The organism is Pseudomonas sp. 1L-E-NC-VB-C3 (genome assembly GCF_057291535.1).
In genome coordinates, this window is sequence record NZ_JBXAWD010000018.1 from 1 (window position 1) to 57,671 (window position 57,671).

Sequence of the window (57,671 nt, forward strand, 5' to 3'; positions counted from 1 at the left end):
ACTGATAAATCGGCTAGCCACAGGGAGTCCATCACTCGCACAGACACATCATGAGGATGTGAACAGCATCCTTGTGGCGAGGGGATTCATCCCCGATCGGCTGCGTAGCAGGCGCAACTTGCTCACATGCGGTGTGCCTGTAGAAACCGTGCGGGCAGGTTTTGGGGCTGCTTTGCAGCCCAGCGGGGATAAATCCCCTCGCCACAGGGAGTCCCTGCAAGACTGATAAATCGGCTAGCCACAGGGAGTCCCTGCAAGACTGATAAATCGGCTAGCCACAGGGAGTCCATCGCTCGCACAGACACATCATGGGGATGTGAACAGCATCCTTGTGGCGAGGGGATTTATCCCCGCTCGGCTGCGCAGCAGTCGCAACTTCCTCAGACTCGGTGTGCCTGTAGAAACCGTGCTGGCAGGTTTTGGGGCTGCTTTGCAGCCCAACGGGGATGAATCCCCTCGCCACAGGGAGTCCCTGCATGACTGATGAATCGGCTAGCCACAGGGAGTCCATCGCTCGCACAGACACATCATGGGGATGTGAACAGCCTCTTTGTGGCGAGGGGATTTATCCCCGCTCGGCTGCGTAGCAGGCGCAATTTGCTCACATGCGGTGGGCCTGTAGAAACTGTGGTGGCAGGTTTTGGGGCTGCTTTGCAGCCCAACGGGGATGAATCCCCTCGCCACAGTGTTTGTTCCAGTTTTATTCAGACAAAGCACCGCCTCCGCTCTGCACATTTTCTTCACCGGCTCCAACCACCGTCTAAGCTTCAGACAAGTCCGATCAATCTGCGTGAATGGATCAGTCGACTATGGGCGCTTTGTGGCAAACCGATTCGAGTAAAACCGTGGTTCAGACTGAACGTGTGAATGAAGCGCCTGTCCCTGAAAAACCCCGTCGTCAGCGGCACGGGTGGAAGGCTTTCTGGTTGCTGTTTTTGATCATTGCGGTGGTGGTGGGACTCGCCGCGTCCAAGGAAATGCGCACTTCGCGCTTTCAGGCGCGGGAGCTGAGCCAGTACGCCGCTTCGCTGACCTACAAACTGGAACCCGGTCCCAGCGAAGCGATTCGTTATCCGGGCAACGGCCCTTTCGATCTGCGCCTGGGTTACAGCTCTCTGGACGAATTCCTCCCGCGCCTGCTCAAGCGCAATTACGTGATCACCGAGCAGACGCGCTTCTCCCCCGCCCTGCTCGGTTACACCGACAAAGGCCTGTTCGTGCCGTATTCGGAAAAGATCCAGGCGGGGTTGTCGATCACCGACTGCCGAGGCGCGCCGCTGTATCGATACAACTATCCGCAGCAACTGTATGCCGACTTCGCGGCGATTCCGCCGGTGGTGGTCAGCAGCCTGCTGTTCATCGAAAACCGCTTTCTCCTCGACCCGAAACAGCCGCTGGCCAACCCGGCGGTGGACTGGCCGCGTTTCGGCATGGCCGCGTGGTCGCAAGTGGCGAAGTTGCTGCACCTGCCCGGGCAATCGGCCGGCGGCAGCACCCTGGCAACGCAACTGGAGAAGTATCGCCACTCGCCCGACGGCCTCACCGTGTCGGGCGCGGAGAAGATCCGCCAGATGATTTCCGCCAGCGTGCGCGCCTATCAGGATGGCCCGCAGACCCTCGGTTCGCGGCAGAACATCGTGCGCGACTACCTCAACAGCGTGCCGCTCTCGGCGGTGCCCGGCCACGGTGAAGTGCACGGCATGGCCGAAGGTTTGCGGGTCTGGTACGGCAGCGATTTCAACAAGGCCAACGAGCAATTGAACAGCCCGAAGACTGACCCGCAGACCATGGCCACCAAAGGCCTGGCCTTGCGTGAAATGCTCTCGCTGATGATCGCCCAGCGCCGTCCTTCGCATTACCTGACCAAGGGTCGCGACGAATTGGCCAGCCTCACCGACAGCCACCTGCGCCTGCTCAAGCAGAACGGCGTGATCGACAGCGCCCTCGCTGACGCTGCGCTGGCGAGCACCGTGTCGTATCGCGACTGGCAGACCCAGCCAACGATGCAGCCGATTGAAACCAACAAGGGCATAAGTGTTGCCCGCAGCCGCCTGGCGAGCATGCTCAACCGGCCGCTGTACGACCTTGATCGCCTCGACCTGTCGGCCACCAGCACCCTGCAGGGCGACCTGCAAACGCAGGCCACGGCTTATCTGAAAAAACTCGCCGATCCGGCCTACGCTGCCGAAATCGGCCTGCTCGGCGAACGCCTGCTGACGCCGACCAGCACCACGCAAGTGCGTTACAGCTTCACCCTCTTCGAACTGACCCCGGACGGCTCGCGGGTGCGCGTGCAGACCGACAGCACTGATCAGCCGTTCGACATCAACGAAGGCAGCAAGCTTGAACTCGGCTCGACGGCGAAAATGCGTGTGCTGACCACGTACCTGCAAATCGTCGCCGAGCTGCACGACAAATACGGCGCGATGGGCGTAGCAGAACTGAAAAAAGTCGAAGTGCCCGATCAGGACCGCCTCAGCCGCTGGGTCATCGACTACCTGATCCAGAACAAGGATCACGACCTGTCGAAGCTGCTCGGCGCCGCGCTGGATCGCAAATACTCGGCCAGCCCCGGCGAGGCGTTTTTTACCGGCGGTGGGCTGCACAGATTCAACAACTTCCGCAAAGAGGACAACGGTCGCCTGCCGACCCTGCGCGATTCGCTGCGCGAGTCGATCAACCTGCCGTTCATTCGGCTGATGCGCGACATTGTCCGCTACACCACCTACTCAGGCCCCAACGGCGAATTGCTCAAGGATGATCGCGACCCCCGCCGCCAGGAATACCTGGCCAGTTTCGCCGACCGCGAAGGCACCTCGTTCCTGCTCAAGTTCTGGAAGAAGTACAAGAACAAGGACACCCAGGCGCGCCTGGAAACCTTCCTCGACAGCATCCGCCCGACGCCGATCCGCATGGCGGCGGTGCATCGCTATCTGCTGCCGGAGGCCAGTCAGGAAGACTTCAACCGTTTCGTGCGCTCGCACCTCAAGGGCACCAAGCTCAACGAAAAACTCACCGACGACCGTCTGATCCGCCTCTACGATTCCTATGGCCCCGGCAGTTACGATTTGCCTGACCAAGGCTTCATCGCCAAGGTGCATCCGCTGGACCTGTGGATGATGGGTTATCTGCTGCATCACCCGGAAGCGACCTTCAGCGAGATCGTCAAGGCCAGCCATTTCGAGCGCCAGGAAGTCTACAGCTGGCTGTTCAAGAGCCGGCACAAGGGCGCGCGCGACAGTCGTATTCGCACCATGCTCGAGATAGAAGCGTTCCTCGACATTCATCAGCGCTGGCAGAAAGTCGGCTACCCGTTCGATCACCTGGTGCCGTCACTGGCCACGGCCATCGGCAGTTCCGGCGACCGTCCCGCCGCGCTCGCCGAGCTGATCGGCACCATTCTCAATGACGGCGTGCGCATGCCGACGCTGCGCATCGACAGCCTGCACTTCGCCGCCGATACGCCGTATGAAACCAGGCTGATCAACGACCCGCACGTGGGCAAACGCGTGATGCCGGTGGAAGTGGCCCGAGCCATGCGCGAGGCGCTGTCGCAAGTGGTCGACGCCGGTACCGCCAAACGGCTGTCCGGCAGTTTCAAACTGCCCGACGGCACACCGCTGGCCATGGGCGGCAAGACCGGCACCGGCGACAACCGCATTGCGGCGATCGGGTCTGGCGGGCGGATCATCAGTTCGAAGTCGATCAACCGCACGGCGACCTTTGTGTTCTACATCGGCGACCACCATTTCGGCACCCTCACCGCGTTCGTCCCGGGGCGCTCGGCGGAGAACTTCAAGTTCACCTCGGCTCTGCCCACGCAGGTACTCAAAGGCATGGCGCCGATTCTCACGCCGTATCTGCAACCGGGCAGCGACTCACAGTGCCAACCGCCACAGGCACCCGTGGTGGCATCGACGCTGCACTGACCGAACGTGGTCTGCACGTCGCGCCGAAGGCCATCGGCGCAAAAGGTGGTATTCGTGCATTGTTCCGATTCGAATTCTTGTCGCATCGCTGAGGCGATCACACGATTGTCTCCCGATCTTTGAACTTTTGTTTTGCCCTGCCGCCGGTACGCTGATCATTCCTCAAACAATCAAGGATGATTGGCCATGTCTGACTCCCCTCAGCCTGCCGCAGCCGCCGACAAAGGCCGGCATTACGCGTTCATCGAATCGGCTGTCAGCGCGCCGTTCAAAACTGCAACGCTCAGCCGCAGCCTGGCACTCGCCGCCACGCCACTGAAGCGCGAACCCTGGTACAGCGCACCCGGTACGTATGCGAGCAGACTCGCCGCCGCCAATCTCAAGGCCTGGGACTCGCAGAACAAGGTCGATCATCTGCTGGCCAGAACCGACCTGTACGCCTTCGCCGAGCCGCTGCTCAAAGCAAGGATCAAGCAATGCCATGGCATCGAGCCGGACGTCAGGAAGACCTGGCTGCGCCTGTATATCCCCGCCAGCAGTCCCTGGTATGCAATCGACGTGGTCGACGGTTCGACGACCCGTACGGTCTCACTGCTCGATGCCGCTCTGCACAACTTTGCCGCCAACGAGACGGTCGGTGCAGGCTCGGACTACATCAGCCAGCCTGATGCGCGCGGCCACTTCGACGTCTTGCCGCTCAAAAACCAAATGCCCATCAGCCAGTTCCAGACACTGTGTCGCGACCTCGACCTGGGCGGGCAATATGCCAGGCACTTGCAGGGCTACTTGCTGCCCGGCGAAGCGCTGGCCGAGAGCCTTCTGCAATACAAGATCGGCACCAGCCTCAAAGACGCCCTCGCCGTCGCGGCGCACATCGCCTTGCTCAAGGCAGAGATCCAGTACGACACCTTCAGGATGGTGCTCAGCTTCAGCACAGAGGAAAACCCGCGCTTGCGTCTCAACAACCGTTCGATTCGCTGCAATGACCTGTCCATGCTCGGTACCCGCCTGACCGGCATTCTGTTGCTGATGCATGGCCACCCCGACAGTCGTGGCGTTCGACGCCTGATCGTCTACGTGCCGCACGATCCGGATCATCCACTCAAGGAGTACGAGTCGCTGGCGGCGTTTCGTGACGAACTGACCCGCCAGTTGCGCGAGGACCGCCTGAGCGCCTCGACCGGGCATACGTACCGGCAATTCTTCAGCCAGTTCGTCGATCAGCAGCAACGTGGGCATTTTTTTGCCGAACTCGAACAGCGGTTGTTCGTCGTCCGCCATCACGAACGCGAGCAGAGCACCGACCAGCGCCCGGTGTGGCGCAAGGACCCGGTGGAAAAGCCCAGGTTGCAGTTCACGCGCTTGCCGTTGCAGGGCGATTACTGGCGGCACGTCTATCAGCAGAAACTCAACAAGGTCATCAATGATGCGCGGCAAATCGCTGTCTCGACCGCCGATGCCGATAGCAACGCACGCTGGGCGTGGTGGGACAACTTCAAGCGGATCGTCTCGGACATCTTCAACGTCGCCCTGCTGATTGCCACGCCCTTTGTGCCTGGTCTCGGCGAGGTGATGATGGCCTATACCGCCTATCAACTGACCAGCGATGTGATTGAAGGCATCGTCGATCTGGCCGAAGCCGTCTGGGAGGAAGCTGCCGGACATGTCATCAGTGTGGTGACCGATGTCATTCAACTGGCGGCGTTCGGCGCCGGCGCGCAGATTGGCGAAACGTTGCGGATAAAACTCTCACCGCAGGTCGATGCCATGCAACAGGTCAAATTGCCCGACGGCAAACCAAGCCTGTGGCATCGCGACCTAAGCCCTTATGCACGCGACGAGCTGAGCCTGGCAGCGCAATCGAAGCCCGATCGTCACGGTTTGCATCAACATGCCAGCGCCAGCGTCCTGCCGCTGGAGGGCAAGCTCTATGTGGTGGAAAAAGCCTCCGCCGATGCCACCAGCAAAACCCACCGGATCAAACATCCGAGTCGAGAAAATGCCTACCAGCCAAGGATCGAACACAACGGTCACGGCGCCTGGCTGCATGAAGCAGAATCGCCAGGCGACTGGCCCGACGCCCGGCTGATGCCTCGCCTGGGTCACAGCGTCGAGCGCTTTACGCCTGTGCAACTGGAGGACATCCGGCGCAGCAGCGGCACCAGCCACGATGAACTGCGTCGCATGCACAGCGACAACAGCCCTCCACCGCCGCTGCTGGCCGACACGGTCAGGCGCGTCAGTGCATACGAGGATGTCATCGAGGCTGCGCAGAACCTGCGTAACGGCAAGCCGATCGATACCGATGCGGTATGGCTGGAGCCGATGCTGACCAGCCTGCCGGGCTGGCCGCCGCGACGCGCGCTGGAGGTTTTCGCGCGTCAGGACCTGACCGGCTACTCGCATAAATACGGCAACGCGCTGGCGTCCGAAGCCGACACGTTGCGCATCAGCCAGGCTGATCTCAACGCCGGACATTTGCCCGAGCGGGTCGCCGGGTTCCTGCGCGACGATGAGTTCAATCATCTGCTCGGCCCGATGGTCACTGCCGAGCAACGGGTCGAGGTCCTGCGCGGTCAACTGGCCGACGCGCTCAATGAGCAGCGCAGCGCCGTCGCCCGCCATCTGTACCAGGCCGGGCAGCGCAGCGGCGACGCCGACATAGCGGTGATCAGACAGTCGTTTCCGGATCTGCCGTTGCCCTTGGCCGAGACGGTTCTGAGCCAGGCTCGCGTCGCCGAACGGCAACGCATCAGCGATGAACAGCACTTGCCGCTACGCCTGAAGAATCAGGCCCGGGAGCTGGATTTCGAGGCGTCGGCCAGTCGCGCGTACGACGGTTTTTATCGGGACGATCTGATGACCGAACAAACCGAACGCCTGGCGCTCAATACGCTGAAAATCCACACCGACACCTTTGCCGACCTGCGCATCGAGGTGTTCGACGGCAGCCCGCACGGTCCGTTGCGCTGCAGTGTCGGGCCGCAGGACGCCAGCACTGTAAGGCAGCTGCTGAGGCGTGGCGAAGGCCGTTATGAAGTGCGCGACGCCAAGGGTCAGCTGCTGCATGACAGTACCGATTTCCACGAAGCCATCCTGCGCGCCGTACCGCTCGAAACGCTGGCGAGTACCGGTTATCAGCGCGGTCAGGGCCGCGCCTTGAAACTGTGGATCATGGAACAAAGCGCCCCGCCAGCCGAACGCCGTATTGCTCTGGCGCAACCGCCGATCCGAACGGTCGCCCCCCGCGAGACGGAGATTCTTCTACGCGGCTGGCCCTGGGCGGCAAAGACCCCGGAACAGCGGCTCAGACAGTTGTACCCGAAACTCAACGACAGAGAGGTCGCGGGTTTCCTGGCGGCGCTGGAAAAAAAGGGCAACAGCGAACGCGCCATCGCCGACCTTGAGCGCGAACGCGAAGTGCTCGACAACGCCCTCGACAGCTGGCGCAGCAGTTACACCCCCGTCATTGAAGACAACGGGGAACTGATCGCGCTGCCAACGGATTTCGTCCGCGAGGGCGGCTTGTACATCGAGCAGCAGTTGAGGAAGTGCTTCAAACGCGAGAACGAACGGCCCGGCGCACGCAATCCCCATCCGGAACACGGCTATACGCTGGACCTTTCAGCCGAACTGCCGCTACCGAACCTTGAGTCATGGTGGCGCGACTTGCGACGGCGTCCCGGGATGCAGCAATACTTCGAGCGGATTACCGGACTGAACATCGCCAACATTGCGCTTTCAACCACGCCGGACAGCCTGCTGGCGAGTTTCCCGAATCTGCGGCAATTGAGCGCCCAGCGCTGCGGTTTCAAGGAGGTGCCGGCTGCCCTCGGGAAAATGCATCAGTTGCAGACACTGGATCTGTCGCACAACAGCATTGAACTGACCTATGACTCAAGCACGCGCCTGAGCAATCTCACCCGCCTGCACAGCCTGAATCTCAATGGCAACAACCTGCGTGTGCCGCCGGATATCGGGCGCATGGAGCAACTGGTCGAACTGAACCTGGTCAATACGCGCATTCGCGATTGGCCGGCAGGATGGCTTGAAGTCGATGGACAGATACGGCAGCGCCCGAAAGGCTTCTACCTGGACATGCGAGACAATCCGCTGGACACCCTGCCCCGGGTCGAACCCGGTAGCGATCAGGCGCGCCTGCTGGCTCGCGCACGGATCAGTGTTGCCAAATTCGACAGTGACCAGTTGCGGCGTCTTGGCGAGTATCGCCAGTCGGTAGGGTTGAGCGTCGTGCCCGGTTATTCATCCGCCGCCGCCGATGAGCTTGATTACTGGAAGTTGATGCCCGCCAATGCGGATCCGTCCCACCCTTCGGCAGCCTTCAGCCGATACCGCGAGCAGTCCTGGCATGACCTGATGGCCGAGCCTGATTCCGCCGGCTTTTTCAGCGTGATCCGCAAGCAACGCGAATCCGCCGATTACGGGACTGACGCGGGGCGGCGGAATTTGACCGCACGGGTCTGGGACATGGTCGATGCGGCGGCGCTCGACGAACATCTGCGCAAAAAGCTCTTCGAGCAGAACGTGTCTGCACAGGACTGCGCTGATCTGGGCCAGCAGCTGTTCAATTCACTGGGGCTCAAAGTCCTGGTATCCAAGGCCTACAACGAAACGGCATCGGCCTCGCAGCTGGAAGACAGACTCGTGCGTCTGGCGCGCAGCGCGGCTCGCCTTGATCGGGTCAGCGATGAGGCCGCCATGGAGGTCAGTCGTCAGCAGCAGCAACACCTGATCGATCCGCGCCTGCCGGCGCCGGACGAAATCCAGATTCATCGGGCGTTCGAAGCGGGCCTGGGCGAGCGTCTGGATTTGCCCTGGCAAGCGGGGGGCATGCCTGTGCAGCCTCGGGCCGGGGTAAGCGAGGAAAAGCTCAACGCTGCCTACCAGAGAATCATCCAGCGCGAACAGGGGGATGGCCTGGTCAACGGCATGATCGATCTCTATACCGATCCTTTCTGGGAGGATTACCTGCGCAATACCTATCCTGACCGTTATCAGGAGAACCTGCGCCTGTTCGAAGAACAATCCCGTCAGCTCGACAGCCAAGTGTTCAGCAACGACCGGGAGTACAGGAAGCTGGCCGACAAAATCAGCTACGAGCGCAACGAGCTATCCCGCGCCTTGAGTCGCGAAGCCCTCGACAGGGCCGGACTCTGAAACCATCACACGGCATTCGGCGAGCGTTTCAGGCTGGCCGAATCTGCCCACGGACCCTGGTCGTGCTTGCGATACCCACCGCGTAAGACATTCAGGCATCAGCGTCATTGCCGTCTGGCGCGCTGGCGTTGAACAACAACACTACGTTGCCGCTGTAATGCCCGGGGCGGTAGCCACCCGGCGGTTTGATGGGCTCGATTTTCAGCAGCACACGTTTACCGACAGCCGCCTCTTCTTCCGAAAGCACTTGTTGCGGAATGATGTGCGAACTCAGCACGACGTCATTGAACGTCACCCGCAGCTCAATCACTTCACCCGTTGTGCCGGTATCAAGGAATGGCTCGGTGGCCAGACGCGCCTCGATGGCGCTGCTGTCATGCCGCATGTCGAAAGATTTTTCCAGATTGCCCAGGCTGTCCGTGGCGTGCTGCCAGGCCAGCACCTGCGGACGGTGAATCCAGTCCGGTTGTGCCGGAATGATGTAGAAGGGTCGGCTGGGAATGGTCAGCGACACTTCGAAGGTGTGCTCCTCCCGGGCGGCCCACGTCACTGCCGCGGTCAACGCGGCGGCGACCGCCAGCAGGGCGGCGGTGCATTGCTTGATCATGTTGGCTACCTGATGCGTGAATGGAAAACCGGCCTAGCGGCTGGCGACTTTCATGGTTTTCTTGTCGCTGCCTTCGATCAGAAAGAAGCGGTACTCACGGCCCTTTTCCTTGTTGAAGGCAAAGGACTTGCCCGCCAGCACATGGTGTTTGGTGGTCGCCCCGCAATCGCTTTCCTTGCTCAGCGAACAGCTCTTGAACTCATCGACGATCACCACGGTATTGCCGTTGTTGCGCAGTTCGTAGCGACTCTCGGTTTCGTTGATCGCCGTGGCGTAACGCGCGTCCCTGGGGCGGACAAAGAAGATCGTGCCAAACCCGGTCATGACGTTGACGCCGGCCGACAACGACTTTTTGTAATCCTCCCGCTCTTCACCGGTGACGACAAAATCGTCTTCCTTTTCCGGCACCACGGGCACGAAGCGCACGCGGAAATAGCGTTCTCGATCCCGTTCGCCCATGTACAGCAAGCGTGTGCCCTGCATGCCTTGCGCCGGGACGATCAGCCGCGCCGGGCTGGCCATCAGGCCGTTGCGCGAGGCGCCATCGGCGGCGTTCTCGACAGCAATTTCCTTGGGCGTGCCGGCGTCGTCGTAAACGATTTCGAGCACATTGATCTTGACGAATGCGGTGGCGTCGCCGCTGTTGAAAACCCGTTTGAGATAGGTGCTCTTGTCGGCTTCCAGATAGTCGTAAACGGTGCCGACATTGATCTGCGGCCCGGCCTGCGCCGTCAGGCAAAAAACGCTGAGCAGGCCCAGCAAAAGACCACGGTTCATCGTGTTGAACTCCATGAACGTTGAGTGAAAGCGGACCGGGACGCTCATACTTCCGAATCCCAGATAATGGTGACGTTGCCGCGCAAACGGTCGTTCTTGCCCGGCCTGAGCAGGAAGTCGATGTCTTTCGATGTCATATCAAAATGAAGATATCCAGGCTTGCGCTCGACATACACGCCAGGCTGAAACGGCGCTGACCAGCGATTGAAATCCAGGGAAATCCGGTTAACCGGACCGCCGCCGGGGCCGCTGATGCCCGAAGGCAAACTCATCGAGACATGAACCGGGGCCGTATCGCCCTTCGGGCTACCCAGGTTGCAGACGTTTCCGCCGTAGGAATTGCACAACATCATGACCTTGAAACGCGATGAGGCCGAAATGTAGAAGACCTGGTCGGCAAATATCCGCGTGGGTTTGCGTCCACTGTTGATCCATGGCTCCCAGCCACCCACGGGCTCGAGCGTGACCCGAGTGCCGCCGGGGGGCAGGTCGACCTTGAGGGTGTGTTGCACGTCGAGGACGAAATCCAGGGTCAGCGTGGGGTCGTCCGGCTGCAGCAAGAGGCCGCCCAGAACAAAATCGCGGCCGCCTCCCAAGGTGTAAGTAACCGAGCCGGTATATTGCCCGGTAGACATGCCCAACGGATTGGGAGTCCTTAATTCATAAGCAAAATCCATCTTGTCGAAAGCTATTGACGGGAGACGGTAAGCGACATTTTTGGAGCAGCCAGCTTGCACCGGGGTCTTCCAGAAGAAGCGATAACTGTGCGTACCGTAGGACGCCACACCGCTGTAACGGCAGGGTTCCGGCACATAAACCCAACCGCTGGAGTCCCATAATTTGTCATGCGCTTCAGCCACGTCTGACACGCCGGTGATGCTGGTCGCGGAATCGCCCAGAATGTACGTGGAGCCGATACCGATGATGCGCACTTCGACGGTTTCGGTTTCCTGCGTTTGCATATTGGTAACTGTCAATTGTCGCCAGTCGGCCGGGGCTTTCACCAGCATCGGTTCACCGCGTGAGATGAAGCGTGTGGAGTCGAACCGTACAGGCATCTCGATGCTGAAAATGTTGTGGTCGGCGCATTGCGCCGGGTAGCTTGCGCAGTAGCCGGTGTTGGGGGTTTTGTTCACGAACAGATTCTTGCCTGGCTGCGTCGGGTCAGGCTGAAACGTCGCACGGATTTCCTGATTGAATCCATGGGCGGTGGACATGGCCAACGCCAGCGTCAGCGCGCAGCCTGCCTGGAAGATTTTCATATGCTCAGCCTGCCTTCATTTCGGTGGTAGTGACGTCGGCGAGGGTGTCTGGGGTGCAACGCAGATCGCCGATCATCAACACGTCGTTTTCGCTGCGGTGGTCGGCCTCGTTCAAGCGGAACTGACACAACAACTGGTTGCCCTGGCGCACTTCCAGGGTGGGTGAACCGGCGTTCATTTCCATCGAGAAGAAACCGTCGACTTCGGTCACGCCACGGCTGGCGTGGTTGATCACGTGGTGGCCCTTGAGCGGCCGCCCGCTTGCATCGACCAGGCGACCGAGCACGGTGAGGGTTTTCATCACGCGAACCTTGCGATACTCGATGCCGCCCTTGTTCAGGTGATAGCGGGTTCGCGCCGGTTCGATGGTGGCGGCCGGTACGGTGTTGCCTTCGAAGTCGAAGCTCACCGAGCTGTTCTGATAAGCGGTGATCGGAATGAAATTGCGCCCCGGCTTCAGCGCCGCACCGCCGCCGCTGTAGTCGTCGGCGCGCAGGACGATGTCGTCGATATCCGACTCGACGTCGACGATCATTCCCGCACCGCGCACGTCGCTCTGGCTGGTCAGCAGCATCTTTTCGCCGCCGACCACCAGTGTGCTGTCGAGGTTGAGCCCGCCAGTGAAGTTGCCGTTGTAGGAAGAGCGCTGGACGAAGGCGTCGCCGTTTACCGCGTCGGTGCGGAAATTGGTCAGGCTCGACATGCCCAGGCCGTAAGTGTCGGTAAGCGCCGTCACCGAGACGCTTTGCAGCACGTGATCCTTGAAATCCTTTCGCCAGCCGAGCGAAGCATTGTTGTCGCGTTTGCCGTCGCGGGCCGTGCGTGAACCGATGCTGCCGGTGAGCTGCTGACCGGGAGCGCCCAACGCCAGGTTGATGCTCAGATCGACGCCGCGATTGCGCGCATCGCCACTGCTGAAACTGCCCGGGCGATCAAAGACCGACAGGCGCCAACTGGCATCACTGCCCAGCAATACGGCGCGCTGGGTCCAGCCCAGATCCACGCCCACGCCTTCGACATTGCCTTCGCTGTGCGAGACCCGGGCATTGACCGAACTCTTGCTGCTCAGCCGATGGTTGAGCGCCAGCGACGAATTGCTGGTCTGGCCGACAAACACGTTACGTGGACGAACGCGCGTGCCGTCCGGCAGCGTGTCGTAGGTGTTGGTGGTGTCGAGCCAGCTGCGGTTGTGGCTGATCACCAGACTGCCCGCGCCATAGTTGTAAAGGCTTTGCAGGTCCAGACCGGTGCCGTAATCCTCGGTCTTGTAGACATTGGCATACAGGCTGACGTGGTTGGCCAGGGTCCAGTCGATGGAAGTACCGTATTGCAGTTTTTCGCGGATCTGCCGCGCCGACGCGCCGACAATCACCCGTGGGTGCAGCAGGTAATTGACCGCCGCACCGGCGGTGGGACTGCCGCTCGATTGCGTGTCCCAGTTGCTCAGCAGTTTGCTTTCTTCACCGGCAAACACGTTGTAGCGCCAGCGTTCGTCAAGGTTGCGCCAGTTGCTGGGCTTGTACACCAACTCCTGGGTGGTGGAGGTGATCTGGCCGTCTTCGATCAGACGCACTTCCACTTCATAAATACCGCCGGGCAGCGGCCGGGTGTCGAGGGTCTGCAAACCGGCCGGCACCGATTGGGTATTGATCAACAGACCGTCGCGCCAGATCTCCACCGAACCCTGCCGGTTGGCTGTCACGTAGATCGGGTAAACGCTGGGCATCGGGCTGTTGATCGCGAGGCTGTCGGAGCTGCCGTACATGAGGCCGACCGCCGTATCGGGGCTGGTGCCAAACGTGCGCGGCTGGCGCGTCAGCCCTTCGGAATTGGGGGTGAAATAGCCCAGGCGCAAGAAGCTGCCTTGCAGTTCGCGCTGGGTGTGCAGCTCGTGCACGGCGTGGTAGAGCTTGTCGTCGGGGCCACCAAGCCGGGCCAATTGCAGATTCAGCGTCTGGCTCCAGTTGCCCAGGCTTGAACTGGCTTCCAGGCCGAAGCGTCCGCCGAGGTCCTGATCCTGGCCACCGTTGAGGTTGAGCTGGTTGCGCACCATCAGGCCGCTGCTACCACCGCTCGGTTGCTCGTAATAACGCTTGGCTTGAAGGTCGCGTTCGGCGTTTTCGGTGACGATCGATACCAGCGAACTTTCCAGGTTGTAATGCACCGCGAGAAACTGGTCGGGGCAGGAACCGCTGCACGCACCTAATGGCACGCCGGGTTTGAGGTAGCTTGCCCATTTTTCCCGTTCAGCGGGGCCGAAGCGGTTTTCGCTGGTGTCGGTGAATTCGAGAAGGGTGATGCGATCATCGCGGGACAACACCACCATGGCCTCACCCAACGGCTGTTGGTCGACTTCGACCCGCACCGCCAGAGGCACATCAAAGAAATGCTCCTCGAAATCCGCTGGCAAGCCTTTGGCCTGCGCCAGCAAACTGCGTGGCGTCGTACCGGCGGTGTTGGATGCGACGGCTGCGCTGGCACAAAACAACAGCGCAAGCGCAGCCGCGATGGGTGTCATCGGGAACATGAACTCGTACTCTGATTGACTGACAATGAAAGTCCGTCGGGGCAAACATCACTGCCTGCCCCGTCGGTTGACGCCACTGCTGAAAAGCGAGCGTTTTGGACCTGATCAGTCGATCAGTTGCCGCCAACCGGTGGCACGGCGTCGAAGATCATCGCCACGGAACCGGTGTAGTCACCCGGCTGGAAGTTGCTGCCTTTGGCGGAGATTTTCAGCGGGGCGCGGTAGTTCACATCCGACTCGGATTCACCGACGACCATTTGCGGGGTCAGGGTCAGTTCCTTGTTGTTGAGCATGACCTGCAGGTCGATCGAGGTATTGCCGGCAACCAGTTTCGGCAGGCTTTCCAGACTGGCGTGAACCGAACCGTTGTTATTGCGCACGTCGAAGAAACCGTTGACGTCGGCCATCTTGCCGGTGGTCGGCTGATAGCTCATGTCCTGGTCCTTGTTGACCAGATCCGGATCAGTCGGCACCACATAGAAACCGTTGGTTGGCACATGAGCGATCAGGCTGATGGAGTGCGACGCTTCGCCCGCAGCGAAGGCAGTGGAGGACATTGCCAGAAGAGCCAGTGGAGCAGCGATTGCGATTTTCTTGAACATCGTTCAGTACCTGTTTGCTTTATATAGGGGGTGTCATTGAAAGTTCACAAACCATTTGCTCATCGACCGCCAGAGCAACTTGAACTTTCAATGGCGGGCATCATCGGCTGTTGCCTCTGGAATGTAAGCAGGCAACTTCCGACAAACTCGTAGTTAAACAACCTCACACCCCGCCAGAAAAAAGAACAAAAAACAGATACTTGCAACATTCGCTGTAAGTTGCGCCCTACACACAGTTACAGGCAAAAAACCATACAGCAACTTAGCCGCTTTAACGCGGCAACTTGCGAGGAATTAGAACATATACTCAAGTACAACTAGAGCGATAACTTTAACTTTACGGTCACCGCTTTGATTTATTGATCAAAAAACTTTTTCCGGCTCTTTTTCGCTTTGACCGCTCGTCCGTCAAGCTCAGGACAAGGCCAAAAACGTCTTGCGTAACGCTTAAGATATATCTTAAGTTGTATCTAAATACGACGAGAGAGAAGCGAAATGAGAGACCATCATTCCCCCCATCGCGAGCACGGCGATGGCCGCGACGGCTTCGAGAAACGCCCCGGTCGCGAACGCGGCGGTCGCGGCCCGCGAGTTTTTGCCCCCGGCGACTTGAAATTGCTGTTGCTGGCGCTGATCGCCGAGCAGCCCTGCCACGGCTACGACCTGATCCGCCAGATCGAAGGCATGTTCGATGGCGCTTACAGCCCGAGCCCCGGGGTGATCTACCCGACCCTGACCTTTCTGGAAGAGAGCGATTTGATTGCCGGTGATGCCGAGGCCGGCAAAAAGCGTTACAGCGTCACCGACGCCGGTCGTTTGTCTTTAAGTGAACAAGCGGTGGCGCTCGACGGCGTACGCATGCGCATTGACGTCAGCAAGCGCTCGCTGCGCGGCCATGATCGTCCGCCGGAAATCCACGAAGCGGTGCACAACCTGCGCCATGCCTTGCAGCTGCACCACGGGCGCTGGAGCGCCGAGGAAATCCTGCGCGTGCGCGACCTGCTCAACGACACCGCCAAAGCCATCGTCGACGGCCCTGCCGTTCAACCTGCCACGGAGAAAGCCGAATGACTGCAGTCGATACTCAAACCATTCACCGCGTGATGCACGAAATCAAACGGCGCAAGCTTGAAGTGCTGCGCGTCACCGACCTGACCCCACGCATGCGCCGCATCACCCTCGGCGGGCCGGAACTGGCCGGGTTCATCAGCCTGGGCACGGACGATCACGTCAAACTGCTGTTCCCGCAGAACGCCGAACAAGCGGCGGCGCTGGAGACGATGCAACTGGGCGCCGGCAAGGACAACGGGCCGATGCCCGAGATGCGCGACTACACGCCGCGTCGTTACGACCTGGAAAAAATGGAGCTGGACATCGATTTCGTCCTGCACGGCGACGGCCCTGCCTCGACCTGGGCCGAGCAGGCACAACCGGGGCAGTTCCTGCACATCGGCGGGCCACGCGGGTCGATGATCGTGCCGGACATCTTCGACAGCTATCTGCTGATCGGCGACGAAACCGCCCTCCCCGCCATCGCCCGCCGCCTCGAACACCTCGCGGCGAATCGCAAGGCGCTGGTGGTGATCGAAGTGGAAAACGGCGCTGAGCAGCAAGTGCTGGAAAGCGCAGCGCCGTTCAATGTGATCTGGGTCCTGCGCGAAGGCGGCAAGGACAACCTGCTGGCTACCGTCAAGCAATTGCAGGTGCCCAAGGGCAATCTGTACGCATGGGTGGCGACCGAAACCAAGGTCTCACGGCAGATCCGCCGGGTACTGATCGATGAGCATGGGCTCGATGAACAGTTCATCAAGGCGGTCGGCTACTGGCGCGCCGAGGGCTCTGAGGAAGAGTGATCTCTTCCTGACCCATATCACCCTTGTGGGAGCGAGCCTGCTCGCGAAGGCATCGGCACAGTCGAAAGATTTGCTGGCTGACGCACCGCATTCGCGAGCAGGCTCGCTCCCACACTGGATCTCAACTTCGTGCGGACAATTTGCGGTCGAGGCCGATAATCAGCACCCCCACCAACACAAACCCCACCAATATCCCCCCGGCATTCGCCAGCACCTGTGGATAACCCAACGCCGCCACATCAATGAACGGATACGCATAAGCGCCGAGCAGATGCCCGCGCAGCAAGGCATAGATGAAGTACACCAGCGGATAGATCAGCCACAGCGGCAGATGCCACAGGCGCAACGTGCCTTTGGGGACGCAGCGCCACCAATAGCCGAGAAACAGCAATGGCATGACGTCGTGGAGCAACTCATCGGCAACAAACTGCCAGCCTTCGGGGTGCCACAAATGCCGTAACAGAATGCTGTAGGCCAGACCGACGACGGCGATACTCACCGCGATTCCACTGCTGACCCACGGCTGCAGAAACCAGCGCCGTGCGGCGGATTCGCGCTCGGTGACCGCGCAGGTCAACACCGTCGCCACCAAGGTGTTGGTCAATATGGTGAAGTAGCTGAAGAAACTCACCAGCCCGCCCAGCAGGCTGGCGCCGATGCTCAATCGTGCGAAGAAGATCAGGTACAGCTGAATCGTCAATCCGGCCCAGCCCAACACGGCCAGGCCGGTGATCAGGCGTCGGCGCCTCGCGCTGTCCATCTCAGAGCGGTCGCTTGGTGCGCATCAGTTTCACGTACAGGCGCTCGACCTTCTCCCGCGCCCACGGGGTTTTACGCAGGAAGGTCAGGCTCGACTTGATGCTCGGATCGCTCTTGAAGCAACGGATGTCGATACGCTCGGCCAACCCCGACCACTCGTAGTGAGTCACCAGTGCATTGAGGATCTGTTCAAGGGTCACGCCGTGCAGCGGATCGGGGGATTGTTCGTTCATGCCGGGCCTTTGGGCGAAGTGATATGCAGAAGCCGCGCACCTTAGCCGAGGGGCAGAGCAGGTGGAAGGCCTTCCTGCAAATGTAGGCCAACCCGGGAAGATCGCAGGCTGTGGCCCGACTCACAATGCGCCCGTTTGCCGCACTGTTACCAAATCCGAAACGCTGCATGTCTGCAAAAGCGCTTTCTCAATTTGTTACAGATCATTATCCTGCCGCCCTTCCGCTGAAACGCTTCACTGCCTGCGACAATCTGAAGCGTTCGGCCTGCACCTGAAAACATCAAAAAAAGACTTCTTCATGCCTGACTTTTCCTTCTCCCGAGACAGCGCTATCTCTGCCCTGCGCACCCTTGGCGGCTGCACCGCCCTCGGCATTGCCACTTGCGCCCACGCGGCGCCGGCCTTCGACAGTGAATCACCGTACATGCTCGGTGACTGGAACGGCACGCGCACAGAACTCGCGGAAAAAGGCTACGACTTCAAACTCGATTACACCGGCGAAATGGGCAGCAATCTGCACGGCGGTTACGATCACGACCGCACTGCCCGCTACAGCGACCAGTTCGGCCTCGGCACCCATCTGGATCTGCAGAAGATCCTCGGTTGGAACGACGCCGAATTTCAGCTGACCATCACCAAACGCAGCGGCAACAACATCAGCAACGACCGCATCAACGACCCGCGCGTTGGCGGATTCACTTCCGCGCAGGAAGTCTGGGGTCGTGGCCAGACCACGCGCCTGACGCAGATGTGGTATCAGCAGAAATTCTTCGATCAGAAGCTCGATATCAAGGTCGGCCGCTTCGGCGAAGGCGAAGACTTCAACAGCTTCCCTTGCGACTTCCAGAACCTCGCGTTCTGCGGCTCGCAGGTCGGTAACTGGGTCGGCGGCATCTGGTACAACTGGCCGGTCAGCCAGTGGGCACTGCGGGTCAAATATCACCTGACGCCCGAGCTGTATGCGCAGGTCGGCGCCTACGAGCAGAACCCGTCGAACCTCGATCGCGGCAACGGTTTCAAACTCAGCGGCAGCGGCACCCAGGGCGCGATCCTGCCGGTCGAACTGGTGTGGACGCCGAAGCTCAACGGCCTGCCGGGCGAATACCGCGCCGGTTATTACTACAGCAATGCCAAGGCCTCTGACGTCTATAAAGACCGCAATGACCAACCGGCAGCGCTGAGCGGCGAAGCCTATCGCAGTGCCTCGAGCAAGCACGGCGTATGGCTGGGCATTCAGCAGCAGGTCACCAGCATCGCCAGCGACCACTCGCGCGGCTTGAGCCTGTTCGCCAACGCGACGATGCATGACAAGAAAACCAACGCCATCGACAACTACGTGCAGGCCGGCCTGACCTACAAAGGCCCGTTCGACGCCCGCGCCAAAGATGACATCGGTTTCGCCCTCGCTCGTGTGCACGTCAACCCGGCCTATCGCAAGAACGCCGAGGCGAGCAACCGCGCCAACGCCGTCTACGACTACGACAATCCGGCGTTCCTGCCACCGCAGGACACCGAATACAGCGCCGAGCTGTATTACGGCGTGCACGTGACCAACTGGCTGACCGTGCGCCCGAACCTGCAATACATCCGCCATCCCGGTGGCGTGAACGACGTCGACGACGCCCTGATCGGCGGGATCAAGATCCAGTCGTCGTTCTAAAGATCACAGTTAGCCCCTGTGGGAGCGAGCCTGCTCGCGAATGCGGCCTGTCAGTCGCTGCAGTGTTGCCTGATACACCGCTTTCGCGAGCAGGCTCGCTCCCACAGGAATGCATTTCGTTAGCCGAACAAGTTTTTATCTGAACCATGCCTGCGCCAAATCGTCATCTAAAGTGACTACAGCGCGGGACTACATAAACGTCACGGAGAATCACACTATGAGCACCGAAAGTGCTTCGAGTCGGGGCCGTCTGCTACCGGGCCTGCTCGGCATCCTGCTTCTACTGATGGGCCTGGCCATGCTGGCCGGGGGAGTCAAGCTGAGCATGCTCGGCGGCTCGCTTTACTATCTGCTGGCCGGTATCGGCATCGCGCTGAGCGGCATTCTGCTGCTGATGCGCCGCCGCGCGGCACTGGGCCTGTACGCCATCGTGCTGTTTGCCAGCACGGTATGGGCATTGTGGGAAGTCGGTCTGGACTGGTGGCAACTGGTGCCGCGTCTGGCGCTGTGGTTTGTCCTCGGTTTCGTGATGCTGCTGCCGTGGTTCCGTCGTCCGCTGCTGCTCAACGGCCCGGCGAAAATCGGCACTGGCGGCCTGACCGTCGCTGTGATCCTGGCCGGCGTTACCGCTCTGGCCAGCCTCTTCACCCACCCGGGCGAAACCTTCGGTGAACTGGGCCGCGACACCGCCGACATGACCAGCACCGCACCGGCCATGCCGGATGGCGACTGGCAAGCGTACGGTCGCACCGAGTTCGGTGACCGCTACTCGCCGCTCAAGCAGATCACCCCGGAAAATGTCGGCAAGCTGCAAGAAGCCTGGCGCATCCAGACCGGCGACCTGCCAACTGCGGATGACCCGGTCGAGCTGACCAACGAAAACACCCCGCTCAAAGCCAACGGCATGGTCTACGCCTGCACCGCGCACAGCAAAGTGCTGGCACTGGACCCGGACACCGGCAAGGAAATCTGGCGCTTCGATCCACAGATCAAGAGCCCGGTCGGCTTCAAGGGCTTCGCCCACATGACCTGCCGTGGCGTGTCGTACTACGACGAAGCCGCCTATGCCAAGTCTGAAAACGCCGGTTCCGCTGTTATCTCCGAAGCCGGCCAGGCCGTTGCTCAGGCCTGCCCGCGTCGCCTGTACCTGCCAACTGCTGATGCCCGCCTGATCGCACTGAACGCCGACACCGGCAAGATCTGCGAAGGCTTCGGCACCAACGGCGTGGTCGACCTGACCCAAGGCATCGGCCCGTTCACCGCCGGCGGCTACTACTCCACCTCGCCAGCAGCGATTACCCGTGATCTGGTGATCATGGGCGGTCACGTCACCGACAACGAGTCGACCAACGAGCCATCGGGCGTGATCCGCGCCTTCGACGTGCGCGATGGGCACCTGGTGTGGAACTGGGACAGCGACAAGCCGGACGCCACCGAGCCATTGGCCCCGGGCGAAACCTACAGCCGCAACTCGGCGAACATGTGGTCGCTGGCCAGCGTCGATGAAAAACTCGGCATGGTCTACCTGCCACTGGGCAACCAGACCCCTGACCAATGGGGCGGCAACCGCACCCCGGGCGCCGAGAAATTCAGCGCCGGCCTCGTCGCGTTGGACCTGGCCACCGGTAAAGTGCGCTGGAACTACCAGTTCACCCACCACGACCTGTGGGACATGGACGTGGGCAGCCAGCCAACCCTGCTCGACATGAAAACCGCTGACGGCGTGAAACCTGCGCTGATCGCCCCGACCAAACAGGGCAGCCTGTACGTCCTCGACCGTCGTGACGGCACGCCGATCATTCCGATCAAGGAAATCCCGGTTCCGCAAGGCGCCGTGAAAGGCGACCACACCGCACCGACCCAGGCCCGTTCGGACCTCAACCTGCTGGCCCCGGAACTGACCGAAAAAGCCATGTGGGGCGCCAGCCCGTTCGACCAGATGCTGTGCCGCATCCAGTTCAAGGAACTGCGTTACGAAGGTCAGTACACCCCGCCATCGGAACAGGGCAGCCTGATCTATCCGGGTAACGTCGGCGTGTTCAACTGGGGCGGCGTCTCGGTCGACCCGGTTCGCCAACTGCTGTTCACCAGCCCGAACTACATGGCCTTCGTCTCGAAAATGGTGCCACGCGAGCAAGTCGAAGCCGGCAGCAAGCGCGAGAGCGAAACTTCGGGCGTGCAGCCAAACACTGGCGCGCCATACGCGGTGATCATGCACCCGTTCATGTCGCCACTGGGCGTACCGTGCCAGGCCCCGGCCTGGGGCTACGTCGCCGGTATCGACCTGACCACCGGCAAAGTCGTGTGGAAACGCAAGAACGGCACCAGCCGCGACAGCTCGCCAATCCCGATCGGCTTCACCCTCGGCGTACCGAGCATGGGCGGTTCGATGGTCACCGCCGGCGGCGTCGGCTTCCTCAGCGGCACCCTTGACCAGTACCTGCGTGCTTATGACGTGAATACCGGTAAAGAACTGTGGAAATCGCGCCTGCCAGCAGGCGGCCAAGCGACTCCGATGACCTACACCGGCAAGGACGGCAAGCAATACGTGCTGCTCGTTGTTGGCGGTCACGGCTCGCTGGGCACCAAGATGGGTGACTACATCATTGCGTACAAACTGCCGGAATAAGCGGTAGCGGCGGTAAAAAAGAAGGCGCCACCCTGTGAGGGGTGGCGCCTTTTTGCATGGAGGCGTGCCCAACATGCTCCATTCGCACCAAGGTGTATGGCATCAATGAAGTCTGTCCACTTCGCCTTGGGCAATTCGGTGCTTTCAAGAAAAAATCAAAAGATCGCAACCTTCGAACGCTTGTCGTCAGCGTGACCCGACAGAATCAAAAGGCTTTTCCTCCATTTGCCATCCGTTGCAATCGATCGATGATCAGTTGCTCGGCATGCTTGCGGGTTTCCAGCAACAAACTCTTATCCGTTTCGCTGTAGATCACCTGGAAACGCAAACCCGGCGTGTCGGAAGAATATTCGCGAATGATGAAATCCCTGTATTTCGTATCGGTATGACTCATGGTTCGATTCCTTGACGTTGGTAAATTCTCGAACACCTCTCTGTCGTTCGAGATTGAACCGCAATCTTCGGCCGATTGAGTCAGTTGTCTACTGTCAGAAATTACAGGGACTCAAGGCCAGTTCGAAATAAGCCGAACGGAATCCATCAAAACTCCATTTAATAGTTAAAGCTAACCAACACTCGCGTTTTTCGCTAGTTATGCACAGACATTGTTAGATTCCACTAGGCATCCGTGCCGACCTGAAGGATCTTGCCACCGGCCCAACGGCCGCCAAGGTTAACAAGGTCAAAAACTTTGCAAACCTGAACACACACGCAGAAACACACCCGCCCCATTGAAACCACCCCACCCCTGCCCCATCTAAGACCCCATACCCCATTGCGCAGGTGCCCCATGACCGACCAGCAAGATCGCCCGGACAACCACGACGATTACGAAAACGACCACATCGAACACACCTCCTCCGGCACCGGCCTGGCGCTGCCCGGGCAAAACCTGCCGGACAAGGTCTACATCATCCCGATCCACAACCGTCCGTTCTTCCCGGCCCAGGTCCTGCCGGTCATTGTCAACGAAGAACCGTGGGCCGAAACCCTCGAACTGGTCAGCAAATCCGAACACCACTCCCTGGCCCTGTTCTTCATGGACACGCCCCAGGAAGACCCGCGCCACTTCGACACCGGCGCCCTCCCCGAATACGGCACGCTGGTCAAGGTGCACCACGCCAGCCGCGAAAACGGCAAACTGCAATTCGTCGCCCAGGGCCTGAGCCGCGTGCGCATCAAGACCTGGCTCAAGCACCATCGCCCGCCTTACCTGGTCGAAGTCGAATATCCGCACCAGCCGACCGAGCCGACCGACGAGGTCAAGGCCTACGGCATGGCGCTGATCAATGCGATCAAGGAATTGTTGCCGCTCAACCCGCTGTACAGCGAAGAGCTGAAGAACTACCTCAACCGCTTCAGCCCCAACGACCCGTCGCCGCTGACCGACTTCGCCGCCGCGCTGACCTCCGCCACCGGCCCCGAGCTGCAAGAAGTGCTCGACTGCGTGCCGATGCTCAAGCGCATGGAAAAAGTCCTGCCGATGCTGCGCAAGGAAGTCGAAGTCGCGCGCCTGCAGAAAGAAATTTCCGCCGAAGTCAACCGCAAGATCGGCGAGCATCAGCGTGAGTTCTTCCTCAAGGAGCAACTCAAGGTCATCCAGCAGGAACTCGGCCTGACCAAGGACGACCGCAGCGCCGACCTCGAACAGTTCCAGCAGCGCCTCGAAGGCAAAACCCTGCCGGCGCAAGTGCAGAAGCGCCTCGAGGAAGAAACCCACAAACTGTCGATCCTCGAAACCGGCTCGCCGGAATACGCCGTCACGCGCAATTATCTGGACTGGGCAACATCGGTGCCGTGGGGCGTGTACGGCGAGGACAAACTCGACCTCAAGCACGCACGCAAAATCCTCGACAAGCACCATGCGGGTCTGGACGACATCAAGGATCGCATCCTCGAATTCCTCGCCGTTGGAGCTTACAAAGGCGAGATCAGCGGCTCGATCGTGTTGCTGGTCGGCCCACCGGGCGTGGGTAAGACCAGCGTCGGCAAATCCATCGCCGAATCCCTCGGGCGGCCGTTCTACCGCTTCAGCGTCGGCGGCATGCGCGACGAAGCCGAAATCAAGGGCCACCGCCGCACCTACATCGGCGCCCAACCGGGCAAACTGGTGCAGGCGTTGAAAGACGTCGAAGTGATGAACCCGGTGATCATGCTCGACGAGATCGACAAGATGGGCCAGAGCTATCAGGGCGACCCGGCCTCGGCGCTGCTGGAGACCCTCGATCCTGAGCAGAACGTTGAATTCCTCGACCACTACCTCGACCTGCGTATGGATCTGTCGAAAGTGCTGTTCGTCTGCACCGCCAACACCCTCGATTCGATCCCCGGCCCGTTGCTGGACCGGATGGAAGTGATTCGCCTGTCCGGCTACATCACCGAAGAAAAAGTCGCCATCGCCAAGCGTCACCTGTGGCCGAAACTGCTGGAAAAGGCCGGCGTATCGAAAGGCAGCCTGAGCATCAGCGACAGCGCGCTCAAAGCACTGATCGATGGCTATGCCCGCGAAGCCGGCGTGCGACAGCTGGAAAAGCAGATGGGCAAACTGGTGCGCAAAGCGGTGATGAAGCTGATCGACGATCCGAAAGCGGTGATCAAACTCGGGCCGAAAGATCTTGAAGCCTCGCTGGGCCATCCGGTGTTCCGCAACGAACAAGTGCTGTCCGGCACCGGGGTGATTACCGGTCTGGCCTGGACCAGCATGGGCGGTGCGACATTGCCGATCGAAGCCACGCGGATTCATACGCTTAACCGGGGCTTCAAGCTCACCGGGCAATTGGGCGATGTGATGAAGGAATCGGCGGAGATCGCCTACAGCTACGTCAGCTCGCACCTCAAGCAATTTGGTGGTGATGCGAAGTTCTTCGACGAAGCCTTCGTCCACCTGCATGTACCGGAAGGCGCAACGCCGAAGGACGGTCCGAGCGCCGGCGTGACCATGGCCAGCGCCCTGCTCTCGCTTGCACGTAATCAGCCGCCGAAAAAAGGCGTGGCGATGACTGGCGAACTGACCCTGACCGGGCATGTATTGCCGATCGGCGGCGTGCGCGAAAAGGTCATCGCAGCGCGCCGGCAGAAGATTTTCGAATTGATTCTGCCGGAACCGAACCGGGGTAACTTTGAGGAATTGCCGGATTATCTGAAGGAAGGGATAACCGTGCACTTTGCCAAGCGGTTTGCGGACGTGGCGAAGGTGCTCTTCTGACAATCATGTAGTGCCTGATGTACCGCTATCGCTGGCAAGCCAGCTCCCACAATGTTCAATGTGCCCACAAATCTTGTGGTCAACCGAGAAACCTGTGGGAGCTGGCTTGCCAGCGATGGCTTCAGTGCTGCCAACACGGAACTCCCTGACCGTCACACTTTGTCCCATCTTCAGTTATGCTCGCCGTTCGTCGTAACCGCCGGAGCTGCTGATCTCATGTCCCCCACTCGCCTGTTTCTCCCCCTCGCCCTTTCCTTGCTGGCGGCCTGCGCCACGCAACCGAAACACAACGTGACTGTGGAAAAACAAAGCGAATGTCCCGTGCGGCTCAACGTCGGGCAAAACCTGATCATCAGCCTGCCAAGCAACCCGACCACCGGCTACCGCTGGGCGATTCAGGATTCAGCTGGCGGCGTGTTGCGCGCCCTCAGCCCCGAGGTTTACAGCAATCCGGAAGATGCCGGCGTGGTTGGCGCAGCGGGGGTTTCGACCTGGCGCTTCCAGGCATTCGCAGCAGGCACCGGACGTTTGCGCCTGACCTCGCAACAACCGTGGGCACCGGAAGTGCTGCCTGTTGAGACCTTCGACTGCGCCATTTCGGTGAACTGACTGCAGCTTCTTCGCGAGCAGGCTCGCTCCGACAGATCACCGCGCCCCCCCTGTGGGAGCGAGCCTGCTCGCGAAAGCCATATCCCGGACGGCGAGAATTACACCCGGTTCGGTGCTTTATCAGACAACCCAAGCATCCCCGCGCCACTTTGGCTAAAATGCCGGCCTTTTCCACCGACACCGCCGGACGCCGCCGTGAGCAAAGAACCCGATCGCCTATTCGCCCAGCCTTTGGCCCAGGTGCCTGACTTCGCCTTCAATGAAGACGTGGTGCGGGTGTTCCCGGACATGATCAAGCGCTCGGTGCCGGGTTACCCGACCATCGTCGAAAACCTCGGCGTGCTCGCGGCGCAGTTCGCCCAGCCGAACAGCGTGCTCTACGACCTCGGCTCGTCGCTCGGCGCAGTGACTCAAGCCCTGCGCCGCCATGTGCGCACCGACGATTGCCGGGTCATCGCTGTGGATAACTCGGCGGCGATGGTCGAGCGCTGTCGCGAATACCTCAACGGTCAGGATTCGATGTTCCAGGAACTGCTGCCGGTCGAGGTGATCGAGGGCGATATCCTCGCGCTGGAGTTTCAGCCCGCGTCGGTGGTGGCGCTGAACTTCACCCTGCAATTCATCGCCCCGGATCAGCGCACTGAATTGCTCTCGCGCATCCGTCAGTCACTGTTGCCCGGCGGCGCGCTGATTCTCTCGGAAAAGCTGCGCTTCAACGATGCCGAAGAACACGCCCTGCTCACCGACCTGCACGTAGCGTTCAAACGCGCCAACGGCTACAGCGAACTGGAAATCGCCCAGAAACGCAGCGCCATCGAAAACGTCATGAAGCCCGACAGCCTCGAAGAACACCGCGAACGCCTGCTGGCCGCCGGGTTCTCGAAAGTCGTGCCGTGGTTCCAGTGTCTTAACTTTGCCTCGTTGATTGCCTTGCCATGATTGACCTGTCCCCCCTCGCCCGGCGTCTGGCCGGTACACCGCTGGCCGAATGGGCCAACACGCTGCAAGCGCAACTCGACAAGAAAATGGACAAAGGCCACGGCGATCTGGAGCGCTGGCAAAGTGCGCTGGACGCCTTGCCGAAGATCCAGCCAAGCGAAGTCGACCTGCTCAACGGCCTGAAACTCGACACCGATTGCGACGACGACACTCGCGCACAGATGCGCACCGCGCTGATGGGCCTGTCGCCGTGGCGCAAAGGGCCGTTCGATCTGTTCGGTGTGCATGTCGACACCGAATGGCGCTCGGACTGGAAGTGGTCGCGGGTCTCTCCGCACCTCGACCTGAAGGGCAAACGCATCCTCGATGTCGGCTGCGGCAACGGCTACTACATGTGGCGCATGCTCGGCGCCGGCGCCGACAGCGTGATCGGGGTCGACCCGAACTGGCTGTTCTTCTGCCAGTTCCAGGCGGTGCAGCGTTACTTGTCCGAGCCGAATGCCTGGCACCTGCCGTTCCCGTTCGAAGACCTGCCGCCGAATCTGGAAGGCTTCGACACAGTATTTTCCATGGGCGTGTTCTATCACCGTCGCTCGCCGATCGAGCATTTGCTGGCGCTGAAGGATTGCCTGGTCAAGGGCGGCGAACTGGTGCTGGAAACCCTCGTGGTCGAAGGCGACAAGCATCAGGTGCTGGTGCCGGAAGATCGCTACGCGCAGATGCGCAACGTGTGGTTTTTGCCGTCGGTGCCGGCGCTGGAATTGTGGCTGCGACGGGCGGGTTTCAGCGATATTCGTTGCGTGGATGTCAGCACGACCACGGTTGAGGAACAGCGCGGGACCGAGTGGATGAAGTATCAGTCGCTGAGTGATTTTCTTGATCCCGAGGACCACAGCAAAACCATTGAAGGGCTGCCGGCGCCGATGCGGGCAGTTATCGTCGCCAGGAAGTAAGCGTATTTTCCCATGACCGCGGTGGGCCTACCCCTCACCCCAGCCCTCTCCCCAGGGAGAGGGAGCTGATTGTTGAGCTTTTCAAAACTTGAGTCCGACTCGGTATTTCAGGTCGGCGGACTTGGTCCATTCAACTCGGTCGGTCCCCTCTCCCTCTGGGAGAGGGTTAGGGTGAGGGGCTTTTAGTGCGTCTGGCGCGGAAAAACTCGGTCAGCACCGCACCACATTCTTCTGCCAACACCCCGCCCTCATACAACACCCGGTGATTCAAAAATCCCTGGGTAAAAAACTGCCCCTGACTCTGCACAATCCCGGCCTTGGGTTCCAGCGCGCCGTACACCACCCGCGCCACCCGCGAATGCACGATCAGCCCGGCGCACATGCTGCAAGGCTCCAGCGTCACATACAGCGTGCTGCCCGGCAGGCGATAGTTATCCACTGCCTGCGCGGCGGCGCGGATCGCGACCATTTCGGCGTGGGCACTCGGGTCGCTGGTGCTGATCGGGCAATTGAAGCCGCGACCGATGATCACGCCATCCTGCACCAGCACCGCGCCCACCGGCACCTCACCGAGGGCGGCGCCCTGCGCGGCGAGGGTCAAGGCTTCGCGCATGAAGTCGCGGTCGCGGCTGCGGTCGATGATCGCCGCCGGGCGGATCTGGCGCATCACTTCACCTCGATCGCGGCCATCAGGCCGGTTTCCATGTGGTCGATGACATGGCAGTGGAACATCCACACCCCCGGGTTATCCGCCACCAGCGCCACTTGCGCACGCTCGTTCTTGCCCAGCAGATAGGTGTCGGTGAAATACGGCACGACTTTGTGCCGGTTCGACGCGATCACCTTGAAGCTCATGCCGTGCAGGTGGATCGGGTGCTGGTACTGGGTCATGTTCTTCAATTCGAAAATATAGCTCTGGCCCAGTTTCAGGCTGGCAATCGGTCGGTCAGCACAGGTCTTGTCGGTGATGTCCCAGGCCTTGCCGTTGATCTGCCAGAGGCTCGGCGGTTTGCCGTTTTCGGTGTTCACCGAGACCGAGCCGACCCATTCGAAATTGAAGTTGAGTTTCTCGGCATTGGCCAGATCCGGCTCGGCCACCGGGTTGGCCGGCAGCGCTTTCGGCCAGTCCGTCGGCGCATCGGTGTTGGCGACTGAACGCAGCGTACCCAGACGCACCGGACCGTTGCGCAGCGACAACTCTTCACCGGCCGCCGGCGCCTTGATCGCCAGGCAAATGCGCATGCCGGGGCCGAGCCAGTATTCCTTGCCCAACGGGCGCGGCTCGACCGGGTTACCATCCAGCGCGTAGATCTTCGCTTCGACACCGGGGATGTTGATGCGATAGGTCAGGGTGTTGTCGAGATTAAGCAGACGCACCCGGGTGACCTGCCCGGCCGGCAGATCAATCACCGGCAGCGGCACACCATTGATCGTCGACAAGCGCCCGGCGGTACCGCCACGGGCCGCTTCGCGGGGGATGCTGAACTCGACGAACTGGCCTTGCTCGTCGACATGCCAGTTCTTCAGGCTCAGGGTTTTCTCGTACTTGAAACCGGTCGGCTCGCGTTCCTCGATGATCAGCGGCCCGACCAGACCACGTCCGAGTTCTTCGCTGCTGCTGACATGCGGGTGATACCAATAGCTGCCAGCGTCCGGCACACGGAATTTGTAGTCGAAGTATTCGCCCGGCAGCACCGGCAGTTGCGACACGTAAGGCACGCCGTCCATTTCCAGCGGCAGACGGATGCCGTGCCAGTGAATGGTAGTCGCCACCGGCAAGTGATTGATGAAGCGCACCCGCAGCCATTCACCCTGACGCACACGCAACTCGGTGCCCGGCGCCGACGGGCCGAACGCCCAGGCTTCGGTCTTGTGGCCCGGCACCAGCTCGACATCCAGCGGCGCGGCGATCAGTTCATAGTCGTGGCCGGCCTCGGCGTCGGCCATCTTGCCCAGCCAGTAACGCGACGCGCCTCCCGCGCCCACGCCAACGACAACAAGACCGGCCAGGCCACCGAGGATTTGGCGACGGGTAAAGGACATGAACTCAACTACCTCACGTATCAGCGACAGACCCCGAGGGTCCGCAAAAGGCGAATACGATACACCCGCAGTTGAGAAACAGTAAGGGCGACCTGCGGCCGCACGTCTTGTCGGCCTTATACGCGCAGCCCGGTAATCAGGTGCAGCACGCCGCCCTCAAGGCACATGACGCCCGACACACCGGCCATACTCAACGCCTGACGGTCGACCCGTGCCGCGTCGTGCAGCGCCACGCGCACCCGAGTCAGCGCCACCGGTTGCTGCGACTTGAGGTTATCCACACCACCCAGCGCCGCAACAATCTCGGCGCTCAGGCCGGCAATCGGTTCAGCGATGGCTTTCACCTCATCCGGGACCAGATCCGGCGTCAGTGCTTTCCAGAATGCCTGCTGCAATTTGTCGAACATGTTCAATTCTCCATTACCGGCGAGGCATCGACTTTCGCCTCATGAAACCGCTGCAAGGCTTCGCGCACGTCACCGGCGCTTTCCAGATTCGAAACCTGTTCGGCGATGATTCGACAGTCGGCCAGATTCACCTCGCGCACCGCCGACTTGATCGCCGGAATCAACGGCACGCTCACCGACAGCTCATCCACACCCAGCCCCAGCAGCAACGGCACCGCAAGGCGTTCAGACGCCATGGCGCCGCAGACGCCGACCCATTTGCCGTGGGCATGCGCAGCCTTCACCGTCATGGCAATCAGGCGCAGTACCGAGGGATGAAAGCTGTCCGCCTGACTGGCCAGACGCGGATGATCGCGGTCCATGGCCAGGGTGTATTGGGTGAGGTCGTTGGTGCCGATGGAGAAAAAATCCACGTGCGGCGCCAGCACATCGGCCATCAGCGCAGCGGCAGGCACTTCGATCATGATTCCCAGCTTTGGCAGGTGCGCCAGGCCCAGCACCCGCGCTTCTTGCTCGAGAATCTGCCGCGCCAGACGCAGTTCGGCCAAATTCGTGACCATCGGCAACATGATGTGCAAACGCGTCAGCTCACAGCAGGCGAGGATTGCGCGGAACTGCTCGCGCAACAGTTGCGGTCGCTCAAGGCACAGACGAATGCCGCGCAAACCAAGGAAGGGATTGGTTTCGCTGTCCATCGGCACGTAGGCCAGCGGCTTGTCGCCACCGACATCGAGGGTGCGCACCACCAGATTGTGTGCCGGCCCGATGGTGCGCGCGATGGCGCTATAAGTGGCCACCTGTTCGTCATGGCTCGGCGCCTGCTGACGGCCCAGGTAGAGAAATTCCGAACGCAACAGCCCCACGCCATTCGCGCCCAGCTCCATGGCCTGGGCGGTTTCTTCCTGCGAGGCAACGTTGGCGGTGACTTCGATGTGCTGACCGTCACGGGTACAGGCCGCCTCGCTGGCCTGCGCCAGTTCCTGCTGATGACGCTGGCGCTGGCGCTCATGCCGCGTGCGCAATTGATCAATGGACTCGGCGTCCGGGTGCAACTGCAATTCGCCTTTATCGGCATCGAGCAGCACCCGCGTGCCGTTGCCGAGCCCGAGCATTTGCGCCGGCATGCCGCAGATCGCCGGTAAACCGCAGGCTCGCGCGAGGATCGCGACATGGCTGGTGGCGCCACCGCCGACGGTGGCAAACCCGAGCACTTTGCGCGTATCGAGCCCGGCGGTCTGGGATGGGGTCAACTGATCGGCGATCAGAATGGTGTCGTCCGGCAACTCCAGCATCTGCTCGTGAACACCGAGGATCAGCTTCAGCACGCGCTGGCCGACATCATCCAGATCCGCCGCGCGCTCGGCCAGCAAGGCATTGCCCAGCGAGCGAAACATCGCCGCCGTTGCGTCGGTGCTGGTCTTCCAGGCAAACGCCGCGCTGTTGCCCGCGTCGATCAGCGCCCGGGCCTGATCCAGCAGGCTCGGGTCGGCGAGCAGTTCCTGATGCGCCTTGAAGATCTCCGCCTGCGCCTGGCCGCTGGCGGTGTCGCGCAGATGTTGCAGGGCCATGTCGGCTTCGATCAGTGCTTGGCTCAACGCCTCCAGTTCAACTGGCGGCTCGGCGCCGAACTCGTTGACCATGAGCGACGCTTCGACAATCTGCATGACTTGCCCCAACGCCGAACCGGGCGAGGCGCAGACACCGCGCAGGATGTTCGGGATTTCTGCTGCATCGACTTCGACCGGCGCGGGCGCTGTGACCGCTTCACCGCAGCCTTCGCTCAGCAAGCGTGTCAGCGCCGCGACCGCTGCCTCGGCATCTTCACCTTCGGCGCTGACCTGCACGCTGTCGCCATGGGCCGTTTGCAACGCCATGATCGCCACCAGGGATTTGCCGTTGGCTTGGGCTTGCAGCTTGTGCAGATGGATGGTCGCTGAAAATGCTTTGGCCGCTTGGGCAAATACTGCCGCCGGCCGCGCGTGCAGGCCATTGGGATTGGGCAAGTTGATCGGCTGCGAGTACACCGCGTCGCCCGGCACCGACGCTGGATGTTCGCCAACGGCTGCGCCGACCACGACGTCCAGCACTGGCTGGCCCACCTCGACCAACCCGGTTGAGCCAACGAGTGAATCGAACGGCTCGCCGCTGACCACCAGCATCAAAGTCAACAAACTGCGCGCGTGCAGGGCAATGTAGTCAGCATCGAAGTCGATCAGCGCCTGCCCCGCTTCGACCCGCTGCCCCGCGTCAACGCGGCGGGTGAATCCTTCGCCGGCGAGATTCACCGTGTCCAGGCCGATATGCATCAACACCTGAACACCCGCATCACTGGTGATGGTGAGCGCATGCCCGCTGGCCTGCACGTCGCTGACCACACCTGCAAGCGGTGCGCAGAGCGTTGACGAAGTCGGGTCGATGCACAAACCGTCGCCGATGATCCGCCCGGCAAACACCGGGTCGGGCACCTGGTCCAGCGCCATCAGCACGCCGGATAAAGGAGCCAGCAGCTGCAATTGTTGGGGTGTGGCCATGACATCACCTGAGCGTGTATTGATTGAGTGAGCGGTCGCAGCCGCTTTGCTTATTTCCACCAGTATTCAACCTGCAGCCCGACATTGGCCCCGTGCCGTGCGTTGCCGAAGGCGCCGGTGTCGGACAGCGCCGAACCTTTGGCCAACAGGTTGGCGGCACGCTTGGCTGCCTGGTTCCAGCTGGCATAGGTGTAATACAGACGCACCTCGGGCCGCGCCCAGAATTCCGGGCCTTTCGGTGACCAGGTCGGTGCAAAGGTGAACTTGCTCAGCTTGCGCGTGCCGTCCGCCGCCTCGACCTGATCGTGACCCAGTTCGGTCACCAGTTTGAACTGCTCGCTCAGTGCATAGGCCGGACGCACACCGAGTGACAGCCAGTTCTGATCGGCGCCGCCCTGACGAATATCTTTCTGATACACCGCTTGGAATTGTCCGCCAAAACGTGGCGTCAGTTGCCAGTCGAAGAACTCGACGATCCGATAACTCTTGTTGCGGTCATCAAGCCTGACGTTACCGGTATAGCCCAATCCGGTGCCCGGCCCTTCGCCGTATTGCAGCGCCAGTTTGTTCTTGCCGCCGAGGAAGTCCTGCTGCACGTGCTGAGTGGTAATCGCCCAGCCACGGTGGGCGTCGCGGCTGTCGGGCTTGTCGATGTAACTCAGGCCGAACTCAAGTTCACCGCCCGGGTTACTGTTGAAACCGCCGACATTGAAGTCGTGGCGGTTGATGTAATCCTTCTGATAAAGGTTGTCCTTGCGCGAAAAGGCGTAGCTGTATTTCAGGCCACCGAGCAACACGTCTTCAATGCCTGCACCGGTGGCGCTCTGGTTCCAGTAATAGAAATCGGAAATATGGATGTCGTTACGTTTGTAGTAGCGCCGACCGGCCCACAGCGAGCCGCCGTTGAGCGCGGGCATCGCCGACCATTGCGCGTAAGCCTGGGGCAGGCGAATCGAGCCGTTGTCTTCCTTGAACGTCAGGCTACGGTCGTAACGGTTGTACAGCGATGCCATGCCGTCGACGCTCAGCACCGAGCCGTCTTCGAGGGTGTACAGATCCTGGCGCAGCTCGAGCTCACCGTACTGCTCGCACTCGTTACCGAGGCGATATTTGGTCTGCGCGCCGGGCAACTGGAAACACGACTGGCTGCTGCTGTTGACCGAGGTTCCGACACCGCTGCGCAGATAGCCGCCGAACTCCAGCGCCTGTGATGACGTGGGCATTGCCAGACAAATCCCCGCGACTGCCAGACTGTAATTTATGGTTGCTCTCATATATGCCACCCGTTGTTTTTATTGTGTGGTTGCAGGAATTCAGCGCGCACAAATCCCCCGCGCAGCGTTCTGCGTGTTTTTTTCAAAGGTTGTTATTCAGTTAAAAAATCAGGGGTCGGTCAGGTGCAGCACGAAGGATTCGTAAGGTCGCAACTGCAGCAAACTCGTGCGTTGCGGGCAGTCCGGGTAGTTGCTGATCAGCAGGCGCTGCTCCTGGGCTTCGTCGATCAGCGCCGGTAGCTCGACCTCACAGGCAGTGCCATAGAAGTTGTTCACCACTAACAAGCGTTCTCCCGTCCCCTCGCGCAGGTACGCCCAGACCTGTGGATGCTCCGGCAACAACTGCCGATAGATGCCATCGGAGATCAACGCTTCAGTGCGGCGTAAAGCGATCAGGCGCCGATAGTGATGCAGCACCGATTCCGGGTCGTGCAGTTGATGCGCGACATTGATCTGTGCAGCATTGGCCGGCACACCGATCCATGGTTCGCTGCGAGTGAAGCCGGCGTTGTGCCCGGCGTGCCAGTGCATCGGCGTGCGCCCGTTATCGCGGGACTTCTGCATGATCGCCGCCATGTTGTCGAGGTCGCTTGCCCCGGCTTCACGCTTGAGGCGAAAGATATTCAGGGTCTCGACGTCACGGTATTGCTCGATGCTCTCGAACCCCGGATTGGTCATGCCCAGTTCTTCGCCCTGATAGACGAAAGGCGTGCCCTGCAGAAAGTGCAGCGCGGTACCAAGCATCTTCGCCGACAGCTCGCGGTATTCGCCGTCATTGCCGAACCGCGAGACCACGCGTGGCTGATCGTGGTTACACCAGAACAGCGCATTCCAGCCGCCACCCGCCTGCATGCCGGTCTGCCAGTCGGAGAGAATCTGCTTGAGCTGGAGGAAATCGAAATCGGCGCGCACCCATTTCTGCAGATTCGGGTAATCGACCTTCAGGTGATGAAAGTTGAAGGTCATCGACAGTTCTTTCGACTGCGGATTGGAGTAACGAATGCAGTGTTCCAGACGTGTCGAAGACATCTCGCCGACGTTGATCAGCTCATGCCCTTCGAAGACTTCGCGGTGCATCTGCTGCAAGTAGGTGTGCACGTTCGGCCCGTCGGTGTAGAAGCGCCGACCATCGCTGTCGTCTTCGGGAAAGTCCGCCGGTTTGGAGATCAGGTTGATCACGTCCAGACGAAAACCACCCACACCCTTGTCGCGCCAGAAGCGCATCATCTTGAACACTTCGTCGCGGACCTTGGGGTTGTCCCAATTGAGATCCGCCTGGGTGTGGTCGAACAGGTGCAGATAATACTGGCCGGTCTGCGCTTCGTACTCCCAGGCCGAGCCGCCGAATTTGGATTCCCAGTTGTTCGGCTGGTCGCGCCAGATATAGAAGTCGCGGTAAGGGTTGTCGAGGCTGCTGCGCGCCTGCTGGAACCACACATGCTCGATCGAGGTGTGGTTGACCACGATGTCGAGCATCAACTTGATCCCGCGTTTGCCCGCTTCGGCGATCAGCAGTTCACAGTCGGCCATGCTGCCGTAGCTCGGATCGACCGCGTAGTAGTCGCTGATGTCGTAGCCGTTGTCGCGCTGCGGCGAGCGCAGGAACGGCGTGATCCACAGGTAATCGACCCCCAGCCATTGCAGGTAATCGAGCTTGGCGACGATGCCGAGCAGATCGCCGGTGGCGTTGCCGGCATGGCTGTGAAAGCTCTTCGGGTAGATCTGGTAGATCACCGAACGTTGCCAGTCTTGCATGGCGGATTTCCCTCTTGAATTTTACGATCTCTGTAGGAGCTGCCGGAGGCTGCGATCTTTCGATTTTGAAAGGCAAGATCAAAAGATCGCAGCCTCCGGCAGCTCCTACAGTTCAATTTCAGGCAACCCGGTAACCCGGGCGGACGATCTTCATGCTCAGCACGCAGGTAAGGGCAAACGGCACGAGCATGGCAATCAGCATCCCGATGACGAACATCGGGATGAACTGCGGAATGATCGAGATGAAACCGGGCAGGCCACCGACGCCGATGGCCGAGGCCTGGATCTTGTTCAGCGAGAGGAACATGCAGCCCAGCGCCGAACCGGCCAGCGCGGCGTAAAACGGAAACTTGTAGCGCAGGTTGACACCGAACATCGCCGGCTCGGTGATGCCGAAATACGCAGAAATCGCCGAGGTCGAGGCCATGCTCTTGTCCCGCGCATTGCGCGTCATCCAGAACACCGCCAGGGCCGCACTGCCCTGCGCCAGATTGGACATGACGATCATCGGCCAGATGAAGGTGCCGCCCTGGCTCGAGATCAATTGCAGATCCACGGCGAGGAACATGTGGTGCATGCCGGTGATTACCAGCGGCGCATACAGCAAACCGAAAATCAGACCGCCCACCAACGGCGCCAGATCGAACAGCATCACCAGCCCTTCGGTGATGTAGATGCCGATATGCCGGGTCACCGGGCCAATGATCGCCAGCGCCAGCACACCAGTGACAACGATGGTGGTGATCGGCACCACAAGCAATTGCACGGCGTTGGGCACTCGCGCGCGCAGCCATTTTTCGATGACGCTCATCACGTACGCCGCCAGCAGGATCGGCAGGATCTGCCCCTGGTAGCCGACCTTTTCCACCTGGAACAGGCCGAGGATGTCGAAGTACGGCAGTTGCTGCCCGTCCAGCCCGGCCACGGCCTTGCCGTAATTCCAGGCATTGAGCAGGTCCGGGTGTACCAGCATCAGACCGAGGACAATGCCGAGGATTTCGCTGCCGCCGAAACGCTTGGCCGCCGACCAGCCGACCAGCGCCGGCAGGAACACGAACGAGGTGTTGGCCATCAGATTGATCAGGCTCCACAACCCGTCGAGGTTGGGATAGGCATCCAGCAGGGTCTGGCCCTCGATGAACATGCCCTTGGCGCCAAGCAGGTTGTTGATGCCCATCAACAGGCCGGCAATGATCAGCGCCGGCAGGATCGGCATGAACACATCGGAAAACACCCGCACCAGCCGCTGCATGGCGTTTATCTTCTCGGCGCTTTTCTGTTTAACGTCGGCGATGGTCGACGCCGCCAGGCCCGTCTGCTGGCGCAGTTCGGCATAAACCTTTTCAACATCACCCGGGCCGATGACCACTTGATACAAGCCGCCGGTGAAGAACGAACCCTTGACCAGATCGACGCCATTGAGCGCGGCCACATTCACCAGCGCGGGGTTCTTCAGCGCCAGGCGCAAACGCGTCACGCAATGCGCCGCCTGCTCGATGTTGTCGCGGCCACCGAGGCTTTCCAGCAGCTCCTTGGCGATGTTCGGGTAGTCATGGCTCATGCTTGTTCTTCCGTCGTGGATTGTTGTTATTGGCAGCACGCCGAGAGGAAAAATACTCGTCTGTACGAGTTAATGCAACAACTCGTCTGTACGAGTTTGCGTCCGTGGATGAACATCAGAAAAATGCGGATTCTTCCTACTCTGACCTAAGATGTTTTCCTTCGTCCGCATGGACAAACCCCTACCCTGCCCTTAAGGTTCGGGGTTTTGAGCACCGTCGGCACAGAGTCCAGCCATGAGCAAATACAACCAGATCTACAGCGATTTGCTTGCCAGCATCACCACGCAGCGCCTGGAGCGCGGCGCCCGGCTGCCTTCCGAAACCGAGCTGATGGACACCTATCAGGCCAGCCGTGGCACGGTACGCAAGGCCATCGACCAGTTGCAGGAACGCGGTTTCGCTCAGAAGATTCACGGCAAAGGCGCGTTCGTGCTGGCGACCAACCCGATCGAATTCCAGCTCGGCGGCATCGTCAGTTTCCAGGAGACCCACCCGCGACTGGGCAACGACGTCAGCACCGAAGTGGTCGAGATGTGTCAGGTGCCGCTGGAAGGTGCGCTGCTCGAACACATCAATGCCGAGCCCGGCAGCCCGATCACCCGGATCAAACGGGTGCGGCGCATCGACGGCAAACGCGTCATCCTCGACATCAACCACTTCGTCAGCGAGGTGATTCCCGACCTGTCTGCAGACATCGCCGAACATTCGATCTACGCCCACATCGAACAGACCCTGCAACTGCAGATCGCCTACGCCCAGCGCACCATCGAAGCCATGCCGTGCAGCAAGGACGACCACCACCATCTGGACCTCGACGGCCAGAGCCATGTCATCGTGGTCAGCAACCAGACCTTCCTGCAGGACGGCCGCCAGTTCGAGTACACCGAATCGCGGCATACGCTGGACAAGTTCTATTTTTCCGATGTGGCGCGGCGCTGACGTTCGCCAACAGGCGAGCCCATTTCAAAATATGTGATTGGCTGACAAGCCGCGATGACCTCCGGTAGTATGCCGCCGTGGCTATGGAACACCTTCCTTCTATCCTCCATGAACTAGGGGTTCCGCTCTCCACACCGCGCCTGCTTATTGCAGGCGTTTTCGTATCGATTGCACAGGTGAGCATCAGCTCACTGGAAACGGCGACCAAGGAAGAAATCATGATCAATCAGGAGCTGTTCCTGCGGCGCCGTACAAAACTTCACGTCCCTGCCGGCTCTGGCGGAGCCACGCGCGCGCAGGTCGCATCAGCGGTCAAAGAAGTCGCGGCGTTTCGATATGTACTCTCTGAACCGCTGATCGAGCGAATCGGCATGCTCTCTGCGGTAGAACTCAAGAACTGGCTGCGTGAAGTCATTCGAGTCCTGCGCCGTCGCAGCGGTGCTCATGTACATCACCGACCGTTTTATCCTGACTTCCCCAATCAAGTCCTCGAAGCGACAGAGGCGGAGTTGTATCTCAACGCCGTCATTCACTACCACACACTTCGGCGCCTGCCACCCAGCGAACAGGTTCGGCCAGCCATGCTTGAAGGCAACTTCATCCATTGGGTCATCGAACCGGGAAGTGTCGGCGAGTTCGAGGCATTGCTCGAGCCGCTGGTCTCATCGCGCACCTCGCTGTCCGAAGAGGAAGCTGCGGATGTCAGCTGGTTTATCCGAACGTACAAAAGCGATGTGTTCCGTCTACTGCCCGAGACCGTTCCGTTTCGCGAGATTCGCGCGCTCGTTGGCGGCGCGCTAATCCTGCATATCGGCGACGATGCACAGGTTGAGGCTTTCCTTGAGCAAAATGTCGAAACGGCGACGGACGTGCTGCGCGTGGCGATCGCACTGCATGGTGGAGACGTGTCGCTGGCGACAGCGTTGACGCGCTTTAGCAAAATGAAACGTTCGATGCGTCGCAAGCTGTTGCGCCTGCTCGACCGCATGCCCAACGCTACCGAGGATGTGATGCGCCAGGCCGAACGCTGGAAACGTCTGGCCGAAGTCCTGCATCCAGGCGATTACGCTGAGAAGTATCCGCGAGCATTTGCGGCCATCACCGCAGCGCGACGCAATGATCAGCCGGCCTCGTTCGGGTCGCGTGTCGAAACCATGCTTGCCCAACGCCAGATCGCCGCGCTTACGTCGGTGCTGCAGGATCGTCCCGGAGAATTCGCGCGCCGTCTGGACGTGATGTTACGGCGTGCCACAGAACCGGACGCGGTGCTCGACGCCTTTGCGGCTGTCGCGGCGCAAGTGTCCTCACCTGTGCTGCTGCAATTACTGGCCCAGGTAAATGCCCCGCGCCCCCTGCCCTTGCGAGCGTTCACACCTAAAGGAGCGCTGGCGAAAGTCTTCGGCACTGCTGATCGTCGAGAGTCGATCGCACCGCAGGTATTGGCACGTGCCGCACAGATTTGCGAGAACGCCCTGATCGCACGTTTCGCGTCGCTGCCACCGCTGGGCCGCTGCTTTGTCGATCCGGCATTGCGCGAATACCGGGTGCCATTGGCACAGCGCGCCGCAGCGAAGTCACTGCGAACACTTGTACGCGGCAGTCGCTTGCCAATGCCCGATACGCGATTCATTCGCCTATTCCTGTGGTGGAAGAACGGTCGTGACCGCACGGACATCGACTTGTCCGCCGCCTTCTTCGACAGCGACTTCGTCTTCAAGGAAGCGGTCGCCTATTACAACCTCAAAGGTTATGGCGGTTACCACAGCGGCGACATCGTCGACGCGCCTAATGGCGCTTCCGAGTTCATCGACCTCGACCTTGATGCTCTCGTCAAAAAGGGCGTCCGCTATGTCGTCACGTCCCTCAACTCATTTACCTGGCAGCCATATTGTGACCTTCCTGAATGCTTCGCGGGCTGGATGGCCCGCGCCGATACGGCATCTGGCGAAGTGTTCGAGCCGCGCACCGTAGTCGACCGCATCGATATCGCCTCCGACACGAGTATCTGCCTGCCATTCGTGATGGACCTGGTGGAACGTCGCATGATCTGGGCCGATCTGGGGCTGACTTCATCGCCCCGCTGGAACAACGTCGACAACAACCTCAGCGGAGTTTCGTTGATGCTGCGCGCCCTGGTGCATACACCAAGGCCGGACCTGCACACGCTTTTCGATTTACACGTGCGAGCACGAGGCGAACGAGTGGCCTCTGCAGAGCAGGCGCAGAGGGTGTTCGCACCTGAACAAGGGCTGACTCCGTTCGATACGGATCTTATTCGGTCTGAATATCTTTGATATCTGCGAAGGCATTGGCTCACTTTCAAAAGGACAACACGCGATAACCGGCTAACACCCTCCCCTTGAGCGCATGGGCCATCTTCTGCCTTTGTGTCTCAAGGATGAACACCCGAATGACCACTGCCGAACGTCGTCTGCTGCCAAACGCAGCGGACAAAACCGCCCTCAAAGCCATCGCCACTACCATTGTGCAGAACTGCCCAAGCCTGCTGGATGAGGCCCGGCTAGTCGCGATCGAACTGCTGACCGCCAAGGGCCTATCTGGCCTTGATCCCGACCAGGTTTATTTCCATCGTTTCAAAACGGCGCAAAGCAGCACGCTGACCTTTACCGGTTGGGAGCACTTGCTCGAAAAGCCTTGTGAAACGCTCACCCTCACGCAACTGGTCGTCCATCGATTTCGCGCCACCGACCAAGACAACGCAGATTTGCTGGGCCTTTACTGCGGCTTCTACTCGGATGGCCCGGGCGCGGAGAATTTCAATCAGAGCAACGAAGTGCGACTGCTTGGCAGCGATGTGCTGAAGGCATTCTGGGCCGTTGATTTCAGCACGCGTTACAGCGGTCAATTGACCAAATTCTGGCAAACCTCGTCGGACGATTTCCGCGCCATGGCCAAGTGCAATTTTCTCAGTCAGGCGGTGCAGGCACTGCAACAGGGGGACGTTGACGGCAATGATTTTCAACGCATCGTCACCTCGCTGATCGGCCCCGTAAGCTGGCCGGTAACCCTGCAAATGCTCCGATCGACGTACCCGGTCGGCGCGCAAGTGCGCACGCTGGATCTGGACGGTCACGTCGCCACCAACGTGCTGCGTCTGGTCGAAGACAGTGGCCGGCAGACCCTTTACCTGCCGGGACAGGCCCAGGCCTTTCGGCTGATGGACACTGCCGCGGATCTGCACTGGTGGATGCTTGAGCAGATGAATTCAGAGCAGAAACGCTCTTTGTTTCTCAAGCACTTCTCGCTGGCTGACAGCAATCACATCACCGAGAACCTCACTGATCTGATGAACCGTTTGGTGAGCACCTGGGGCCACAGCGATCATCGAATGATCAACCGCAGCAACGTTGCGATCAGCGGTGACGCCTTCACGTGGTTAAGCGAGTCGACCCGCACGGGCATGGTTGCCGAGGCGCATCTGGTGCTCACGTCCAACAGTGACCTGCGCAAGAAACTCTGGACCGGCTATCTGAGCGCCGGGCTGAAAGTGTTCGGCCCGATGGCGGCCGTGGGCTGGCCTGCAGCTTTTCCCTTGATCGGCGCCGGCGTCGCGAACATGGGGCTGAACATCGATCAGGCGATCAACGGCATTACGGCGACCGAGCGTAGAGCCGGGGTTATCGGTGCGGTGCTCAGCGCTATCGAAACCGTATTCAATGTTCCGTTCCTGATTGGCACTGGCGCGCAGTTGGAAGTTGGGCCACAGGTTGAGTATGCCGAGGCTGAAGAGATGCGCGGGCTGGTCGAACTTGCCTCGGCTGACACGCGATTATTGCCCCCTGTGGATCCGCCACCCGTCACAGCCGCTGAAGAAGCAAGCAGCGAGTTGGCAAACGAGATCCCCGGCGGGGCGACATTGGTCGACGCCACTGAGCTGTTGAATACGCCTGCTACACGGCAAGGTTCGACCTTCCCAAAGGTACCTGCCAGCTATCGATGCAACGAGTTACTTGCGCAACATTCCGTAGAGGCGACGCCGGGGAAATACGAAGGCATTTACCGCCTCGACAACGAGCCCGGTCATGCCATCGAAATGGATGGCGCCGCCTATTACGTGCGCTACTTCGCCGACTCGCAGGACAGCGGCAACTGGGCAATCATCAATCCCGAGCGCCCCAATCAGTTCGCTTATTCGTTGCCGGTCCGCCTGGGAAGCGCTGGCAAGTGGGAGCGCATGCCAGCGCTGCGGCTGCGCGGAGGCGGTCAATGCGTGGGCAAGGCATGTTTGCCGGAGACTGATGTGAGCTCAACCGAGGCAACACCGTCGGTGGACCTGCCACGCGTCGAACCGCTTCCAGGCGTTCCGTGTCCGCTACGCCCGGTTACGAAGCTCAAGGGTATCTCAGAGACGGAAATACCCGGGATGAGAAGATGGGCAATGAACTTGCCCAACGCCTCCGCCGAGACCACAAGCGCCGGGCGCCGCTATCTGCTGGCGACCGACCGCTACGTGGCCCATTTCGGCGAACAACGCACGGCTCTGCTGAACGACGCCGAAGCATTCTATCGGGAGTTGAAATGGATCAACCTGCCCCAGCGCCCGGTCATTCCGCCCGTCAGTCCGCAGATGAAGATTGATGAGTTGATTGATCTCATCTTTGCCAATACTGATGGACTGGCCGTCGGTGAAACCCTCGATCGCATCGCCAGCACGCGTTTCATGATCGAGAACATGCCCAAGTTCGCGCGGCATATCAAAACCCTCTACGTGCGTGGGTTGCTGAGTGATTTCGCCCAGGATGACCTCAACCATTTCTATCTGTCGGGGGACATGTCAGAAGACCTCAGTACCTATTTGTCCAGCCTGGGCACTGACCCTGAGAACCGGTTCAACATGCTCGAATTGATCCGGGCTGCCCAAGCCAATGGCGTCCGGGTTCATGGACTGGATGCAGCAGAAACCTGCACGCTGAAAGTCCCGCTCACGTCGATCGAAGAGCAGATGATCAAGGCGCGCCTCGCAACGCAGATCATGGAGCGTGACAAGCTGCTCAACAGACCCGGCAAGTGGGTGGCTCTGGTCGATGCCACGAATACCAATACCTTCAGAGATCTGGCAGGCATAAGCGAACTCCGGGGCGGCATCGGTTTGCGCATCGAAGAAGTCTGGCCCGACGAGGTGGCCGACCTCAGGATCGACCCGGGAGTGGAAGTCGCTCGCGGCCCGTTTTACAACGGGGCGACGACAAACAGCGCCTTCGACCCTCTGTTCGCTGACCTGCGATTGCAGGTCAAGGCCCCCGTGCCGCCATGGAATGATGCAACGCTGGAAAAGCTTCTGCCTCGCAATGGCATGTTCGTGATACGGAAAACAGAACCAAGCACATACACACTCGTGCGGCGCAACAGCGCCAGCAACATCGTGCAAACAAGGGTGCATTGCACCGCAGATGGCCGGTTTTATATCTGGGACCAGTCGATGCGCCGCATCACCGGCATGGTCTTCCGCGACATCGCCGCAGTAGCCGAGCGCCTGATCGAGCTCGGCATGACCCTGCAAAGTCGTTTACCCGCCTGATCAGTTATCAGGGCTCTGAAACGAAAAAACCCTTGGCTTCACGCCAAGGGTTTTTCGTTATTCGAACCGCAGCAGGATCATTCCCACTCAATCGTCGCCGGCGGCTTGCTCGACACGTCGTAAGTGACGCGCGAAATGCCTTCGATTTCATTGATGATGCGGCCGCTGACAGTTTCCAGCAGTTCGTAAGGCAGGTGTGCCCAACGCGCGGTCATGAAGTCGATGGTTTCCACGGCACGCAGGGCCACGACCCAGGCGTAACGACGGCCATCGCCAACCACGCCAACCGATTTCACTGGTTGGAAGACCACGAACGCCTGGCTGACCTTGTGGTACCAGTCGGCTTTGCGCAGTTCTTCGATGAAGATGTGGTCGGCGCGACGCAGCAGGTCGGCGTATTCCTTTTTCACTTCACCGAGGATGCGCACGCCCAGGCCCGGGCCCGGGAACGGGTGACGGTAGACCATGTCGTACGGCAGGCCCAATTCCAGGCCCAGACGACGCACTTCATCCTTGAACAGTTCGCGCAGTGGCTCGACCAGTTTCAGGTTCATCTCTTCCGGCAGGCCGCCCACGTTGTGGTGCGACTTGATCACGTGGGCCTTGCCGCTTTTCGCGCCAGCCGACTCGATCACGTCCGGGTAGATGGTGCCCTGAGCCAGGTACTTGATGTTGTCCAGCTTGCAGGATTCGGCATCGAACACGTCGATGAAGGTACGGCCGATGATCTTGCGCTTCTTTTCCGGGTCGGCTTCGCCGGCCAGGTTGTTGAGGAACTGCTCCTCAGCGTTGGCGCGGATCACCTTGACGCCCATGTTCTCGGCGAACATGGCCATCACTTGCTCGCCTTCGTGCAGACGCAGCAAGCCGTTGTCGACGAAGACGCAGGTCAGCTGATCGCCGATGGCTTTGTGCAGCAGCGCGGCAACCACCGAGGAGTCAACGCCGCCGGACAGACCCAGCAGCACGTTGTCGGTACCGACCTGGGCGCGGATGTTGGCGATGGCGTCTTCAGCGATCTTCGACGGCGTCCACAGGGCTTCACAACCGCAGATGTCGAGGACGAAGCGCGAGAGGATGCGCCCGCCCTGCTTGGTGTGGGTCACTTCCGGGTGGAACTGCACGCCATAGTAAGCGCGGTCGTCGTTGAACATACCGGCGATCGGGCAGCTCGGGGTGCTGGCGAGGATGTGGAAGTCTTCCGGCATCTTTGTGACTTTGTCACCGTGGCTCATCCACACGTCGAGGCCGAACAGGCCGTCGGCGTCGATGTGGTCTTCGATGCCGTCGAGCAGGCGGCTCTTGCCGACCACGTCAACGCGGGCGTAACCGAACTCACGCAGTTCGGAACCTTCAACCTTGCCGCCCAGTTGCTCGGCCATGGTCTGCATGCCGTAGCAGATGCCGAACACCGGAACGCCGAGGTCGAACACCGCCTGCGGGCAGCGCGGGCTGTTGGCTTCGTGCACGGACTCGGGGCCGCCGGCGAGGATGACGCCTTTAGGGGCGAATTCGCGGATCGCATCTTCGTCCATGTCGAACGGGTGCAGTTCGCAGTACACGCCGATCTCGCGCACGCGGCGGGCAATCAGCTGGGTGTATTGCGAACCGAAGTCGAGGATCAGGATGCGGTGAGCGTGAATGTCGAGGGCCATGACTCATTCTCATGTAGTGAATCAGAAACAACTCGGGGCTGAATGAACAGCCCCGGTGATTTAACGTTTTGCTGGAAGCCTCAACCTACGCGGTAGTTTGGCGCTTCCTTGGTGATCTGCACGTCGTGAACGTGGGACTCGGCCATGCCGGCACCGGTGATCCGCACGAACTCGGGTTTGGTACGCATTTCTTCGATGTTGGCGCTGCCGGTGTAACCCATCGAGGAACGCAGACCGCCCATCAACTGGTGAATGATCGCGCTCAGGGTGCCTTTGTACGGCACACGGCCTTCGATGCCTTCCGGAACCAGTTTCTCGGCGCCTGCCGAGGAGTCCTGGAAGTAACGGTCGGACGAACCTTGAGCCTGGGACATGGCGCCCAGCGAACCCATGCCGCGATAAGCCTTGTACGAACGGCCCTGGAACAGTTCGATCTCGCCCGGGGCCTCTTCGGTACCGGCGAACATCGAGCCCATCATCACGCAGGACGCACCGGCCACGATGGCCTTGGACAGGTCACCGGAGAAACGGATACCGCCGTCGGCGATCAACGGTACGCCAGTGCCTTCAAGGGCAGCGGCGACGTTGGCGATGGCACTGATTTGCGGTACGCCGACACCGGCGACGATACGGGTGGTGCAGATCGAGCCAGGGCCGATACCGACCTTGACTGCGTCGGCGCCGGCTTCGGCCAGGGCCTTGGCGGCAGCGCCGGTGGCGATGTTGCCGCCGATCACCTGCACTTCAGGGAAGTTCTCTTTGACCCAGCGTACGCGGTCGATCACGCCTTTGGAGTGACCGTGTGCGGTGTCGACCACCACCACGTCCACGCCGGCATTGACCAGTGCAGTCACGCGATCACCGGTGTCTTTACCGGTGCCGACCGCAGCGCCAACGCGCAGACGACCTTGATCGTCCTTGCTGGCCAGCGGGTAGGCTTTGGCTTTTTCGATGTCGTTGACGGTCATCATGCCTTTGAGGGCGAATTTGTCGTCGACGATCAGCACGCGCTCGATGCGGTGCTTGTGCAGCAGTTCACGGACGTCGTTCTTGTCGGCGCCTTCCTTGACCGTGACCAGACGCTCTTTAGGCGTCATCACTTCGCGGACAGTGGCTTCCAGACGGTTTTCGAAACGTACGTCGCGGGAGGTGACGATGCCGACCAGGTCGCCATCGTGCAGGACCGGAACGCCGGAGATATTGTGCAGACGGGTCAGTTCGAACAGATCACGCACCGTGGCATCGGCCTCGATGGTGATTGGATCCTTGACCACACCGGCTTCGAACTTCTTGACCTTGCGTACTTCGGCAGCTTGCTGCTCGATGGTCATGTTCTTGTGGATAATGCCGATGCCACCTTCCTGAGCCATGGCGATTGCCAGACGGGCTTCAGTAACGGTGTCCATGGCGGCAGAAACCAGAGGAATATTCAGTTCGATGCCACGGGTAAGACGGGTCTTGAGACTGACTTCGTTGGGAAGTACCTCGGAATAACCGGGCACTAGGAGAATGTCGTCGAATGTCAGAGCTTCTTGGCTGATACGCAGCATCGCGGGGGCTCCCGAGCGGGAAAATGGAAGCGCGCCATTATAGTCAGACACCCCCTGCTGTTCAATGTAAAACTCAGCCTAATTGATAGATGGAAAAGCCCGGCCCTACAGCTCCACCTTGACCCAAGAGACAGGTTGATCGAGCCAATCGGCGAACTCGTCGATAAAGCTCTGCTTGAACCCCGCCTCCAGCCAATTGTTGAAAATGAAGCCGAGGTTGGAAAACGCGCATTCCTGCAAAAACAGAAAGCCGTTGATGTCGTCCTCATGCCCGCATTCGGGGCAGGTGAAATTGTCGGTGCGGCCTGGAAACCAGTCTTCAAGACTCTCGAACAGCGCCTCACCCACTTCGCGACGGCACTCGGCGCAACCGGCCTCTTCGAGAAAGCCCTTGGCCGGGGTGTAGATGCAGCGTTTGGTGACGATCTCCAGGCCATTGACCGGCTCGCCGAACGGCAGCGCTTGCGGGTGCAGCACCACGGCGCGAGCACCATCAGCGATGGCGTGGGCCATACGGTTGCCGGTGCGGCCGCAGGTAGTCAGCTGTTCTTCGATGATATTCTTGCGCACCAGCCAGCGCACGATCGCCCGCGCCCGGGGCTCGTGCACCGGCAGGGTGGAGATTTTCGGGACGATAATGCTTTGCGAGTTCATGGTGGAGCCTGCTGCCAGTATTTAAGATTTCCAATGTGGGAGCGAGCCTGCTCGCGAAAGCGCAGTGTCAGGCTGCATTTTTGTTGCTGACCCACCGCATTCGCGAGCAGGCTCGCTCCCACAAGGAACTGCGGCCGGCAGCTTAATCCCTGAAGAAATCCGGTCAAGTGCTGAAATAGCGCACCATCAACGCGATCCCGCTGGCCAGCACCAGCCAAGTCACCAGCCGCACAAACGCCTCGCGCGACAATCTCATGCTCAGCCGCCTGCCGATCCACAAGCCCAGCGCCATGGCCGGCAACAGACACAGCGCCAGCATCAACAAGGGTAGCTCGGCATACACACCGGCGATGACAAACAGACTCAAGCGCACCACGGTGCTGCAACTGATCAACGCGCTTTGCGTGGCCCGCGCCGCTTCCTTGGGCAGGCGGCTGTTCAGATAGATCGCGTAAAGAAAGCCGCCACTGCCAAACAACGCGCCGAACAACCCACCCACCGTGCCCATCGGCACCGCCCACGCCGCTGACAACTGCGCGGGGCGCGCTTTGACCCACAGGCTGTAAACCGCATAGGCACTGATAAACAGCCCCATCAACAGCAGCAACAGATCGGATTTCAGATTCAGCAGGAAGATCACCCCCAGCGTACAGCCGATTGCCATGCACGGCAGCAGCCTGAGCAATTCCGGCTTGGCGACGTCGCGCCGCGAGGGCAGCAGATTGCCGAATGCCGCGACGAAATCCAGCAGCACCAGCAGCGGCACGATTTTCGATAGCGGCATGAACAGAATCAGCATCGGCCCCGCGACCAGCGCCGTGCCGAAACCGGCGATGCCGAAGACGATGTAGGCCAGGGCAATGGCCAGCCCGATGACCGCCCAACCGCCAGCGCCCCACGACCACGCCCCCAACAGCTCCATCACGCTCATCGTCCGCATCCTTTATAAGACCGCGCTGACTGTAGCCAGTAGCGGGCAGCACGACCAGATATCAAATTGATCCCATGTGGGAGCGAGCCTGCTCGCGAAGGCGGAGTGTCATTCCCGTTGTTGTCCGCTGACACAATGCTTTCGCGAGCAGGCTCGCTCCCACAGGGTTTTGTGCGGCGTCATGGTGATTGGCGGGCAAATGCCTTTAAACTGCGCCCCATGATTAAAGATCCCTTTGCAAGACTTGGCCTGGACCGTGAAGTCCTGACCGTCAGCCAGCTCAACGGCCGCGCGCGGGTGTTGCTTGAAGACGTCTTCAGCAACATCTGGGTCGAGGGCGAAATCTCCAACCTCGCGCGCCCGGCGTCCGGCCACGTCTACTTCACCCTCAAGGACAGCGGCGCGCAGGTGCGTTGCGCGCTGTTCCGGCAGAACGCCGCGCGCGTACGTCAGGCGTTGAAGGATGGTCTGGCGGTCAAGGTGCGCGGCAAGGTTTCGCTGTTCGAAGGCCGTGGCGACTATCAGCTGATCCTCGACACCGTGGAGCCGGCCGGTGACGGCGCGCTGCGTCTGGCCTTCGATGCGCTGAAGGAAAAGCTCAGCGCCGAAGGCCTGTTCAGTGCCGAACGCAAAGTGCCGCTGCCCGCGCATCCGCAGCGCATCGGCATCATCAGCTCGCCGACCGGCGCGGTGATTCGCGACATCATCAGCGTATTCCGCCGCCGTGCGCCGCAAGTGCAACTGACTCTGATTCCAACCGCTGTACAGGGCCGCGAGGCCACCGCGCAAATCGTTCGCGCGCTGAAAATGGCCGATGCCCGTGGCTTTGACGCGCTAATCCTCGCCCGTGGCGGCGGCTCGCTGGAAGACCTCTGGTGTTTCAACGAAGAAGCCGTGGCGCGCGCGGTCGATGCCTGTGTCACACCCATTGTCAGCGCCGTCGGCCATGAAACCGATGTTTCGATCAGCGATTTTGTCGCCGACGTCCGCGCACCGACGCCCTCGGCCGCCGCCGAACTGCTCGCTCCGGATTCCAGCCATCTGATCCGTCAGGTCGAGAGCCTGCACCGGCGTCTGGTGATGCGCATGCGTGACCGCTTGATGCGTGATCGTCTGCGCCTCGAAGGCATGGCCCGTCGCTTGCGCCATCCCGGCGAACGTCTGCGCCAGCAGGCTCAGCGTCTGGATGATCTGGACATGCGCATGCGCCGGGCCTTCGAACGCCATCTCAATACCCGCCGCGAACGCCTGATCCGTCTGGAAACCCGCCTCGCCGGGCAACATCCGGGACGCCAACTGGCGATGCTTCGCCAGCGCCTCGACAGCCTCGCCGAACGTTTGCCCCGAGCCATGCGCGATGGTCTGAAACAGCGTCGTCAGCTATTGCACAGTCAGATGCAGACCCTGCATGTGGTCAGTCCATTGGCGACCCTCGGTCGCGGTTACAGCATCCTGCTCGACGAGCGTGGCCACGCGATCCGCAACGCTGCGCAGACCCACACCGGCCAGCGCCTGAAAGCCAAACTCGGCGAAGGCGAACTGCAAGTGCGCGTCGAGGACAATCACCTGACGCCCGTCACCCTCTCTTTACTGGACTGATCCATGCCGCGTTTTCTCGCTCCGCTGCTGTTGCTCTGCCTGACCTTCAACGCCCACGCCGACAGTTACATCACTCGGCTGCTGAACAAACCGGTGCCGGGCGGCGTCGCCGTGGTGGATCTGGGCACCGCCGCGCAGGCGCCGAAAGCCACCTATCAAGGCAAACCGGTGCTGGTGGTCAAAGAGCAGAACAACTGGCTGGCGATCGTCGGCGTGCCGCTGACGGTCAAGCCTGGCGCGCAGCAGATCAGCAGTGGCGGGCGTAACCTGCCGTTTACCGTGGGCAGCAAGAAATACCCGGAACAGCACATCACCCTGAAGAACAAACAGCAGGTCAATCCGAACGCCGACAACCTCAAGCGCATTGAAGGCGAACTGGCGGAACAGATCGCGGCTTATCGCAGTTTCAGCCCGAACACGCCGAGCAATCTGCTGCTGGACAAACCGGTCAACGGGCCGCTGTCGAGCAAGTTCGGTGTGCGTCGTTTCTTCAACGGCGAAGAGCGCAATCCTCACGCCGGCCTCGATTTCGCAGTGCCGGCGGGCACGCCAATCAAGACCCCGGCGGCGGGCAAGGTGATTCTGATCGGCAATTACTTCTTCAACGGCAACACGGTGTTTGTTGACCACGGCCAAGGCTTTATCAGCATGTTCTGCCACATGTCGAAGATCGACGTGAAAAACGGCCAGCAACTGGCCCGTGGCGCGGTGGTGGGCAAGGTCGGCGCGACCGGCCGCGCGACCGGGCCGCATATGCACTGGAACGTCAGCCTGAATGACGCGCGGGTGGATCCGGCGATTTTCATTGGGGCTTTCCAACCTTGAATATGGGTTGAGGCGACCGGCCTCTTCGCGAGCAGGCTCGCTCCCACACTGGATCTTATTCACAACAAAGATCCCCTGTGGGAGCGAGCCTGCTCGCGAAGGCGGCCTATAAAACACCGCCATACTCAATGATTCTCAAAAAACTCAATTGCGCCCCAATCTAGCCTTACGCAAACATCAATAACTTCCACGGCCTTAGGCGCAATAAATTCCTGCAAAATCCCGCTTTTCGGGTATTCCTCTCAATTTTTTTCGACTGCTTGCCATCCTTTCCCCTCGCGGTTAGGGTTGAAGCCATGAAAACCTCTCACACCCTCATTCAGCTTCGCCAGCACCGCAGCCTGTGCCTCGTCAGCGCACGACTGCCAGGCTGAATCGCTGCGCCTCGTCCCACGCTTTTCCAAGAACATTCGTTCAACCGGCAGGCCGCCTCTTTTCGGCCCAGACAACAAGGAATTTCCCGATGAGCATGCTCAAAGACCCGTCTTCGAAATACCGCGCGTTTCCCGTCATCAACCTGCCGGATCGTACCTGGCCGTCGAAGACCATCGACGCCGCGCCGATCTGGTGCAGCTCCGACCTGCGTGACGGCAACCAGTCGCTGATCGAGCCAATGGACGCGGCGAAGAAGCTGCGCTTCTGGAAAACCTTGGTGCAGGTCGGCGTGAAGGAGATCGAAGCGTCGTTCCCGGCCGCGTCGCAAACCGACTTCGACTTCGTGCGCACGCTGATCGAAGAAGGCCACATCCCGGACGACACCACCATTCAGGTACTGACCCAGGGCCGTGAAGACCTGATCGAGCGCACCTTCGAATCCCTGCGCGGGGCGAAGAAAGCCATCGTTCACCTGTACAACGCCACCTCGCCTTCTTTCCGTCGCATCGTCTTCAACCAGGACAAGGACGGTATCAAGGCCATCGCCGTCAACGCTGCCAAGCTGTTCGTCAAATACGCAGCCATGCAGCCGGAAACCGAGTGGACCTTCGAATACTCGCCGGAAACCTTCAGCGCTACCGAGCTGGAATTCGCCAAGGAAGTCTGCGACGCCGTGATCGAGGTGTGGAACCCGACGCCTGAGCACAAGATGATCCTCAACCTGCCGGCCACGGTTGAATGCGCGACGCCGAACGTCTACGCCGACCAGATCGAATGGTTCGGCCGCAACATCAATCGTCGTGACAGCGTGATCATCAGCCTGCACACCCACAACGACCGTGGCACCGGCGTCGCCGCCACCGAGCTGGGCCTGATGGCCGGCGCCGACCGCGTCGAAGGCTGCCTGTTCGGCAACGGCGAGCGCACCGGCAACGTCGACCTCGTCACCGTCGCGCTGAACATGTACACCCAGGGCGTCGACCCTGAGCTGGACTTCTCCGACATCGACGGCGTGCGCAAGGTCGTCGAAGAGTGCAACCAGATCCAGGTGCACCCGCGTCATCCGTACGTTGGCGACCTGGTTCACACCGCGTTCTCCGGCTCGCACCAGGACGCAATCCGCAAGGGCTTCGCCCAGCAGAAACCGGACACCCTGTGGGAAGTGCCGTACCTGCCGATCGACCCGGCCGACATCGGTCGCAGCTACGAGGCGGTGATCCGCGTCAACAGCCAGTCGGGCAAGGGCGGCATCGCTTACTTGCTGGAGCAGGAGTACGGCATCAGCCTGCCACGGCGCATGCAGATCGAGTTCAGCCAGGTCGTGCAGCGTGAGACCGACCGTTTGGGCCTGGAGATGACCGCCAAGCAGATTCACTCGCTGTTGATCAGCGAATACCTGCAGGCCAACACTCCGTATGCGCTGGTCAGCCATCGTTTGCAGGAAGAAAACGGCAACAGCGCCGTAGAAGTCGAAGTAGCCAGCAAAGGTCAGGGCGAAACCAACCTGCACTGGCGCGGCAAGGGCAACGGCGCGCTGGAAGCTCTGGTCGCCGGCCTGCCGATTCCGGTGGAAATCATGGACTACAACGAACACGCGATCGGCGCGGGCACCAATGCCAAAGCGGCGGCCTATATCGAATTGCGGGTGAACGGTGAACGTGCAGTGCACGGCGTGGGTATCGATGAAAACATCACCACGGCGAGTTTCAAGGCATTGTTCAGCGCGCTGAACCGCTCGCTGAGCCAGCCAGAGGCGAAAGCGGCGTAATCGACCGCTGAAATGCGAAAGGCCCCGGAGTGCAAACTCCGGGGCCTTTCTTTGCCTACAGGTTTCTGGCTGACTTTTATGGCCCCTTCGCGAGCAGGCTCGCTCCCACATTTGGAATGCATTTCCCTGTGGGAGCGAGCCTGCTCGCGAAGGCGTCCTGACAGGCGCTGGGAGTATCAGGTGAACTCGAAAGTGTCGGCATCCAGATTCGCCGGAAAGCGCTCGCGATACGCCGCCAACGGCGCCGCTTCCACAATCACCTTGAACACACCATCCGCCTCCCCCGCCGCCAGCAACGTCTCGCCCTGAAAATCCAGCACCTGACTGTCACCGGTATACGCGAAGCCTTTGCCATCGCTGCCCACCCGATTTACCGCTGCCACGTAGCAGAGATTTTCAATCGCTCGTGCCGGCAGCAGGCGATTCCAGTGCAGACGCCGTGCGCCCGGCCAGTTGGCGGTGTACAGCAGCAGATCGGTGTCCTGCGCGTCGCGGCTCCACACCGGGAAACGCAGGTCGTAGCAGATCAGCGGACGAATCCGCCAGCCCTTGAGCTCGAACTGCACCTGCCGCTCGCCCGGCGTGTAATGGTTGTGCTCGCCGGCCATGCGGAACAGGTGACGCTTGTCGTAATGCAGCACTTCGCCGTCCGGCCGCGCCCACAGCAAGCGGTTGCGATGGCTGCCGTCAGCCGCCTGAATGATCACGCTGCCAGTGATGACCGCATCGAACTTCGCCGCCTGCGCCCGCAGCCATTTGCTGGTCGGGCCGTTTTCGGCTTCGGCGAGGGTTTCTGATTCCATCGAGAATCCGGTGGTGAACATCTCCGGCAGGATGATCAGATCGGCTCCCCGGGCCTGCTCCAGCAGCAGCTCGAAATGCTCGAGGTTGGCCTGGCGATCGTGCCAGGCCAGGCTTGTCTGGATCAGCGCCAGGGTCAGGTCTGGCAATGCACTCAGATCACGCATAGTTTCGCCGCCGCTTCACGCAGCGTCTCCTCGCGTTTGGCAAAGCACAGGCGTATCAGGCGCTGGCCTTGCGGTGGATTCTGGTAGAACACCGACACCGGAATGCTCGCGACACCTTGCTCGCGAGTCATCCACATGGCCATGTCGACATCATTCAGATCCGGACGGATCTGCGAATAATCGACCAACTGGAAATAGGTGCCGGTGACCCGGGTAAAACTGAAGCGCGACGGCGCGAGCAGATCGCAGAACAGATCGCGCTTGGCCTGATAGAAACCCGGCAGCTCTTCAACGTGCTCCGGGTACTCGGCCATGTAATCGGCCAGCGCGTATTGCAGCGGTGTGACGCCACAGAAACTGACGTACTGATGCACCTTGCGCAATTCGGCTGTCAGCGCTGGCGGGGCGACGACGTAGCCGGTTTTCCAGCCGGTGACGTGGTACGTCTTGCCGAACGAGCTGACCACGAACGCGCGCTGATACAACTCTTCATGGGCCAGCACGCTGACATGCGGCACGCCGTCGAAAACCAGGTGTTCGTAGACTTCGTCGCTGATCAGATAGATGTCGCGATCACGGATCAACGCCGCCAGTTGATCGAGCTCGTCGCGGCTGATCAATGCGCCGCTCGGGTTGTGCGGGGTGTTGATGACGATCATTTTCGTCCGCGGACTCAGGGCCGCTGCGAGCTGATCGAAATCAATGGAGAAATCGTCCGGATTCAGCTGCACATGCACGCAACGACCACCCGCCAGCTCCGTTGCCGGTGCGTAGCTGTCGTAGCACGGATCGAAGACGATGACTTCATCGCCGCTGTGAATCACTGCCTGAATCGCGCAGAAGATCGCCTGGGTCGCGCCGGGCGTTACCGTCACTTCATGATCGGCATCGACAGTCACGCCATAGCTGCGGGCGATCTTGGCCGCGATCTGCTGACGCAACGCCGGCAATCCGGTCATCGGTGAATACTGGTTATGGCCACTGGCGATATGCCGCCCGACCGCATCACGCAACGACTGCGGGCCGTCGAAATCCGGGAAACCCTGGGACAGGTTGATCGCGCCGGTCTGCGCCGCGAGCTGAGACATCTGCGTGAAAATAGTGATGCCGACATTCGGCAGCTTGCTGGTGATCATCGGGGGTTCTCTGCTCAACACCCGGCTCTGACGACGGCGCGGGAGACCGAGGATAGCCCATCCGGCGCCCATAAAAAAAGGCCGCCAAACGGCGCCCTTCTCTCATTGAACAAACCCAATCCTGTGGCGAGGGGATTTATCCCCGTTCCGGCTGCGAAGCAGTCGCAAACCCGTTGAATGCGGTTTGACTGATACACCGCAGACACAGGTTTTGGGGCTGCTGCGCAGCCCATCGGGGATAAATCCCCTCGCCACAAAAGCCCCACACAAAATTGTGCAGGGCCTCGGATCACTTCTTGTCGCGGCGCTTCTTGCTGGCTTTCTTGTTGTGCGACATCAAGCGACGCTTCTTGTTGACCTGGCGGTCGGTCAGCGTGTTCTTGTTGCCTTCGTACGGGTTCTCGCCGCCCTTGAACTCGATGCGGATCGGCGTACCGACCAGCTTGAGTACACGACGGTAAGTGTTCTCCAGATAGCGCACGTACGACTTCGGCACTTTCTCGATCTGGTTACCGTGGATCACGATGATCGGCGGGTTCGCACCACCGAGGTGAGCGTAACGCAGCTTGATCCGACGGTTGTTGACCATCGGCGGCGCGTGCTCGCCCACCGCATCTTCGAGAATCTGGGTGAGGCGGTTGGTCGGCCAGCGGGTAACAGCGGACTTGAACGAGTTCTGCACCGAAGCGTAGAGGTTGCCCACGCCCGTGCCGTGCAACGCCGAGATGAAGTGAATGTCGGCGTAGTCAACGAAGAACAGACGACGTTGCAGCTCGACTTTCACAAAGTCGCGCTCGCTCGGCGTCATGCCATCCCACTTGTTGATCGCGATGACCAGCGCACGACCGGATTCGATCGCGAAGCCCAGCAGGTTCAGGTCGTGATCGACCACACCCTCGCGGGCGTCCATCACGAAGATCACCACGTTGGCGTCTTTGATCGCCTGCAGGGTTTTGACCACGGAGAATTTTTCGACTTCTTCGTGGATCTTGCCGCGCTTGCGCACACCGGCGGTGTCGATCAGCGTGTACTTCTCTTCATTGCGCTCGAACGGAATGTAGATGCTGTCGCGGGTGGTGCCCGGCTGGTCGTACACGATGACCCGGTCTTCACCAAGCATGCGGTTGACCAGGGTCGACTTGCCGACGTTCGGACGACCGATGATGGCGATCTTGATCCCGTCTTTTTCGCTCGGACCAGGAATGCGCTTGGCTTCCTCGCCTTCGGCAACGACTTCTTCCTCTTCACCTTCAGCCGGCTCGTCATCATCGCGCGGGAATTCGCTCAGGGCGGCTTCCAGCAGTTGCGTGATGCCACGGCCGTGGGCGCCGGCGATCGGGATCGCGTGGCCCATGCCCAGCGGGGCGAATTCGGCGCGGGCCATTTCCGGGTCGATGTTGTCGACCTTGTTGGCCACCACGTGGGAACGCTTGTTACGTTTGCGCAAATGCTCGGCGATCATCTGGTCGGCAGCGGTAAAACCGGCCTTGGCATCTACCAGAAACAGCACCACATCGGCTTCTTCGATGGCCAGCAGCGACTGCTCGGCCATTTTTTCGTCCATACCATGTTCGTCACCGGAGATACCGCCGGTGTCGATCAGAATGTAGGAACGCCCTTGCCACTTGGCCTCACCGTACTGGCGATCACGGGTCAGACCGGACAGGTCGCCGACGATGGCGTCACGAGTCCTGGTCAGGCGGTTGAACAAGGTGGACTTGCCGACGTTCGGTCGGCCCACCAGGGCGATTACGGGAACCATGCGGCTCTCCACTTCGTTATTTCAGAAAATACAAAAGCCGCTGCGAGGCAGCGGCTGGTGCTCGGGGCAACACCCGGGGGCGCTGCAAACCCTGCTGATGCAGGGCCGCTTGGGGATGAACCCCAAGCATAGTTGTTACTTGATGGTCAGGGCTTCCAGTTTGCCGCTGTTGCCATACACATAGATCGTGTCGCCCACCACCAGCGGACGGGCACGCAGGCCGTCGCTGTCGATGCGCTCACGGCCGACGAAACGACCGTCGACCTGACTCAGCAGATGCAGATAACCTTCCAGGTCACCCACAGCTACGTAGCTGGAGAACACTTCCGGAGCCGACAGTTGACGGCGAGCCAGCGAGTCGTTGCTCCACAGTGCGGTGGTGGAACGCTCATCGACGCCTTCAACGGTGCCCGAGGACAGGCTCACGTAGACGCTGCCGAAACCTTGAGCGATACCGGCGTAGCTCGACGCATCGCGCTGCCACAGTTGACGACCGCTTTCCAGGTCCAGTGCCGCAACGCGACCCTGATAGCTGGCCACGTACAGCGTGCCGCCCGACAGCAGCAGACCGCCGTCGATGTCGACCACGCGCTCCAGCTCCGAACGACCTTGTGGAATGGCGATGCGTTGTTCCCACACCGGCACGCCGTTGGAGATGTCCAGCGCGACCACTTTA

Annotated in this window: 39 protein-coding genes (1 of these 39 running past the window's edge); 16 read left to right on the top strand and 23 right to left on the bottom strand. The window is 60.5% G+C overall.

All coding sequences use genetic code 11. From position 1 onward, the window contains the following. Positions 1–809 precede the first annotated feature (809 nt). Together AC0Z5Z_RS23715 and AC0Z5Z_RS23720 are read left to right on the top strand one after the other, a co-directional pair. Positions 810–3,929 carry a transglycosylase domain-containing protein gene (locus tag AC0Z5Z_RS23715; protein WP_485611726.1) on the top strand — a complete coding sequence of 1,040 codons (3,120 nt, stop codon included), beginning with the start codon at positions 810–812 and terminating at the stop codon, positions 3,927–3,929. 186 nt (positions 3,930–4,115) lie between these two features. Further along, positions 4,116–9,107: a dermonecrotic toxin domain-containing protein gene (locus tag AC0Z5Z_RS23720; RefSeq protein ID WP_485611727.1), complete on the top strand. Its 4,992-nt coding sequence runs from the start codon at positions 4,116–4,118 to the stop codon at positions 9,105–9,107. 91 nt (positions 9,108–9,198) lie between these two features. Here the strand turns inward: AC0Z5Z_RS23720 and AC0Z5Z_RS23725 are convergent, their stop codons facing one another. The 5 genes from AC0Z5Z_RS23725 to AC0Z5Z_RS23745 form a co-directional block, all read right to left on the bottom strand. Then, positions 9,199–9,714 (bottom strand): CS1 type fimbrial major subunit, encoded by a 516-nt coding sequence (locus AC0Z5Z_RS23725; RefSeq protein WP_485611728.1) that lies wholly within the window; start codon positions 9,712–9,714, stop codon positions 9,199–9,201. Positions 9,715–9,747: 33 nt separating this feature from the next. Next, positions 9,748–10,491, bottom strand: a complete 744-nt coding sequence (locus AC0Z5Z_RS23730) for a molecular chaperone (protein ID WP_150638601.1) — start codon at positions 10,489–10,491, stop codon at positions 9,748–9,750. 44 nt (positions 10,492–10,535) lie between these two features. Further along, a complete protein-coding gene (locus AC0Z5Z_RS23735; RefSeq protein WP_150638600.1) occupies positions 10,536–11,753 on the bottom strand; it encodes a hypothetical protein in 1,218 nt (405 codons plus the stop codon). Positions 11,754–11,757: 4 nt separating this feature from the next. Then, positions 11,758–14,280, bottom strand: a complete 2,523-nt coding sequence (locus tag AC0Z5Z_RS23740) for a TcfC E-set like domain-containing protein (RefSeq protein WP_056790099.1) — start codon at positions 14,278–14,280, stop codon at positions 11,758–11,760. 113 nt (positions 14,281–14,393) lie between these two features. After that, positions 14,394–14,882: a CS1 type fimbrial major subunit gene (locus tag AC0Z5Z_RS23745; RefSeq protein WP_041479903.1), complete on the bottom strand. Its 489-nt coding sequence runs from the start codon at positions 14,880–14,882 to the stop codon at positions 14,394–14,396. Between the two features lie 495 nt (positions 14,883–15,377). Between AC0Z5Z_RS23745 and AC0Z5Z_RS23750 the strand changes: the two genes are divergently transcribed. Both AC0Z5Z_RS23750 and AC0Z5Z_RS23755 read left to right on the top strand, forming a co-directional pair. After that, positions 15,378–15,953, top strand: a complete 576-nt coding sequence (locus AC0Z5Z_RS23750; protein ID WP_016773362.1) for a PadR family transcriptional regulator — start codon at positions 15,378–15,380, stop codon at positions 15,951–15,953. Continuing rightward, positions 15,950–16,735: a siderophore-interacting protein gene (locus AC0Z5Z_RS23755; protein WP_056790103.1), complete on the top strand. Its 786-nt coding sequence runs from the start codon at positions 15,950–15,952 to the stop codon at positions 16,733–16,735. Before AC0Z5Z_RS23750 ends, AC0Z5Z_RS23755 begins: the two co-directional genes overlap by 4 nt. A gap of 121 nt (positions 16,736–16,856) precedes the next feature. On the opposite strand, the gene AC0Z5Z_RS23760 is transcribed toward AC0Z5Z_RS23755, so the two are convergent. Both AC0Z5Z_RS23760 and AC0Z5Z_RS23765 read right to left on the bottom strand, forming a co-directional pair. Then, entirely contained in the window at positions 16,857–17,495 is a 639-nt protein-coding gene (locus AC0Z5Z_RS23760; protein WP_056790104.1) for a Pr6Pr family membrane protein, read from the bottom strand. 1 nt (position 17,496) lies between these two features. Further along, positions 17,497–17,727 carry a VF530 family protein gene (locus tag AC0Z5Z_RS23765; protein WP_016773359.1) on the bottom strand — a complete coding sequence of 77 codons (231 nt, stop codon included), beginning with the start codon at positions 17,725–17,727 and terminating at the stop codon, positions 17,497–17,499. A 298-nt stretch (positions 17,728–18,025) separates the two neighbouring features. Here AC0Z5Z_RS23765 and AC0Z5Z_RS23770 point away from each other — a divergent pair, with 298 nt between their 5' ends. After that, positions 18,026–19,387 (top strand): carbohydrate porin, encoded by a 1,362-nt coding sequence (locus tag AC0Z5Z_RS23770; RefSeq protein WP_485611729.1) that lies wholly within the window; start codon positions 18,026–18,028, stop codon positions 19,385–19,387. A gap of 217 nt (positions 19,388–19,604) precedes the next feature. Continuing rightward, positions 19,605–22,016 carry a glucose/quinate/shikimate family membrane-bound PQQ-dependent dehydrogenase gene (locus tag AC0Z5Z_RS23775; protein ID WP_095181723.1) on the top strand — a complete coding sequence of 804 codons (2,412 nt, stop codon included), beginning with the start codon at positions 19,605–19,607 and terminating at the stop codon, positions 22,014–22,016. A 205-nt stretch (positions 22,017–22,221) separates the two neighbouring features. Here the strand turns inward: AC0Z5Z_RS23775 and AC0Z5Z_RS23780 are convergent, their stop codons facing one another. Further along, the gene (locus AC0Z5Z_RS23780; protein ID WP_041479908.1) at positions 22,222–22,410 is read right to left on the bottom strand and encodes a hypothetical protein; all 189 of its coding nucleotides are present in this window, start codon (positions 22,408–22,410) and stop codon (positions 22,222–22,224) included. Between the two features lie 396 nt (positions 22,411–22,806). Here AC0Z5Z_RS23780 and lon point away from each other — a divergent pair, with 396 nt between their 5' ends. From lon to cmoB, 4 genes are all read left to right on the top strand, one after another. Then, positions 22,807–25,221, top strand: coding sequence for an endopeptidase La (gene lon, locus AC0Z5Z_RS23785; protein ID WP_041479909.1), 2,415 nt, complete (start codon positions 22,807–22,809; stop codon positions 25,219–25,221). Positions 25,222–25,437: 216 nt separating this feature from the next. Further along, positions 25,438–25,830, top strand: coding sequence for a protease inhibitor I42 family protein (locus tag AC0Z5Z_RS23790; RefSeq protein WP_024014192.1), 393 nt, complete (start codon positions 25,438–25,440; stop codon positions 25,828–25,830). Between the two features lie 195 nt (positions 25,831–26,025). Beyond that, the gene (gene cmoA, locus AC0Z5Z_RS23795; protein ID WP_315435910.1) at positions 26,026–26,769 is read left to right on the top strand and encodes a carboxy-S-adenosyl-L-methionine synthase CmoA; all 744 of its coding nucleotides are present in this window, start codon (positions 26,026–26,028) and stop codon (positions 26,767–26,769) included. After that, positions 26,766–27,722 (top strand): tRNA 5-methoxyuridine(34)/uridine 5-oxyacetic acid(34) synthase CmoB, encoded by a 957-nt coding sequence (gene cmoB, locus AC0Z5Z_RS23800; RefSeq protein WP_095181720.1) that lies wholly within the window; start codon positions 26,766–26,768, stop codon positions 27,720–27,722. The genes cmoA and cmoB overlap by 4 nt, the downstream gene beginning before the upstream one ends. Positions 27,723–27,888: 166 nt before the next feature. Here cmoB and tadA read toward each other — a convergent pair whose 3' ends face one another. The 7 genes from tadA to treP all read right to left on the bottom strand — a co-directional run bounded on the left by tadA (position 27,889) and on the right by treP (position 37,293). Then, positions 27,889–28,389, bottom strand: a complete 501-nt coding sequence (tadA, locus tag AC0Z5Z_RS23805; RefSeq protein WP_125925672.1) for a tRNA adenosine(34) deaminase TadA — start codon at positions 28,387–28,389, stop codon at positions 27,889–27,891. Then, a complete protein-coding gene (locus tag AC0Z5Z_RS23810; RefSeq protein WP_041479914.1) occupies positions 28,389–29,765 on the bottom strand; it encodes a multicopper oxidase family protein in 1,377 nt (458 codons plus the stop codon). The genes tadA and AC0Z5Z_RS23810 overlap by 1 nt, the downstream gene beginning before the upstream one ends. 116 nt (positions 29,766–29,881) lie before the next feature. Continuing rightward, positions 29,882–30,172, bottom strand: a complete 291-nt coding sequence (locus AC0Z5Z_RS23815; protein ID WP_485611730.1) for a PTS sugar transporter subunit IIB — start codon at positions 30,170–30,172, stop codon at positions 29,882–29,884. Between the two features lie 2 nt (positions 30,173–30,174). Beyond that, on the bottom strand, positions 30,175–32,703 hold the full coding sequence (gene ptsP / locus AC0Z5Z_RS23820) for a phosphoenolpyruvate--protein phosphotransferase (RefSeq protein ID WP_485611731.1): 2,529 nt from the start codon (positions 32,701–32,703) through the stop codon (positions 30,175–30,177). Between the two features lie 50 nt (positions 32,704–32,753). Then, complete coding sequence (locus AC0Z5Z_RS23825; protein WP_150741874.1) at positions 32,754–33,977, bottom strand: maltoporin; 1,224 nt, start codon at positions 33,975–33,977, stop codon at positions 32,754–32,756. A 108-nt stretch (positions 33,978–34,085) separates the two neighbouring features. Beyond that, a complete protein-coding gene (gene treC, locus AC0Z5Z_RS23830; RefSeq protein ID WP_056790136.1) occupies positions 34,086–35,732 on the bottom strand; it encodes an alpha,alpha-phosphotrehalase in 1,647 nt (548 codons plus the stop codon). Between the two features lie 118 nt (positions 35,733–35,850). Continuing rightward, positions 35,851–37,293, bottom strand: a complete 1,443-nt coding sequence (gene treP / locus AC0Z5Z_RS23835; RefSeq protein ID WP_041479919.1) for a PTS system trehalose-specific EIIBC component — start codon at positions 37,291–37,293, stop codon at positions 35,851–35,853. 235 nt (positions 37,294–37,528) lie between these two features. Here treP and treR point away from each other — a divergent pair, with 235 nt between their 5' ends. The 3 genes from treR to AC0Z5Z_RS23850 all read left to right on the top strand — a co-directional run bounded on the left by treR (position 37,529) and on the right by AC0Z5Z_RS23850 (position 43,772). Next, the gene (gene treR, locus AC0Z5Z_RS23840) at positions 37,529–38,233 is read left to right on the top strand and encodes a trehalose operon repressor (RefSeq protein ID WP_310218213.1); all 705 of its coding nucleotides are present in this window, start codon (positions 37,529–37,531) and stop codon (positions 38,231–38,233) included. A gap of 176 nt (positions 38,234–38,409) precedes the next feature. Then, complete coding sequence (locus tag AC0Z5Z_RS23845; protein WP_485611732.1) at positions 38,410–40,527, top strand: TerD family protein; 2,118 nt, start codon at positions 38,410–38,412, stop codon at positions 40,525–40,527. 116 nt (positions 40,528–40,643) lie between these two features. Continuing rightward, positions 40,644–43,772, top strand: a complete 3,129-nt coding sequence (locus AC0Z5Z_RS23850; RefSeq protein ID WP_485611733.1) for a membrane-targeted effector domain-containing toxin — start codon at positions 40,644–40,646, stop codon at positions 43,770–43,772. A gap of 77 nt (positions 43,773–43,849) precedes the next feature. On the opposite strand, the gene guaA is transcribed toward AC0Z5Z_RS23850, so the two are convergent. The 4 genes from guaA to AC0Z5Z_RS23870 form a co-directional block, all read right to left on the bottom strand. Further along, positions 43,850–45,427: a glutamine-hydrolyzing GMP synthase gene (guaA, locus tag AC0Z5Z_RS23855; RefSeq protein WP_016773344.1), complete on the bottom strand. Its 1,578-nt coding sequence runs from the start codon at positions 45,425–45,427 to the stop codon at positions 43,850–43,852. Between the two features lie 80 nt (positions 45,428–45,507). Then, entirely contained in the window at positions 45,508–46,977 is a 1,470-nt protein-coding gene (gene guaB, locus AC0Z5Z_RS23860; RefSeq protein ID WP_016773343.1) for an IMP dehydrogenase, read from the bottom strand. A gap of 105 nt (positions 46,978–47,082) precedes the next feature. Beyond that, positions 47,083–47,631, bottom strand: coding sequence for a sugar ABC transporter ATPase (locus tag AC0Z5Z_RS23865; RefSeq protein WP_041479923.1), 549 nt, complete (start codon positions 47,629–47,631; stop codon positions 47,083–47,085). A gap of 163 nt (positions 47,632–47,794) precedes the next feature. Continuing rightward, entirely contained in the window at positions 47,795–48,562 is a 768-nt protein-coding gene (locus AC0Z5Z_RS23870; RefSeq protein WP_485611734.1) for a sulfite exporter TauE/SafE family protein, read from the bottom strand. Between the two features lie 219 nt (positions 48,563–48,781). Here AC0Z5Z_RS23870 and xseA point away from each other — a divergent pair, with 219 nt between their 5' ends. From xseA to leuA, 3 genes are all read left to right on the top strand, one after another. Continuing rightward, a complete protein-coding gene (xseA, locus tag AC0Z5Z_RS23875; RefSeq protein ID WP_485611735.1) occupies positions 48,782–50,161 on the top strand; it encodes an exodeoxyribonuclease VII large subunit in 1,380 nt (459 codons plus the stop codon). A gap of 3 nt (positions 50,162–50,164) precedes the next feature. Then, positions 50,165–50,986 (top strand): peptidoglycan DD-metalloendopeptidase family protein, encoded by an 822-nt coding sequence (locus AC0Z5Z_RS23880; RefSeq protein WP_083353522.1) that lies wholly within the window; start codon positions 50,165–50,167, stop codon positions 50,984–50,986. A gap of 463 nt (positions 50,987–51,449) precedes the next feature. Further along, complete coding sequence (leuA, locus tag AC0Z5Z_RS23885; RefSeq protein ID WP_016773339.1) at positions 51,450–53,129, top strand: 2-isopropylmalate synthase; 1,680 nt, start codon at positions 51,450–51,452, stop codon at positions 53,127–53,129. 176 nt (positions 53,130–53,305) lie between these two features. Here leuA and AC0Z5Z_RS23890 read toward each other — a convergent pair whose 3' ends face one another. The 4 genes from AC0Z5Z_RS23890 to bamB form a co-directional block, all read right to left on the bottom strand. Next, on the bottom strand, positions 53,306–54,097 hold the full coding sequence (locus AC0Z5Z_RS23890; RefSeq protein ID WP_122507799.1) for an amidohydrolase: 792 nt from the start codon (positions 54,095–54,097) through the stop codon (positions 53,306–53,308). Then, positions 54,085–55,233 (bottom strand): pyridoxal phosphate-dependent aminotransferase, encoded by a 1,149-nt coding sequence (locus AC0Z5Z_RS23895; RefSeq protein ID WP_485611736.1) that lies wholly within the window; start codon positions 55,231–55,233, stop codon positions 54,085–54,087. Before AC0Z5Z_RS23895 ends, AC0Z5Z_RS23890 begins: the two co-directional genes overlap by 13 nt. Before the next feature lie 289 nt (positions 55,234–55,522). Next, a complete protein-coding gene (gene der, locus AC0Z5Z_RS23900; RefSeq protein ID WP_024014210.1) occupies positions 55,523–56,995 on the bottom strand; it encodes a ribosome biogenesis GTPase Der in 1,473 nt (490 codons plus the stop codon). Between the two features lie 135 nt (positions 56,996–57,130). After that, positions 57,131–57,671: the end of an outer membrane protein assembly factor BamB gene (bamB, locus tag AC0Z5Z_RS23905; RefSeq protein WP_016773335.1), read on the bottom strand. Its footprint extends 611 nt past the window's final position; the window shows 541 of its 1,152 coding nt (coding positions 612–1,152); its start codon lies beyond the right edge, outside the window; its stop codon occupies positions 57,131–57,133.

Excerpts from the sequence above, each read along its gene's own strand:
- AC0Z5Z_RS23715 (WP_485611726.1), top strand. The coding sequence starts at position 810 with ATGGGCGCTTTGTGGCAAACCGATTCGAGTAAAACCGTGGTTCAGACT.
- AC0Z5Z_RS23720 (WP_485611727.1), top strand. The coding sequence starts at position 4,116 with ATGTCTGACTCCCCTCAGCCTGCCGCAGCCGCCGACAAAGGCCGGCAT.
- AC0Z5Z_RS23725 (WP_485611728.1), bottom strand. The coding sequence starts at position 9,714 with ATGATCAAGCAATGCACCGCCGCCCTGCTGGCGGTCGCCGCCGCGTTG.
- AC0Z5Z_RS23730 (WP_150638601.1), bottom strand. The coding sequence starts at position 10,491 with ATGAACCGTGGTCTTTTGCTGGGCCTGCTCAGCGTTTTTTGCCTGACG.
- AC0Z5Z_RS23735 (WP_150638600.1), bottom strand. The coding sequence starts at position 11,753 with ATGAAAATCTTCCAGGCAGGCTGCGCGCTGACGCTGGCGTTGGCCATG.
- AC0Z5Z_RS23740 (WP_056790099.1), bottom strand. The coding sequence starts at position 14,280 with ATGTTCCCGATGACACCCATCGCGGCTGCGCTTGCGCTGTTGTTTTGT.
- AC0Z5Z_RS23745 (WP_041479903.1), bottom strand. The coding sequence starts at position 14,882 with ATGTTCAAGAAAATCGCAATCGCTGCTCCACTGGCTCTTCTGGCAATG.
- AC0Z5Z_RS23750 (WP_016773362.1), top strand. The coding sequence starts at position 15,378 with ATGAGAGACCATCATTCCCCCCATCGCGAGCACGGCGATGGCCGCGAC.
- AC0Z5Z_RS23755 (WP_056790103.1), top strand. The coding sequence starts at position 15,950 with ATGACTGCAGTCGATACTCAAACCATTCACCGCGTGATGCACGAAATC.
- AC0Z5Z_RS23760 (WP_056790104.1), bottom strand. The coding sequence starts at position 17,495 with ATGGACAGCGCGAGGCGCCGACGCCTGATCACCGGCCTGGCCGTGTTG.
- AC0Z5Z_RS23765 (WP_016773359.1), bottom strand. The coding sequence starts at position 17,727 with ATGAACGAACAATCCCCCGATCCGCTGCACGGCGTGACCCTTGAACAG.
- AC0Z5Z_RS23770 (WP_485611729.1), top strand. The coding sequence starts at position 18,026 with ATGCCTGACTTTTCCTTCTCCCGAGACAGCGCTATCTCTGCCCTGCGC.
- AC0Z5Z_RS23775 (WP_095181723.1), top strand. The coding sequence starts at position 19,605 with ATGAGCACCGAAAGTGCTTCGAGTCGGGGCCGTCTGCTACCGGGCCTG.
- AC0Z5Z_RS23780 (WP_041479908.1), bottom strand. The coding sequence starts at position 22,410 with ATGAGTCATACCGATACGAAATACAGGGATTTCATCATTCGCGAATAT.
- lon (WP_041479909.1), top strand. The coding sequence starts at position 22,807 with ATGACCGACCAGCAAGATCGCCCGGACAACCACGACGATTACGAAAAC.
- AC0Z5Z_RS23790 (WP_024014192.1), top strand. The coding sequence starts at position 25,438 with ATGTCCCCCACTCGCCTGTTTCTCCCCCTCGCCCTTTCCTTGCTGGCG.
- cmoB (WP_095181720.1), top strand. The coding sequence starts at position 26,766 with ATGATTGACCTGTCCCCCCTCGCCCGGCGTCTGGCCGGTACACCGCTG.
- tadA (WP_125925672.1), bottom strand. The coding sequence starts at position 28,389 with ATGCGCCAGATCCGCCCGGCGGCGATCATCGACCGCAGCCGCGACCGC.
- AC0Z5Z_RS23810 (WP_041479914.1), bottom strand. The coding sequence starts at position 29,765 with ATGTCCTTTACCCGTCGCCAAATCCTCGGTGGCCTGGCCGGTCTTGTT.
- AC0Z5Z_RS23815 (WP_485611730.1), bottom strand. The coding sequence starts at position 30,172 with ATGTTCGACAAATTGCAGCAGGCATTCTGGAAAGCACTGACGCCGGAT.
- ptsP (WP_485611731.1), bottom strand. The coding sequence starts at position 32,703 with ATGGCCACACCCCAACAATTGCAGCTGCTGGCTCCTTTATCCGGCGTG.
- AC0Z5Z_RS23825 (WP_150741874.1), bottom strand. The coding sequence starts at position 33,977 with ATGAGAGCAACCATAAATTACAGTCTGGCAGTCGCGGGGATTTGTCTG.
- treC (WP_056790136.1), bottom strand. The coding sequence starts at position 35,732 with ATGCAAGACTGGCAACGTTCGGTGATCTACCAGATCTACCCGAAGAGC.
- treP (WP_041479919.1), bottom strand. The coding sequence starts at position 37,293 with ATGAGCCATGACTACCCGAACATCGCCAAGGAGCTGCTGGAAAGCCTC.
- treR (WP_310218213.1), top strand. The coding sequence starts at position 37,529 with ATGAGCAAATACAACCAGATCTACAGCGATTTGCTTGCCAGCATCACC.
- AC0Z5Z_RS23850 (WP_485611733.1), top strand. The coding sequence starts at position 40,644 with ATGACCACTGCCGAACGTCGTCTGCTGCCAAACGCAGCGGACAAAACC.
- guaA (WP_016773344.1), bottom strand. The coding sequence starts at position 45,427 with ATGGCCCTCGACATTCACGCTCACCGCATCCTGATCCTCGACTTCGGT.
- guaB (WP_016773343.1), bottom strand. The coding sequence starts at position 46,977 with ATGCTGCGTATCAGCCAAGAAGCTCTGACATTCGACGACATTCTCCTA.
- AC0Z5Z_RS23865 (WP_041479923.1), bottom strand. The coding sequence starts at position 47,631 with ATGAACTCGCAAAGCATTATCGTCCCGAAAATCTCCACCCTGCCGGTG.
- AC0Z5Z_RS23870 (WP_485611734.1), bottom strand. The coding sequence starts at position 48,562 with ATGAGCGTGATGGAGCTGTTGGGGGCGTGGTCGTGGGGCGCTGGCGGT.
- xseA (WP_485611735.1), top strand. The coding sequence starts at position 48,782 with ATGATTAAAGATCCCTTTGCAAGACTTGGCCTGGACCGTGAAGTCCTG.
- AC0Z5Z_RS23880 (WP_083353522.1), top strand. The coding sequence starts at position 50,165 with ATGCCGCGTTTTCTCGCTCCGCTGCTGTTGCTCTGCCTGACCTTCAAC.
- leuA (WP_016773339.1), top strand. The coding sequence starts at position 51,450 with ATGAGCATGCTCAAAGACCCGTCTTCGAAATACCGCGCGTTTCCCGTC.
- AC0Z5Z_RS23890 (WP_122507799.1), bottom strand. The coding sequence starts at position 54,097 with ATGCGTGATCTGAGTGCATTGCCAGACCTGACCCTGGCGCTGATCCAG.
- AC0Z5Z_RS23895 (WP_485611736.1), bottom strand. The coding sequence starts at position 55,233 with ATGATCACCAGCAAGCTGCCGAATGTCGGCATCACTATTTTCACGCAG.
- der (WP_024014210.1), bottom strand. The coding sequence starts at position 56,995 with ATGGTTCCCGTAATCGCCCTGGTGGGCCGACCGAACGTCGGCAAGTCC.